The sequence below is a fragment of the Prevotella communis genome, assembly GCF_022024115.1.
Classification (GTDB): domain Bacteria; phylum Bacteroidota; class Bacteroidia; order Bacteroidales; family Bacteroidaceae; genus Prevotella; species Prevotella communis.
Genome location: NZ_CP091792.1, coordinates 403,701 through 461,371 on the forward strand (window position 1 = coordinate 403,701; position 57,671 = coordinate 461,371).

Sequence of the window (57,671 nt, forward strand, 5' to 3'; positions counted from 1 at the left end):
AAGCCAGCATATTCCCAGAAAAGCGAGTGCAAAGGTAGTGCTTTTTTATGGATTAAGCAAATTTTTCAAGAAAAAGTTATGATATGTCAGATTTTTGTTGTACCTTTGCACACGGATAAGAAAATGGTGCCTTAGCTCAGTTGGTAGAGCATCGGACTGAAAATCCGTGTGTCCCCGGTTCGATTCCTGGAGGTACCACCATAAAAATCGCTAATCTTTAGAGATGAAGGTTGGCGATTTTTGTTAAATGAGTACTATTAGCTAAAACATGAAATATCTGAAACAAATCATATCGTTGGTATTCTTGGCTGTGGTTTCCACGATGGAAGCGCAGATTGTGGTGGAAGCTGGCAATGCAGAGAGCCTGCTGGAGGCCATCGATAAGGCTAACAAGCAAAATATCGACTCAACAGCCAGTCGTCTGTTTGTGTTTATTCCCAATGGTGTGTATGACCTTGGTGACCGCACGCTGACACAGATATGGGGACATAACATCGCACTGGTGGGCGAGAGCATGGAGGGCGTAATCATAAAAAACGCCCCTGCGGTGGAAAATGAAGGCATCAGTAAGACGGCAACACTTCTGAATCGTGGATGGAATACCTACCTGCAGGACCTGACGCTACAGAATGCGTTGGACTATTACCGTTGTGGACCTGCCGGTCGTGCCGTTTGTTGGCAGGATAAGGGCAACTACACCATCTTTAAACGTGTGAGAATGCTGTCGTATCAGGATACCTATTACAGTCATAGTGAGGAGTGTAGCCATTATATGGAGGACTCTGAGATTCATGGTACGGTGGATTTTATCTGTGGCGCGGGTGATGTGTATTTTAATCGCTGCCTGATAGTCACTGAGAAACGTAATGAGGACGGCACTGGTAAGAATGTGATTGCAGCTCCTCGTACATCTACGACAAAGTGGGGATATGTGTTCGATCATTGTACGGTACGTAATGATGTGTCGTTGTTTGCCTTGGCCCGTGGTTGGCACACGCATCCGCGTTGTGCCTGGCTGAATACGACGTTGGAGACACCCGGAAAACTCATTCCTACCCGATTTGAACCGCAGGGTATTCGTTCTGTTGATAATGAGTTTTTTGAGTATCACACGATGGATGCCGAGGGAAATGTGATCACTCCCTCGTCCAATGTGGTTGAGTTTGTCGTCAATGATGACTGTCGCTATATAGAAACAGTTTTCTCTGAGAAAGAGGCAAAGAAATATACAATCAAGAACGTGTTCCCCAAATGGCGTCCGGATAAGAAAACGCGCCATCTGGAGAAACAGATAGCGCGTATAAAGAAACAGTACCTGAAGACTGCGTTATAGCAGTTCGGGTAACTGATAGAGCTTCGTTCCGTTGGAACCCTTAATAAGAATAAGGTGACCAGTGGGACGATTTTTCTGTATCTCGGCCTTTACCTCTTCAACATCCTTGAACTTACGGAATTGTGTGTTGGTCTTTCCGAACTCCTCGCCTACGAGCCACACGTTGGTAAGGCTTGATGCAGCCAGCAGGTCAACCGTCTTCTGGTGTTCCTCCAGACTGACTTCGCCCAGTTCACGCATATCGCCGAGGATAGCCATCTTTGTTTCGCCCTCGTGAGGTACTACCATCTGGAAATTCTCCAGCGCAGCAGCCATACTTGACGGGTTGGCGTTGTAGGCATCAACGATAAGACGGTTGTAGGGCGTCTCTGTGAGTTGAGAACGGTTGTTGGTGGGGACGTAGGTTTCCAGTGCATGGCAAATCTGCTTGCGGTCCACGTTGAAATTGATACCTACGGCAATGGCAGCCAACAGGTTGTCAATGTTATAGGCACCAATCAGGTTGGTCTGCACCTTATGCCACTTCTGTGAGGCACCTGTCTCTTCGAGTTCCATGAGGGGCTTGCGCCAACGGAACTTCAAGAGCGGGTCGCAGCTGACCACCTCGCCGGAGATGCAAGCATACTGCTTGTCGGGGTCGGTAGAGTAGGGGGTGCACCACATCTCGTCTGTCAGCATATCGCAGAGGTAGTCGTTGTCGGCATTGACAAAGACGAGTCCGTCCTCACGTGTGCGCAGATAATCATAGAGTTCACCCTTTGTCTTGATAACACCCTCGAACGAACCGAAGCCCTGCAGGTGGGCACGCCCTACGTTGGTGATGAGACCACAGGTTGGCTCGGCTGTCTCTACCAGTGTCTTGATATCGCCAGGATGACTGGCTCCCATCTCAATGATGGCTATCTCGTGCTCTTTGTTGAGGCGCAGCAGCGTCTTGGGCACGCCCACGTCGTTATTGAAGTTGCCCTCAGTGGCCAGCACGTTATATTTCTCAGAGAGTACTGCCTTGATGAGTTCCTTGGTTGTGGTCTTACCATTGGTGCCTGTAATACCGATGACGGGGATGTTGAACTGGCGACGATGTTCGCGGGCAATATCCTTGAAGGTCTGCAGACAATCATCAACCTTGATTATCTGAGAACTGAGAGCTGAAGACTCGATATCCTCGTCAACGATGGCATAGGCGCAGCCTTTTTCAAGGGCTTGCAGTGCATATTGGTTTCCATTGAATTTCTCGCCTTTCAGGGCCAGAAAGATGCTACCATCAGGGCAATCGCGGCTATCCGTCGTGATGCATGGATGCTGTTGGTAGAGCTTGTATAGTTCCTTAATGTCCATAATCTTCATAAAATTTGATGCAAAGTTAAGGAAAAGTTAAGAGTTAAGAGTTAAGAATTAAGAAAAAATGTCTTGATATGGAAAATTTTCTTACTTCTTAACTCTTAACTCATAATTAAATTTGTACCTTTGCCGTCGATTATGGAATATACACTGAATATAAGGGGACGACTGCTGGACTTGAAGGAGCCTACTGTGATGGGTATCCTGAATGCCACACCCGACTCATTCTTTGCCGACAGCCGTAAACAGACAGAAAAGGAAATAGCCGACAGAGCCAATGAAATAGTGGCTCAGGGCGGTACGTTTATCGATGTTGGTGCTTACTCTACACGTCCTGGTGCTACAGAAGTATCGGAGCAGGAAGAGATGGCACGTATGCGAATGGCATTGGCTGTGGTGAGACGTGAGCAACCCGATGTGCCAGTGTCGATAGATACGTTCAGACCTGATGTGGCTCGCATGGCCGTGGAGGAATATGGTGCCGACATCATCAACGATGTGAGTGAGGGCGAGGATGAAGCCATGTTCCGTATGGTAGCCCGTTTAGGTGTACCTTATATTTTGATGTCGGTACAGAAAGACTTGCACGACACGCTGATGGCTTTTGCCAAGAAGGTGCAGATGTTGCGCGATATGGGTCAGAAGGATATCATCCTGGACCCTGGTTTCGGCTTCGGAAAGACGGTAGAAGATAACTACCGCCTGATGAATGAGATGGAGAAACTGCAGGTTCTGGGCTTGCCTCTGTTGGTGGGTATCTCCAGAAAGTCGATGATATTCAAACTGCTGCAGTCGGATCAGAGTAAGGCTCTGAACGGCACAACGGTGCTGAACACTATCTCGCTGATGAAAGGTGCCGATATCCTGAGGGTTCACGATGTGAAGGAAGCTGTGGAGTGTGTGAAGATTTTCAAAGCGCTTAACTCGTAATCATAACGTATGATAGAATTCGGAATCAAAGACATTATTGACATCCTGCTGGTGGCGGTGATGCTGTTTTATACCTACAGGGTGATGCGTGAGTCACGCTCGCTGAATATCTTTGTGGGTATCATGATCTTCATCCTGGTGTGGGTCTTTGTGTCTCAGGTTCTGGAAATGAAACTGCTGGGTACTATCCTCGATAAACTGGTATCTGTGGGTGTCATTGCTATCATTGTGATTTTCCAGGAGGATATCCGTAAGTTCTTGTATAATCTTGGTGCTCATCGGCGTATGCGCACGCTGATGCGTATGTTCTCGCCAAGATATGCTGAGGAACGTAACATGGCTCAGCGCAAGAAGAATGTGATACCTATTGTGATGGCTGCCATTCAGATGGCAAAAGGCAAGGTGGGCGCGCTGATTGTAGTAGAGAACAACGTGCCGTTGGACGATATCGTGGAAACGGGTGACGTGATAGATGCCGAGGTGAACCAGCGCCTGATTGAGAATATATTCTTTAAGAACTCGCCACTGCATGATGGTGCTATGATTATCTGCAATCATCGTATCAAGGCGGCTGGCTGTATCCTGCCCGTGAGTCATGATCTGGATATCCCCAAGGAGCTAGGGTTGCGTCATAGGGCTGCGCTTGGTATGTCGCAGGAGAGTGATGCCCTGTGTGTCATCGTGTCGGAGGAGACGGGTACCATCAGTACGGCTCATAACGGCGTGTTCCATTTGCGACTTTCTGCCGAGGAGCTGGAAGCAGAACTGACGGAGTTAATGAAATGAATTGAGAAATAAAAAAAATCCGAATATCTGACCGATGTTCGGATATTTTTTTGTAATTTTGCATGCATCTAAAAATAAATGTTAAACATAATACAAACTATGGGATTAATTGAACAAATCATTGCGCGTGCTAAGAGCAACAAACAGCGCATTGTGCTCCCTGAGGCTGAAGAGGAGCGCACCCTGACTGCCGCCGACCGTGTGCTGGCAGATGACATCGCAGACCTGATTCTGATTGGTAACCCTGAGAAGGTGCATGCATTGGCTAAGGAGAAGGGCCTGACTCATATCGATAAGGCTACTCTGATTGACCCGCTGAACTATGAGAAGAGCGAGGAGCTGGCTCAGCTTCTGCAGAAACTCCGCGAGAAGAAGGGTATGACTATCGAGAAGGCTCGTGAGCTGGTGAAGAATCCTCTCTATCTGGGTTGTATGATTATCAAGACAGAAGGTGCTGATGGCCAGATCTCTGGTGCGCTGTCTACAACAGGTGAGACGCTGCGTCCTGCTTTGCAGATTATCAAGTGTGCTCCTGGCATCACTTGCGTGAGCGGCGCAATGCTGATGATTACTGATAAGCCCGAGTATGGTGAGAATGGTGTACTGGTATTCGGTGACGTTGCTGTGACACCTATGCCTGATGCTAACCAACTGAGTCAGATTGCTGTCTGCACGGCTCAGACTGCAAAGAGCGTGGCTGGCTTTGCTGATCCTCGCGTGGCTATGTTGAGCTTCTCTACAAAGGGTAGCGCTTCTCACGAGGTGGTAGACAAGGTTGTTGAGGCTACTAAGTTGGCTAAGGAACTCGATCCTTCACTGAAGATTGATGGTGAGTTGCAGGCAGATGCTGCCCTCGTTCCCTCTGTAGGTACAAAGAAGGCTCCTGGTTCAGAGATTGCCGGTAAGGCTAACGTGCTGGTAATGCCTTGTCTGGAGGTAGGTAACATCGCCTATAAGCTGGTTCAGCGTCTGGCTGGTGCTACAGCTATTGGTCCTATCCTGCAGGGTATCGCCCGTCCTGTTAACGACCTGAGCCGTGGTTGCTCTGTAGAGGATATCTACTACTTGGTAGCTATCACAGCTTGTCAGGCAATGGATGCTAAGAAGTAGGACCCACCCCCAACCCCTCCCTGTATGGAGGGGAGTGGATACAATTAGAATAATCATTTAAAGAATGCCCCTATAACTCCTATTGGTAAATACTCCTCCCCATACAGGGGGAGGTTGGGAGGGGGTCGATAATTATGAAGATATTAGTATTGAATTGTGGCTCATCGTCAATCAAGTACGCCCTGTACAACATGGACGATAAGAGCGTGATGACCAGTGGTGGTGCTGAGCGCGTTGGCTTGGACAATGCTTTCGTAAAGGTGAAGCTGGCCAATGGCGAGAAGAAGCAGATTATGCACGATATCCCCGAGCATACTGAGGGCGTGAAGTTCATCTTCTCTCTGCTTACCGATCCTGAGATCGGTGTCATCAAAGACCTGAAGGAGATTGATGCTGTAGGTCATCGTATGGTTCATGGTGGCGAGAAGTTCAATAAGTCTGTAGTGCTGACCGACGAGGTTTTGAAGGCTTTCGAGGAGTGCTCTGACCTGGCTCCTCTGCACAACCCTGCTAACCTGAAGGGTGTGAATGCAGTGAAAGAGCTGATGCCTGGTCTGCCCCAGGTAGGCGTCTTTGATACTGCCTTCCATCAGACCATGCCTGCCAAGGCTTATATGTATGCTATTCCTTACGAATTGTACGAGAAGTATGGTGTGCGTCGCTATGGTTTCCACGGAACCTCTCATCGTTATGTGTCGGCTCGTGCCTGTGAGTTCCTGGGTATCAAGGCTGAGGGAACCAAGATGATTACCTGTCACATTGGTAACGGTGGTTCTGTGGCTGCTGTGCTCGATGGCAAGTGCATCGATACCTCAATGGGTCTTACACCTCTGGAGGGTCTCGTGATGGGTACGCGTTCTGGTGATATCGACGGTGGCGCTGTTACCTTCCTCGAGAAGAAGCTCGGTTTGGATGCCGACGGTATGAGCAACCTGCTTAATAAGAAGAGTGGTGTAGCTGGTATCACTGGTGGTTCAAGCGATATGCGCGATGTAGAGAACGCTGCTAAGGCTGGTGAGCCTAAGGCTGTATTGGCACAGCAGATGTATTTCTATCGAATTAAGAAGTATATCGGTGCTTATGCTGCTGCTATGGGAGGCGTTGATGTCATCGTCTTCACAGCTGGCGTTGGTGAAAACCAGATTTCTATGCGCTCTGAGGTTTGCAAGGGTCTGGAGTTCCTTGGCGTGAAGTTCGACGACCAGAAGAATCAGGTTCGTGGCGAGGAGGCTATTATCTCTGCCGACGATTCTAAGGTGAAGGTTGTTGTCATTCCTACTGACGAGGAACTGATGATTGCTACCGACACGATGAACCTGCTTTAAGGGTATAGTGAATAGTGAAAAGTGAAAAATTTGCTACCGCATCTGTATCGCGCGGTAGCAAATTTTTCACTTTTCATTTTTACCTTTTCCTTAAACCTTGCTTTCTCCCTCAATATACTGTTGCAGGAACAGGTGCTGGCCGTCGTAAACCACGTAGGTGAACTGACTGATCCAGTCGCCCAATATCAGTACACGGGCTTTTTTCGTTAACTGAAGATCTAATTCTATGTGGCGGTGTCCGTAGATGAAGTAATCTACATTGGGATGATACTGGATGTATTTCTTAGTATAGAGCACCAGATGCTCTTTGTCTTCCCCCATATAAGGATCAACGCCGTTTGCCTCGTGCTTCAATCGTGAGTGTTTTGCCCATGTGTGTCCGAACCATAATCCCCAGCGTGGATGCAATCCAGAGAAGAGCCATTGGCAGGTCTTGCTGTGGAAGATACTGCGTATCACCTTGAACGACTTGTTGGGATCGCCCAGCCCGTCGCCGTGAGCCAGGTAGAAAATCTTGCCATAGAGCTCAACTGTCTGTGGCTGTTTATGCAGGATAACACCGCACTCTTTCTCCAGGTATTCGTAGGCCCAGATATCGTGGTTGCCAGTGAAGTAATGTACCTCGACACCCATGTCGGTCAATTCGGATATCTTTCCGAGGAAACGGGTGAAGCCTTTTGGCACCACATATTTATATTCGTACCAGAAGTCGAACATATCGCCCAACAGATAGACGGCTGCTGCCTTATCCTTAATAGAGTCAAGGAAACGCACCAGACGGCGCTCTTGCATGCGCCTGTGGTCTATCGCCCAGGAACCGAGGTGGGCATCAGAAAGGAAATAGATATTTTTCATTTCGAGATAGCGGAATTACGGAATAACGAGATAACGAAGTTGCTCGACGACGAATCAGTCAAAGCCAAGTTCTACTCGTGCTTCTTCTGACATCATACTCTGGTCCCATGCAGGCTCGAACACGAGGTTGACGTTGGCGCCCTTGACACCATCGACGCTCTCTACCTTGGTGCGCACATCTTCGAGGATGAAATCGGCAGCGGGACAGTTGGGGGCTGTAAAGGTCATGTCCAGTTCCACTGACGAGTCGTCTTGTACGTCAATTTTGTAAATCATTCCCAGGTCATAGATGTTGACGGGAATCTCAGGATCATAGACGGTCTTCAGCACATCCACGATCCGCTCTTCTATTTTTGTCTTTTCTTCTTGTAACATAATTGCTGCAAAGATACGCATTTTTTATTTAATACACGTATCTTTGCAGCAATTTTAGCAATTTTCAGATTCTCGCCTTTTTTCTTTAGAGTCCGCGTGCCTTCAACAGACTGGAGGCATCGGGTTGCTCCATACCGGTGAAGTCAGAGAACATCTTCATCAGGTCGCCCGTGTTACCACGACTCAGAATCTTGTCGCGCATATCCTGTCCGGTCTTGGGATCCAGTGCACCGCGTTGTGCAAAGACATCGGCGATGTTGACTGCCAGCACTTCTGTCCACAGATAACTGTAGTATCCGGCAGCATAACCTCCACCCCATACGTGGTTGAAGTAGCTGGTGCGATAGCGTGGGGGAATCTGATTGTTGAGCAGGCCAATCTGACGCAGGGCCTCGGTCTCGAACTGTGCAGCCTCCTCGGCAGAAGGTACATCCTTAGAGGGCAACATGTGCCAAGCCAGGTCCAGACAGGTGGCAGCCAGGTTCTCGCCAAGAGCATAGGCTGACTGGAAGTTGATGCTGCTGAGCATGCGCTCCTTCAGGTCGGCAGGCATCTGCTCGCCAGTCTCGTAATGACGTGCATAGTTGTCGAATATCTCGGGGATAGATGCGAATGACTCGTTGAACTGTGAGGGCATCTCCACGAAGTCGCGGGCTACGCTGGTACCGCTCAACTTATTATACTGACAGTCTGAGAGAATGCCGTGAAGGGCATGGCCAAACTCATGGAACATGGTAGTCACCTCGTCCCAAGTCAGCAATGATGGCTGACCCTCGGGGGCCTTGGCGCTGTTGCATACATTAAATATAATAGGTAACTGGTTCCACTGGCGACTCTGTTTCTGGAAACCGTCCATCCAGGCACCGCCACGCTTTGTGGGGCGACGGAAATAGTCGGTATAGAAGAGTGCCTTGGACTTACCGTCCTTGTCGATGACCTCGAAGGCCTTCATGTCAGGATGATAGAGGGGAATGTCTGTACGCTCCTTGAAGGTGAGTCCGTAGACGCGGTTGGCAGCATAAAATACACCATTGATAAGCACGCTGTCCACGTTGAAATAGGGCTTTACCTCATCCTCGGAGATGTTCAGCAGCTCCTTCTTCATCTTGGCAGAATAGTAGAAACGGTCGTAAGGCTCCAGGTTGAAGTCGGCACCTGCTGTCTTGCGGGCATATTCCTCGATTTCTTTCGTCTCAGCATCTGCCTTTGGCGTGTAATGCGCAATAAGATTCTTCAGGAAAGCATAGACATTCTCTGGCGTCTTTGCCATTGTATTATCCAAAGAATAGGCCGCATAGTTGGGATAGCCCATAATCTCGGCCTTCTCGGCACGTAACTTAGCCATCTCGCTCACGATAGCATAAGTGTTGTGCTTATTGGTGCCGTCTGCACGGTGGATGCTGGCCTCATAGATCTTCTTACGCAGGTCGCGGTTGTCCAGGTTGGTGAGGATGGCCTGCTGCGTAGTGTTGACGATGACGATGGCATAGGGAGCCTTGCCGCCACGTGTTTCGGCATCCTTGGCGCACTGGGCGATGTCAGCCTCAGAGAGTCCTGCCAGGTCTTCCTTCTTATCGACCCATACCACGGCATCGTTCACAGCCTCCTGCAGCTGGTCGCCCCACTGCTGTTGCAGGTCGGAGATGCGCAGGTTGATCTCCTTCATGCGTGCCATCTTATCATCGGGCAGAAGAGCACCCTGACGTACGAAGTCCTTGTAGATCTCCTCCGTCAGCTTTCGGTCTTCACTGTTGAGACGTGCATAGCTATTTTCAGATACATATTCGTTATCGTGCACCTTCTTGATACGCTCGAAGAGAGGCTTATTGAAGGCAATCTCGTTCTGAAGGTCTGTCAGCATGGGCTGTACCTTCTTCTCAATCTCGCCAATCTCGGGTGTCTTGTCGGCCTCAGTCAGCGCGAAGAAAACACGACTGACGTGGTCCAGCAGACGTCCGCTCTCTTCGAAAGCCAGAATGGTATTCTCGAAGGTGGCAGAATCTTTATTGTCGATGATAGCTTGAATATTGTCTCGCTGCTGTTGGATAGCAATCTCGAAAGCAGGCAGATAGTCGTCTGTCTGAATCTTGGTGAAGTCTGGAGCGCCGAAGGGGAGCTCACTCTCCTGCAGCAGTGGGTTTACGCGTTGTGCCTTTTGACAGGCGCTGAACGGCATCATCATAGCCGATGTAATTCCTAATGTCATGAGTGCCTTTGTTAATTTCATAGTTTTGTATATTTATGTGGGTTTAAAAGATTCCTTCTTCTTTGTAAGAGTAATAGCTGCCGTCTGTGATGATGACGTGATCCATGAATTTGATGCGCATCACGTTACAGGCTTGCATGATACTCTTGGTCAGGTCGTTGTCTGCCAGACTGGGTCTGAGGTTGCCTGACGGGTGGTTATGGCAGACGGCCAGGACGGTGGCGTTGCAAAGCACGGCCTCGCGGATGATGATACGTATATCAACGCTTACCTCTGAGATGCCGCCGTGAGCAATACGCAGTTTTTTGATGAGACGGAAGTTCTGGTTCATCAGCAGAATCCAGAACTCTTCTACGTCCAAGTCCTGCATCACGGGATGCATGTGGTTGTATATCCTCGTGGCAGTACCCAGGTCGGGCCTCTCCTCTGCACTTTCCATCTGTCGGCGCTTGCCCAGTTCGCAGGCCGCCATGATGGTAATGGCCTTTGCCGGTCCCACGCCATTATACTGGCACAGGTCGCGAATACTCATCTTTCCGAGCGTGTTCAGGTTGTTGTTGCAGTCGGCAAGGATACGTTTCATCAGCGATACGGCATCTTCCCTGGGCGAACCAGAGCCAATCAGAATCGCTAACAACTCAGCATCGCTTAATGCCTGAGCGCCCAATCGCTCCATCTTCTCGCGCGGTCGGTCTTCCTCAGCCCATTGGTTGATATTGAGTTTGTTGTTCATTTATAGAAGTTTTTCTCGAAAGCCGTAAACTCATCTTTCTTCAGGATGCAACGTTTCCACCATGACTCAATAAAACCGAGGCCGTAGCCCATCAGTTGCGTAAAGGCAGCAGGGATGCTAAGCAGGCCTACCCAGAGACTACGGTTGCGGATACTGGAGTCGATTAAAATGACGGTACTGTAGAACAACAAAGGCAGCATGGCCAGGACGCAGAACATAAAGCCTACGCCTTGATGCATATTGTCGTCAGGGCGCAGTCCGTTGGCATCGAGCCACTCTCCCTCAATATAGAGTCCGGCTCCAAGTGCGAACAGCAGCAGACAGCCGATAACGCCAAGCGTAAAGACGGTGGGCAGCAGATGGACTAGTTTCAGCGTGCCAGGATGGCGCTTCTCAAGATTAATGCGGGCAATACCGCTGTTGTATACCTGACGGAAGAATTTGCGGAAGTCGGTACGACGCTTGTGCCATACCCACGCTTCGGGGATGAGGGCGGTTTTATAACCGGCCTCGACGATGCGATAAGAGAAGTCGATGTCCTCACCGAAGCGCATCTTTGTGAAGCCTCCCAGTTCCTGATAGACCTCACGGCGGATGCCCATGTTATAGGAACGGGGGAAGAACTTGTCGAGTTTCTTACCTTTACCACCGCGAATGCCACCTGTGGTAAAGAATGAAGTCATGCTATACGAAATAGCTTTCTGGACAGGTGTAAATGAAGGGTGGGAAGCGTCGGGACCGCCGAAAGCGTCGATGGCTGATGGCTGATGGCTGATGGAAGATGTGAGCTCGGTATCGACAGCCTTCAGATAGCCTGTTGGTAATACTACATCAGAATCTAGTACGATGAGCCAGTCGCCCTGAGCACGCTCTGCACCATAGTTGCGGCTCTGTCCGGGACCGCTGTTTTCCTTGAAGTAATAATGCAAATCAAGGATGCCTGCGTACTTGTCGCAGACATCCTTGCATGGTTTCTTCGAACCGTCTTCAACGATGATGACTTCAAAGTCCTTCACTTCCTGATGACAGAGACTCTCTAAGAGTTCATCCACTTCATCAGGACGATTGTAGACCGGAACGATGATAGAATATTTCAATTGTCAATTACAAATTATCAATTGTCAATTGGATTACTCCTTAGCGCGAGCCAGGTAAGAACCGTCGCGGGTGTCAACCTGAATCAGGTCGCCCTCGTTGATGAACAGGGGAACGCGAACCTCAACACCAGTCTCCAGAGTAGCGGGCTTCAGGGTGTTGGTAGCGGTGTCGCCCTTGATGCCGGGCTCAGAGTGAGTAACGCGCAAGATGGTCTTAACGGGCATCTCAGCATAGAGGATAGTACCATCGGTAGTGTCAGAAACAACCTCCACGATGTCGCTCTCCTTCATGAACTCGTGACCGATAACCAACTCGTTGTCGATGGGAATCTGCTCGAAGGTCTCCTGGTTCATGAAGATACGGCCAGACTGGTCCTCGTACAGATACTGGTAGGGGCGACGCTCGATGATAACGTCCTCCAGTTTTTCACCAATGTTGAAACGACGCTCCAGCACGCGGCCATCGCTTACGTTCTTCAACTTGATAATCATGATGGTGTTGCCCTTACCTGGCTTGCGATGCTGGAAGTCGATGCAAACCCAAATGGCGCCGTCCATGCGAATGGCGGTACCTTTCTTAATGTCTTGTGAGTTAATCATATAAATATAAATAATGTATTTTGTTATTTTCGGGTGCAAAGGTACGAAATATTTCTTAATTCTTGATTCATAATCCATAATTTTTTTGAGAAAAATTTGTGTAATTCAAAAGATTTGTGTAATTTTGCAGCCCGAAATGTGGTGTAGTACCATATTTTTAGTCTGAATAACAACAAAATAAACAAATAATAAAGCAATGAAAAGAACATTTCAGCCGCACAATCGTCGCCGCGTAAACAAGCATGGTTTCCGCGAGCGCATGGCCACAAAGAATGGCCGTCGCGTCCTGGCTTCTCGCCGTGCAAAGGGCCGCAAAAAGTTGACCGTTTCTGACGAGCGTCACGGAAAGTAAACCATTACTTGGTACACGACCGATAGACGGGATGAGGCATCAGGCTTCATCCCGTTTATTATTTATTTACTTTTTTCCTGAAAAAGTATTGTTAATCGGATATTTTTTGTACTTTTGCCATATAAATATGGCGAAGGTACTCATGCTCGACAAAAAAAGAATGAAATTCTTTGTTTTTTTGCTTGCTTAATCGTACCTTTGCAATTAGAAAGCATTAGAAAGAATGAGTATAAAAGAATTTGCAGCGAAAATCAAGGCGCCTATCCTATGGGGAAATCTGTTGGCCATGCTGGTTGTTATTGTCCTCTTGTGTATCGGTGTGATGTGGTGGCTTAACAGCTACACCCATCACGGTGAGGGTATTGAGGTGCCTAATTTATATGGAGTAACACATAAAGAGGCTGTTCAGAAGTTGGATTCTGCAGGTCTGGTCGTTGTGGTCAACGATTCTTCTTATGTGGAGGGCCTGCCCGCTGGTGCCATTATCCAGCAAAACCCTGCTTATGGCATGAAGGTGAAGAGTGGCCGTATCATTTATGTGACGATCAACTCGCTGACGATGCCGTGTGAAAAGATTCCAGATTTGATTGATAACTGTAGCTATCGTGAGGCTGAGGCTCGCTTGAAGTCGCTTGGCTTTGAGTTGCTTGCACCGAAACTCATTGACGGTGAGAAGGACTGGGTGTATGGCATCCAGTATAGAGGTCGCAGCCTGATGTCGGGCGAGAGTATTCCCCGCGAATCGGAGTTGACCTTGGTTATTGGAAACGGTGCTACGGGTGAAGAGCGTGAGATGGAAGAGGTGACCGGCGAAGAGGATGAGTTCTCGGCCGGTGATATTGATGATTTCCTGGAGGTGACAGATTAACATGCGCATGGAAGACGAAATGCTGATTGAGGACGATGAGCTGGAGTTGTTGGAAGGTGAGGAGAAGCCTGATGGCGACCAGGAACTCTATGAACATCTGCGGATCGAGGTAGACCGCGGACAGGTCCCCTTGCGTATTGACAAATACCTGACGGAACACACACAACACTCTTCGCGTAACCGTATTCAGCAGGCTGCTGAGGCGGGTTTCCTCTTTGTTAATGACCGTCCGGTCAAGAGCAACTACAAGGTACGTTCTGGCGATATCATCACTCTGATGCTGGATCGTCCGCATTTCGATACTACGATAGAACCAGAGGATATTCCTTTGGATGTGCGTTATGAGGACGACGACCTGATGGTTATCTATAAACCTGCCGGCATGGTGGTGCATCCGGGATGCGGCAATTTCCACGGAACATTGGTCCACGCTATCGCCTGGCATCTGCGTAATCTGCCAAGCTATGATCCTAACGACCCGCAGGTGGGACTGGTACATCGTATTGACAAGGATACCAGTGGACTGCTGGTGGTGGCTAAGACGCCTGAGGCAAAGTCGAATTTGGGAAAACAGTTCTTCTATCATAACACCCATCGCAGTTATAATGCCCTTGTGTGGGGCAACTTCGTGGAGGACGAGGGACGCATCGAAGGTAATATAGGCCGTGACCCCAAGGATCGTCTGCGTATGGCGGTGTTCCCGACTGATTCGGAAGTGGGAAAGCCTGCCGTGACGCATTATAAAGTGTTGGAACGCTATGGCTACACGACATTGGTGGAGTGTGTGCTTGAAACGGGCCGCACCCATCAGATACGTGCCCATATGAAGCATATAGGTCATCCGCTGTTTGCCGATGAGCGTTATGGTGGTGACCAGATTCTGCGTGGTGAGCGCACAGCTTCGTATAAGGCATATATCCAAAACTGCTTTAAACTCTGTTCGCGTCAGGCGCTTCATGCCCGTACGCTGGGCTTCGTGCATCCTCGTACCGGTGAACAGATGGACTTTACCAGTCCGCTGCCCGATGATATGGGGGCTCTGATAGAGAAATGGCGCAACAGATTGAAAACTCAAGAATTAAAGGAAATAATTTAAGATACACTATGCAACAAATGAAACGCACAATTGCCATCGTCTGTGGTGGCGACTCTTCTGAGCACGATGTCTCTCTGCGCTCAGCTCAGGGTCTTTATTCGTTTTTCGACAAAGAACGCTATAATGTCTATGTGGTGGAGATGAAGGGCACCGACTGGCAGGTATTCCTGCACGACGGTACTACTACCCGTATGACTGTTCACGACTTTTCATTCAAGGAGGACGGAAAGAAACGTACTTTCGACTATGTTTATATCACCATTCATGGCACACCGGGTGAGAACGGCATCCTGCAGGGCTTCCTGGAGATCCTGCACATCCCCTATAGCACCAGTGGCGTGCTGGTTGAGGCTCTGACGTTTGATAAGTTCGTGCTGAACAACTACCTGCGTGGCTTTGGCGTGAAGGTGGCTGATAGCGTGCTGGTACGTCGCGGACAGGAAAAGAAAATCAGCAAGAAGGAGATAATTGACATCGTAGGTATGCCTTGCTTTGTGAAGCCTGCTAACGATGGTAGTTCGTTTGGCGTTTCGAAGGTGGTGAAGCCCGATCAGTTGGCTGCTGCTATACGCAAGGCCAGCCTGGAGAGCGACGAGGTAATGATTGAGCAGTTCCTGGAGGGTACTGAAATCTCTATCGGTTGCTACAAGACGAAGAATAAGTCGGTGGTGTTCCCTGCAACGGAAGTGGTCAGCGAGAATGATTTCTTCGACTACGACGCTAAGTATAATGGTCAGGTGAAGGAGATTACGCCTGCTCGTCTCCCCGAGGATACAGCAAAGCGTGTGGCAGAGATTACCAGTCATATCTATGACATCCTGCATTGTAATGGTATCATCCGTATTGACTACATCATCTCGAAGGACCAGCAGATCTCCATGCTTGAGATTAATACGACTCCGGGTATGACGCCAACCAGCTTCATCCCTCAGCAGGTACGTGCCGCAGGTCTCTCAATGACAGATGTACTGACGGATATCGTGGAAAATCAGTTTTAAGGTATGGTAGAAGGAATAGAGCAGTTTAATGATATCAGGCCCTATGAGCCTGAGGAGATGAAGCAGGCGTTCAATGACCTATTGAACGACCGCCAGTTTAATCTTATCATGAAGGGATTTGCGCCCTGGCTGCCTAAATTTCTTCGTAACGGTTTGCTGCGTCTGGCTTTCATTGGGGTGAAGTCGCCCCTTGATTTCCAGAAGCGGTTTATGAAGCCCGTGGTACAGTATATCATCCGCAAGCATACGGATGGATGTACGTTTGATGACGCAGCGCTAAAAACTAATCATACCTCTCAATTCTTTGCAAGCAAAGCGAACAAGTTCGAGCGCTCACCTCTCAGTTCACAGTTTGACAAGCACTACACGTTTGTCAGCAATCATCGTGATATCGTGCTTGATTCCGCTTTCCTTGATTTGCTGTTGTTTATGAATGGCTATCCCACCACAGTGGAGATTGGTATTGGCGACAATCTGCTGATTTATCCGTGGATTAAGCGACTGGTACGTATGAACAAGGCCTTTACGGTTCGTCGTGGACTGACGGCTCACGAGATGTTTGAGAGCAGTCAGCTGATGAGCCGTTATATCCATTTTGCTGTCACAAAGAAGCGCGAGAATATTTGGATTGCGCAACGCGAGGGACGTGCCAAGGACTCTGACGACCGTACGCAGGAGTCGGTACTGAAGATGATGGCCATGGGAGGTGACCTGAAGGAGCTGAATATTGTGCCGCTGACCATCAGTTATGAGTTTGATCCTTGTGATTATCTGAAGGCAAAGGAGTTCCAGCAGAAACGTGATAACCCCGCTTTTAAGAAGAGTAAGCAGGATGACCTTGACAATATGAAGACGGGCATCTTTGGTTACAAGGGCAGGGTGAAGTATCATTGCGGAACACCTGTCAATCAGTGGATTGATGAACTTAGTGAACTGCCCAAGAATGAGTTCTTTGCTCAGTTGGCGCAGCGCATGGACCGTGAGATTCATCGTGGCTACACGCTCTATCCCTGCAACTATATCGCTTTGGATGAGCTGAATGGGAATACGGAGCAGTGCGCTCACTATACTGTTGCTGACCGTCAGCGCTTTGAGACTTATCTGAATGGACAGTTGGACAAGATTAAACTGGCTGATAAGGATGAGGCTTTCCTGCGTCAGAAGATGCTGGAGATGTATGCCAACCCTGCGATTAATAAGGGTAAAGTGAATAGTGAAAAGTGAATAATTTGCTACCGCACAATGAGGAAGGTCTTTCATCAGTTTCTGGTCATACTTCTCAGTTCCCAGCTCTCCATTCTCAACTCTTCCTGTACCCAGGATGTCTACGAGAAGGGTGAGGGTGAACTGTCGGCTATGGTAGCGGAGATGGGTGATGGCTTTACGGCCTCTGACAAGAAGGTTACGCGTTTTGTGACCGATGACGGTGTGCAGTTCTCTGTGACTAATCCTTTCTCATCAAACCTGATGCCCAAAGCCGATACGGTTTATCGTGCCATTTTCTATTATGTCAAGGATGGCGATAAAGCTGAGGTGAAAGGACTGAACAGGGTGCTTGTTGTCTCGCCCCATCAGATGAAGGACATGAAGACCGACCCGGTTCGTTTTGAGAGTGCCTGGGTGGGAAAGTCGAAACAATACCTGAATCTGTCGCTCTATCTGATGCAAGGCTATACAGAGGATGAGGAGGCTGTGCATAAGATTGGCTTTCGCCGTGATTCACTCTATCAGAATACTGATGGTACCAAGACGCTTCATCTGACGCTTTATCATGATCAGGCAGGAATGCCCGAATATTATTCACAGCGTATCTATGTCAGCGTACCATTGCAATCGTTTGGTGTTGACTCTGTCTGGCTGGATGTCAATACCTACAACGGACTGGTTGAGAAGCGCATCAAGATATAAGGAAAAATAAAAAGAGACTGCTTTTACAGGCAGTCTCTTAATGTATTCATATCTTCGTCGGTTGTAGCCCAACTGGTAACGAAGCGACAGATGGTATGATGATTGTCGTATGGGCCCCAGTGGGTAAACTGTACATATTTCTCCAGACGTTGTATCTTCTCGTTGGGCAGAATCACAAACTGCTGGTTGGTTGGCGAGTCAAGGTAGAACTCATAGCCGTGCTCCTGAAACATCTGTTTCATCTGCATGGCTTTCTCTATGGCATGACGGGCCAGTTGGAAATAGAGATTATCAGTAAACAGCGCTTCAAACTGCAGGCCTATCAGTGCACCTTTGGCAATCACGGCACCGTGTTGCTTCTGGATAGAGAAAAAGTGCTTGTGGGCATTACCATGTGTGAATACCACAGCCTCGCCACAGAGGGCACCAATCTTTGTGCCACCGATGTAAAACACGTCGCAATGACGAGCCAGATAGGGCAGGGTGATATCGCATCCCTCAGCCATCAGTCCGTAGCCAAGACGGGCACCATCTATATAAAGAGGTATGTCAAAGTTGCGACAAACCTGGTAGATGTCGTCCAACTCACGCGCCGTATAGAGTGTTCCTAGTTCTGTGGGGAAGGTGATGTATACCAGTCCGGGATGCACGGCATGATTCCTGTTACCGTCGGCCATGAAGTCGTCGAGGTATTTCTTCAGCACACGGGCTTCCATCTTACCGTGGTTGTCAGGAAGGGTGATAATCTTATGTTCCGTAAACTCTACAGCACCCGCCTCGTGTACGTTGATATGTCCTGTGCCCACACAGATGACGCCCTCATACTGATAGAGCATAGAGTCGATTGTAGTGGCATTGGTCTGCGTACCTCCTGTGAGGAAGAATATCTGCGCATCGGGTAGTCCGCAAGCCTGGCGGATACGACGCTTGGCTCGCTCAGAGAATTCGTCGAAGCCGTAGGGCGTAGGACGTGCATTGTTGTGTTTTACAAGGGCTTCCAGTACTAAAGGATGCGCCCCGTTATCATAGTCACATTCAAATGAAACCATTTTTTTAAATTAGTTCTTATTTGGTTTTGATATAAGGTATGACAATCCCATTGACAGCGTCAGGGTTCCGAAGATAAAGGCCAGCGACCATACCGTAGGAATCTCAATGTGAGGCATGTTCAGATCATAGCCCAGCCATGCTGCTCCTGCGTTGATATATTCGTTCATCGCCAGCAGCATTTTGATGCCTACGAAGATGAGGATGATGCCCAGTCCATACTTCAGGTAAGTGAAATACTTGGCTACGGCGGCCAGTGCGAAATAGAGTGCACGCAAACCGAGGATAGCAAAGATATTGGAGGTGAGCACGATGAAAGGATCGCGACTCACGGAGAATACGGCAGGAATGGAGTCTACGGCAAATGCTACGTCGGTGGTCTCAATAACCAATAAAGTGATGAATAGAGGTGTTGCTTTTGTGGCGGTAGCAAATTTTATTCCCGACGTTCCGTCGCCTACCCGTTGCCTTTCACTATTCACTTTTACTTTTTCCTTGATAAAGAATTTCTCGCCGTGCATCTGGTCGGTGACAGGGAAGAATTTCTTAAACAGTCGTACGATGATGTTTTGCGATGGGTCGCTCTGCTGTTCGTCGTTATGGCTGAACATCTTACCACCTGTATAGAGCAGGAACAGACCGAAGAGACCCAGTACCCATTCAAACTGTTCTACCATCGCAGCGCCGGCAAAGATGAAGATGCTGCGCAGTACCAAGGCTCCAAAGATACCCCAGAAGAGCACTTCATGCTGGTATTTCCTCTCAACGCCAAAGAAAGAGAACAGCATCAGGAATACAAAGAGATTATCCATCGACAGTGATTTCTCTATCAGATAACCTGCCAGAAATTCCATTGCTTTCTCGTGAGGTTCTACGGGATAGAGGAAGTAGATGCCTGCACAGAAGACCAATGACACGCCTATCCAGACGAAAGTCATCTTCAGGGCCTCCTTGATGCTTACCTCGTGTTCGCCTTTCTTGCCGAACATCTTCAGGTCGGCAATCAGCATGATAAATACTAAGACGTAGAACAGAAGCCACGCCCAGAGGGGAAGAATATCCATAATCAATGATTGTTTGTCAATTTTAAAGTGCCTCCAGCATTCGTTTCAGTACTACCGAGCACGAAATCTCGCGGTTGGCAGCCTCGGGGATAACCAACGAGTTCTTTGACTCGATGACGTCGTCGGTCACGATGAGGTTGCGGCGTACGGGCAGACAGTGCATGAACTTGCCGTTGTTGGTCCACGACATGTGTTCGGTGTCTACCGTCCACGAGCGGTCCTCGCAGGTTATCTTACCATAGTCGGCAGGATTGGTGACGCCGGGGTTCGACCAGTTCTTGGCGTAGATGAAGTCGGCACCCTCGAAGGCTTTCTTCTGGTCGTACTCCACACACGCATTACCCACAAACTTCGGGTCGAGTTCATAGCCCTTTGGATGCGTGATAACGAGGTCTACATCCTCGGCAGCATTCATCCATTCTGCAAAGCTGTTGGGCACAGCCTGTGGCAGCGCGCGGCAATGAGGCGCCCAGGTGAGAACTACTTTGGGGCGTTCTACCGTTTTGTGCTCCTCAATGGTAATCAGGTCTGCAAAGGCCTGCAGGGGATGTACGGTGGCTGTCTCCATAGCAAAGACGGGCTTGCCAGAGTACTTGATGAACTGATGAAGCACCGTTTCGGCATAGTCGTACTCGCGGTCGGTGAGACCTGCAAATGAACGTACGCCAATCAGGTCACAGTAGCAACCCATCACGGGGATAGCCTCCAACAGGTGCTCACTCTTATCACCATCCATGATGACGCCACGCTCTGTCTCCAACTTCCATGCACCGGCATTCACGTCGAGCACAATGACATTCATGCCCAGGTTCATAGCTGCCTTCTGTGTGGACAGGCGGGTGCGCAGCGAGTTATTAAAGAATATCATCATGAGCGTCTTGTTCTTGCCCAGATGCTGATACTTGTAACGGTCGTTCTTGATTTCAAATGCCTCAGCCATTGCCTTGTCCAATGGGCCCAGGTCTTGTACATTTATAAAGCTCTTCATAATTCTCAATTATCAATTCTCAATTCTCAATTTTCAATTCTTAATTACGGTCTCGTCTGTCCTTCGCCTTCAATCAGCCATTTGTAGGTGCATATCTCTTCCAGTGCCATAGGACCGCGAGGACCCAGTTTCTGCGTAGAGATACCTATCTCGGCACCCAGGCCGAACTGTGCGCCATCGGTGAATGATGTGGGGGCATTCCAATAGACGCAGGCGGCATCTACCATCTGCTGGAACTGGCGGGCTGTGGCCTCGTTCTCTGTCACGATGCTTTCGCTGTGTCCACTACCGTACTGGTCGATATGAGCGAGTGCCTCTTCCAGTGAGGCAACGGTGCGGATCGCCATCTTATAATCCATAAACTCAGTGCCGAAACTTACTGATGTTGCATGCTGTAAGAGTGTAGAGTGCAGAGTGTAGAGTGCAGAGTTTGCTACCGCTGCAAAAGCTTTGTCGTCGGCATAGATGATAACGTTCTTTTCCCACAGTGGCTCGACGATGGCTGGCAGGTCGCTGAGGCGGCTCTCATGCACCAGCAGACAGTCCAGCGCATTACATACGCTGACACGACGTGTCTTGGCATTATTGACGATAGCCTTGCCTTTCTCCAGGTCGCCATCCTTGTCGAAGTAGGTGTTTACCACGCCGGCACCGGTCTCGATAACAGGCACACGGGCCGTGTCGCGTACGAAGTCGATGAGTTTTCTGCCACCACGGGGAATGCAGAGGTCGATATAGCCCACAGCATTGAGCATCTCGCCGGTGGCTTCGTGCGTAGCGGGTAGCAAGGCTACCACATCTGTTGATACGCCGTATTTCTCCAGCACCTCATGAATCAGTGCCACCTCTTCACGGTTAGAGCAGTCGGCATCCTTGCCGCCTTTCAGTACGCAGGCGTTTCCACTCTTGAAACAGAGTGAGAAGACGTCGAACGTTACATTGGGGCGGGCCTCGTAGATCATGCCTATCACGCCGAAAGGCACGCTTACCCTGCAGAGACGCAGTCCGTTGGGCAGTGTCTTCTGTTTGGTGACATGGCCGAGAGGTGAGGGCAGGGTGGCTACGTTGCGCATATCCCCTGCAATACCTTCCAGTCGGCTGTCGGTCAACTGCAGACGGTCATACAGCGGGTTGCTCTTCTCCATCTTAGCCAGATCCTCAGCGTTGGCTTTCAGGATTCTCTCTTTCTGGGCGATAATGGCATCAGCCACAGCCAGTAATATTTCGTTGCGCTGCTCATCGCTGAGTAAGGCCAGCGTTTTGCTGGCGCGCTTGGTACGTTCAAAAATATCCTTTAGCATGTCTTGAAAATAGTATGTGGTGTGGTGTTGGGCTGTTCCATCAGGTCAACCAGGATGTTCTCACGCTTGCCGTTGGCAATGATGACGCGGATGCCTGAAGCCTGAATCTTAGAGGCAGTGGCATATTTCGACTGCATGCCGCCACGGCCGGCAGAACTCTTCTCGGTCTGGATATACTGTGAGAGGTCTGTGCCGGGCGCTACCTCCTTGATGAGTTGCGACTGTGGGTTGGCGGGATTGCCAGTATAGATACCATCGATATTCGACAGCAGGATGAGCGTGTCGGCCTGCATCATCTGCGCGATAAGACCTGACAGTTCATCGTTATCGGTGAACATCAGCTCCGTTACGGATACGGTGTCGTTTTCATTGACGATGGGGAGAACGCCATTCTCGAGCATCACACGCATACAAGCCTGCTGGTTCTGGTACTGTTCGCCAGGCTGGAAGTTCTCCTTCATGGTGAGCACCTGACCTACATGGATATGATACTCGCGGAAGAGATCGTAGTAGAGGCCGATGAGTTTGGCTTGTCCCATGGCTGAGAATAACTGACGCTGTTCTACGGAGTCGAGCTCATGTTCTATATCCAGTTCGCGACGTCCGCAAGCCACGGCACCTGATGATACCAGGATGACTTCGCACCCTTTGGTGCGCAGCCACGCAATCTGGTCGACGAGTGCCGACATACGTGTGACGTCTAGTCGGCCGTCAGGGCGTGTCAACGCGTTGGAACCGACCTTAATGACTATTCTTCTCTTCATTGTGTATCCTTTTATCGATAAAAAATAACAATCTGCTGCAAAATTACAATTTTTATTTTTAATTTTGCACCCTCATTAAGAAAAAGATTAAGAAAGTACCACTTTTATAATATGTTTGAAGTTATGATAACCCTTTTTGTCATTGTCGTGGTAGGTTACGCGGCAGGCAAACTGGGATATATGGGAGGCGATTTCGACCGTAAGTTATCCAGTCTGGTCATTAACTGGACGTGTCCGGCATTGATTCTTTCTTCGTCTATGACAGGCGATTTGCCCGACCGTCAGTATATCCTGCCGTTGCTGGGTATCAGTGTCCTGACCTATGTGGTGCTGACTGCCCTGGCATGGGGCTTCTCCCGTCTGCTGACCAAGCGCATTGAGCATCGTGGCATCCTTTCTTTTGCCATGGTGTTTGGCAATGTAGGCTTCATGGGCTACCCTGTGGTGGCTTCTATCTTCGGACATCAGGCCGTTTTCTATGCTGCCGTGCTGAATGTGGTCAATACGTTTGCCGTCTTTACCATTGGTACCATGATGATTACCGGTGGTGAGGGCTCCGACCGAAAACGGTTTAATAAAAAGGTGCTTTACAGCACGCCGATGCTGTCAGCTTACCTGTCTATGCTGATTGTGGCCCTGGGCATCGACAACATCCCCGGCTATGTCAGTCAGCCCCTGACAATGATAGGTAATATCACCGTACCTGCTGCCCTGCTGATTATTGGTTCGTCTATGTCGCAGCTGCCCCTTCGTGCCTTGTTGGGTACGCCTGTTGTGTATGCCACCACCTTCCTCCGCCTGGCGGTATTGCCCCTGGGTGTGCATTTCCTGTGCCGTGCCCTAGACTTCGACCCCTTTGTGACCAATATCAATACCGTGGTGATTGCGATGCCGGTGGCCACCTATGGCACGATTCTCTGTCTGAAGTACGGACGTGATACTACATTAATAGCAGAGTTGACGTTTATCACAACCCTGCTATCAATGCTTACGATACCATTGCTGGTAATTCTCTTCTAAAGCTTATTTCGAGGCATCCTTCTGACGAATCTCTACGCGGCGTATCTTACCGCTGATAGTCTTCGGCAGCTCATCCACGAACTCGATGATACGTGGGTATTTGTAGGGAGCCGTCTCTTTCTTGACGTGCTGCTGCAGTTCCTTAATCAGGTCATCGCCAGCCTTGTCTTTCCACTCTTTGCCCAGTACTACCGTAGCTTTCACTACCATACCGCGCACATCATCAGGCACGCCGGTGATAGCACATTCCACAACAGCGGGGTGGGTCATCAGGGCGCTCTCTACCTCGAACGGACCGATACGATAGCCTGATGACTTGATGACGTCGTCAATACGTCCCTCAAACCAGTAGTAGCCGTCCTCATCGCGCCAGGCCATATCGCCTGTATGGTAGATACCGTCGTGCCAGGCCTCGCGGGTCTTCTCTTCATCGCGGTAGTAACCCTTGAACAGGCCTACAGGCTTCTTGTCGCCTACGCGCACCACAATCTCGCCCTTCTCACCATCTTCGCAAGGCGTACCGTCGGCACGCAGCAAGTCGATGTCGTACTGGGCGTTGGGGATACCCATCGAGCCGGGCTTGGGCGTCATCCAGGGGAAGGTGCCCAGCGTCATGGTTGTCTCGGTCTGACCGAAGCCTTCCATCATGCGGATGCCGGTCTTCTCGTAGAACTTCTCATAGACGGCGGGGTTCAGTGCCTCGCCGGCCGTGCAGCAGTATTGCAGTGAGCTGAGGTCGTATTTCGACAGGTCTTCACGGATCATGAAACGGTAGATGGTGGGAGGTGCACAGAAACTGGTCACCTTGTATTTCTCCATCTGGCGCAACAGTGTGTCGGCATTGAACTTCTCGTGGTCGAACACGAATACCGTAGCACCGGCAAACCACTGTCCGTAGAACTTACCCCATACGGCCTTACCCCAACCTGTGTCTGCCACCGTCAGGTGCAGGGACCCTTCGTGCAGGTTGTGCCAGAATACACCTGTGGTCAGGTGTCCCATGGCATAGAGGTAGTCGTGTGCCACCATCTTAGGTTCGCCACTAGTACCGCTGGTGAAGTACATAATCATCGTGTCCTCGTTGTTGTTGACAAAGGCTGGACGCTCAAACTTAGGCGCCTTCACTACTTCCGACTGATAGTCGCGGAAACCTTCTGGAATGGGTTTGCCGTGGTCTGTAATGGCGATATACTGCTTCACTGAGGGACTCTCGTTCATGGCCAGCTGGATCTGTCCGGTCACGTAGGGGTCGTCCACGCAGATAATGGCCTTGATAGAGGCACGTGTGTTACGATAGACAATATCATGCTTGGTGAGCATGTGGGTGGCAGGAATCACGATGGCACCAATCTTACAAAGGGCCAGCATCACAATCCACCACTCGTAGCGACGCTTCAGGATCAGCATCACGGGATCGCCCTTGCCAATGCCGAGCGACTGCAGATAGGCTGCAGCCTGGTCGCTCTGCTCTTTCAACTGTTTATAGGTGGCACGTATCTCCTCGCCCTGGTCGTTAGTCCAGAGCAGTGCCAGTTTCTCGGGCGCTTCTTCGGCCCATGCGTCCATCACGTCGTAAGCAAAGTTGAAGTGCTCGGGGATGATGAACTCCAAGTTCTTGTTGTAATCCTCCACTGAGGTGAAGCTCGTCTGCTTCAGGAATCTTTCAATCATTTCTTCTTTCTTTCGTTATAATGATATAACGTCATCGCGTTATTACGACTATTCTACTGTAAAGGCGAGGAATTTGACGGCCTTGTCTCCCATGGCCAGCATGCCGTGGGGCTTGGTGGCATCGAAATAGATGCTGTCACCCTCTTCCAGTACGATGGTCTTGCCGGCGATATAGAGTTCCATCTTTCCTTCGAGCACCAGGTTGAACTCCTGACCTGGGTGTGAGTTCTTGTAGACCACCTGTGCCTCGGGCTTGGGTTCTACGGTGACGATGAACACGTCGGCCTTGTGGTTCACGAAACCGCCTACCAGACTCTGGTATTTATAGGCCTTCGTACGCTCGATGCTCATGCCCTGACCCTTACGTGTCACGTAGTATGACTTCATGTGAGGTGCCTCCGCAAAGATCAGCTCCTCTGTTGATACACCGTATTTGTGGGCTATCTTCATCAGGTTCGAGATAGTGATGTCCATCTCGCCTGCCTCAATCTTCTCATATTTATCCGATGAGATGCCAATGGTCTCGGCCATCTCGCTCACTGGGATATCGAGTACGTCGCGCAGTCCGCGCAAACGCTCACCAATCTGTTTCAGTTGTTCGTCCATAATCATTTTTTTACTTTTCAAAGCGGTAGCCGCTCGAGCTCTGCTCGCTTTTACAAAGCTTCGCGACTAAAAGAATTTTTTCACTTTTCACTTTTCCCTATACCCTTATTTTGCTCCTGCTTTCAATCCGCGAATCACAGCAGATGTGAAGCCTGCATGCTCCATCTCGTTCAGTCCCTTGATGGTCACACCACCAGGTGTGGTCACCAGGTCGATGGCAGCTTCGGGATGCAGTCCGCTGGCCTCCAGCAGTTTCACGGCGCCCAACATGGTCTGCATTACAATCTCCTTGGCCTGGTCGGCCTTGAATCCCAGTTCTACACCACCTTCCGAGGCTGCACGCACATAGCGCATCGCATAGGCAATGCCGCAAGAGGCGAGGGTAGTGCCTGCTGCCAGGTGTGCCTCGTCGGTAATCAGCGTATTACCCATCGCATCAAAGATGGCCTTCACAGTCTCGGTGTGTGACGATTCAGTCGTCACAGGCACCAGGAACGTCATGGATGCCAGTTCTGCAATGGCGATATTGGGGATACAGAGGAACAGCGGGGGACACTGTGCTCCCAGCCACTCCTGAATGCTGGCTGATTTCACGCCGGCAGCGATGACTACGAGAATCTGCTTCTCGGGGTTCAGACTGTCCTTGATACCTTTTAATACGGTCTCTACCAACCAGGGCTTTACGAATACCATCACCACGTCAGCCTCCTTTGCAGCTGCTGCGTTGTCGGTAGTGGTACGGATACCCTGTGCAGAGAATTTCTTCAGTACGACCTCAGCAGGGTCGCTTACCATCAAGTCTTTGTTGTCGAAGTAGTCGGCCTTGATCATGCCTTCTACGGTGGCGCCGCCCATGGCACCTGCGCCTATCACTGAAATTTTCATATTTATTGCGGTAGCCGCTCGAGCTCTGCTCGCTTTTACAAAGCTTCGCGACTAAAAGAAATTATTCACTTTTCACTATTCCCTTTTCCCTCATAAAGCGGCTTCCAGACGCTTTACGAACTCATCTGCTTCTGCCTTGGTGAAGGTTAATGGTGGCAGCAGACGGAGTACATTCTCGCCTGAGCAGCCTGTGAAGACGTGCTGCTCGTAAACTAGGCGCTGGCGTACGGGCTTCTGTGGTGTGTAGAGCTCGATACCAATCATCAGTCCGCGACCGCGTACCTCTTTAATCTTATCGTTGTTCAGGTTGCGAATCTTCTCCATCAGGTAGTCACCCACCTCGCGGGCATTCTCCACCAGGTTCTCCTGTTCCATCACGTCGATAACCGACAAGGCTGCGGTACATGCCAGATGGTTACCTCCGAAGGTGGTACCCAACTGTCCATAGACGGCCTTGAACTCAGGTGAAATCAGCACGGCACTCATGGGGAATCCGTTGCCGATGCCCTTGGCCACGGTGATAATATCGGGTTTGATGCCCAGCCACTGGTGAGCGAAGAACTTACCGCTTCGGCCGTAGCCACACTGTATCTCGTCACAGATCAGTACGGCACCATAGCGCTTGCAGGCATAGGCCAACTTCTGGGCAAACTCGGGTGTGGCCATCTGAATACCGCCAACACCCTGAATACACTCCAGGATAACGGCAGCGATACCCTCGCGTGTCAGTTCGCGCACCCAAGGCTCAATATCGTTGAGTGGCAGGAAGCGTACGTGGTGGTTATCATTGATGGGGGCTACAATCTTGGGGTTGTTGGTCACCTCGACGGCCAGGCTGGTACGTCCGTGGAAAGCTTTCTCGCAAGACAGCACGCGCACGTTGCCCGTCTTAAACGATGCCAGCTTCAGGGCATTCTCGTTAGCCTCGGCACCGCTGTTCACCAAAAACAGCTGATAGTCCTCGTATCCGCTAATCTTGCCCAGTCGTTCTGCCAGTTCGGCCTGAAGCTTGTTTTGTACGGAGTTGCTGTAGAAGCCTAGTGTCTGCAACTGCTGCGTCATTTTCTCTACGTAGTGGGGGTGGCAGTGGCCAATGCTGATAACGGCATGACCGCCATAAAGGTCCATGTATTCCTGACCTTTATCGTCCCATACTTTGCATCCTTTTCCCTTCACGATATTCACATCAAAAAGGGGGTAAACGTCAAATAATTGCATATTGTTACGTTTTTGTTGTTATCTGCATGCAAAGTTATACAAAAATTCCGATTTAGCGAACGATTTGCAGTTTTTTTTTGAATTTCAGGCGTTTCTCATGACGTAAGTAAAAATGTCCACACGGTGAGGAAAATTTTACTGATGGTTGCGAAGATGCTTTTCTTGCCCTTCTTCTTGAACATCTGGCTCACGCTGTCCAGGTATTCGTCAGGCATCACGCCGAAGGCAAACTTGAATGCCGAGTTGAAGGTGGCGGTGTTCTTGAAGCCGCTCCTGCTGGCGATGTTGTCCAGCGAGCACTCCGTGGGATCCATCAGCACCTTTGCGGCATACTCTGCGCGCAGGGAGTTGATATACTCCAGTGCTCTGTCGGGGTCGGCATAGCGCGGCACCAGTTTGCAGAATGTGTCCAGGTTTACCTCCATGAAATCAGCCAGTGCCTGCTGATCGGAATCGGGATCCGTGAAGGGCTTTTCCTTGTTGACGCGTGCATCCATCTTCACGAAGAAGGTCTGCGCCTCTTCCGTCGGGATGGGCTTGTTGGCTTTCTGGCTGACCTGCTTCTCCTTCAGCTGCTTTTCCAGTTCGTCGAGCGACATGTCCTTGTCGCCCACGATGGCGCGGTAGAGTTCAGCGCATTGAGTATGCGGTTCAACTGCTCGTTGCGACGATATACTATTCTGCTATAATGCACGCCGAAAGTACCAGTTACCAGAAGCAGTATGATGATGCACAATAGTATCACAATGATGGTGTCGGCCTCGGCAATCGTCAATGTGCGTGCCTGGCAGGCGGTTGTTGCTATGAATAGCAATGTGGCGGTTAGGATGGTCTTCTTCCTCATAGTCTTAATCTTTAGTTAAGTTATTCATCTTATCTCTTTGTGAGATTATGTTGTTATTTGCAAATTTATGGATAAAAAAGCAAAAACCAAAGATGAAATGCGAAAAATTTCCATGTATTCACATAAATTAACTAAAGAGTCTGTCTTACCAACAATCTCAGCTCGTTTTCCCGTGTCAGGGGGGGGGTGGCTTGCCAAGAATTATTAATGTTTAATCTTTTTACCTTTGTCAATTTCGGGGCTCTAGAGTGCCTTCGTGCTTCCAAACTTCCTCGTGCACTAGGAAAATTTTTCTCGCTAGTTAGAGCGCAATATTTATCCCTCATTGACGATGCAAAGGTACTCATAAAAAATGAGATAGAAGAGTAGCCTTTGTTAAAAAACCGGAAAAGGCTATATGTATGATTATCATGACTAAGCGCGTTACAGTATTACAGTATTACAGTTTTTTTTAGAGAGGCATAATTATTATGAAATTGAAAATACTATTATATATAATATATATATTATATATAATAGTAAATAGTATTTACGTATTTTTGTCGTTTTAATGGTATTTACGGCTTATAAAAAAACTGTAATACTGTAATACTGTAACGCAACATTAAAAAATAGCACGTAAATCGGATTGGAATAGCACTCGGAAAGTCTATTTTATGGTAATAATCAGCCATTTACATCAAAAAATTAGCAAAAAACTTGGTCAATTCACGAAATGTTTGTACCTTTGCACCCACTTTTTGTGTACCTATGTGTGCACGTAAATAATTCAAGTTTAATCATTTAACAATTTAAAGTCAAAAAAACAGTATGATTATTGTACCAGTAAAAGAAGGCGAGAACATCGAGAAGGCCCTCAAGAAGTTTAAGAGAAAGTTCGAGAAGACAGGTGTTGTGAAAGAGCTGCGTCGTCGTCAGCAATTCGACAAGCCTTCTGTCCTGAAGCGCCTGAAGATGGAGCACGCCGTTTACGTACAGCAGCTCCGTACAAACGAGGAATAAGCATTTTTTTCTCGAAAAATTTGGTAGATTCATAAAATTTCCGTAAATTCGTTGCCGAAAACTATGATAAGTTAGTGCAACGCTTTATGATTGATCAATTTCTCGACTATCTGCGCTACGAGCGAAATCGCAGCGAGCTGACAGTAAAAAGGTATGAGGACAGTCTGCGAGACTTCCAGAAATACTTCGAGGAAACAGAGGAGGGGCTCAGTTGGGTATCGGTAGATGCCGACGTCATCCGAGGATGGATGGAGAGTCTCATGGACAGGGGCAACAATGCCTCGACCGTGAATACAGGGCTATCGGCCCTGCGCTCTTTTTTCAGATACGCCCTCGCAAGAAAGTTGGTCAACAAGGATCCGGCTCACATGATAACCGGTCCCAAGAAGCGGAAACCACTGCCGCAATTCGTAAAGGAGGAGGAAATAAACCAACTTCTGGATAAAACGGAATGGGGAGTTGATTATAAAGATGTACGTGCGCGTACAATTATTATAATACTCTACGAGGCAGGACTTAGACGTAGCGAACTGATAGGGCTAAACGATAGCGACGTGGATCTGGATGCCATGCAACTTAAGGTTACCGGCAAAAGAAACAAGCAGCGCATCATCCCTTTCGGTAAAGAACTGGCAGAGCAGTTGGGGCAGTATATAGCTTGCCGCGACGAGGAGATAACAAAACGCTCGGAAGCACTCTTCCTTAATAACAAAGGAGAAAGAATATCCGAAGCAGAGGTCTACAACACAGTGAGGGAGAACCTGGCGAAGGTAACAACGCTGAAGAAGAAATCACCCCACGTACTGAGACACAGTTTTGCAACAGCCATGCTCAACCACGACGCAGGACTGGAAAGTGTAAGGAAACTCCTGGGGCATGAAAGCCTGGAGACAACACAAATTTACACGCACACAACGTTCGAGCAGTTAAAGCGAGTTTACAAAGAGGCCCTTCCGAGGGACTAGAGCTTTATAGTTTAACTTTTTAAAATTGGAGGTAACTATGGAAATTAAGATTCAGTCGATCCATTTCGACGCTACCGAGAAGTTAGAGGCGTTCATCGAAAAGAAGGTCGCCAAGTTAGAAAAGTCGTACGAAGATATACAGAAAGTTGAGGTGCAATTAAAGGTCGTAAAGCCTGCTACTGCCCAGAATAAGGAAGCCAGCATACAAGTTGCGGTACCCGGAAATACGCTGAGAGTAGAGAAGACAAGCGACACATTTGAAGAAAGTATAGACCTCTGCGTTGACTCAATGAGGGCTCAACTGCAGAAATTCAAGGAAAAATTGAGAAATTACTAAAAAAACTCTAGAAAAGTTTTGGTAATTCAAAAATAAGTCGTAACTTTGCAGCCGTTTTCCAACAGGTCGTAAATCTGAAGAGAGAGCGGCTGCTTAGAAAAGCCTCTTTAGCTCAGTTGGCCAGAGCACGTGATTTGTAATCTCGGGGTCGTTGGTTCGAATCCGACAAGAGGCTCAAGTGGAGCGAAAAAGCAAGCGCGCGACTAGTTGGGACGCAAAGATTTGGGTGTTTTCCAGAGTGGCCAAATGGGGCAGACTGTAAATCTGCTGTCTTTCGACTTCGGTGGTTCGAATCCATCAGCACCCACTCTCAAGAGATGTTTTTGCGGAAATAGCTCAGTTGATAGAGCACTAGCCTTCCAAGCTGGGGGTCGCGGGTTTGAGCCCCGTTTTCCGCTCTATAAACATGCTGTAATAGCTCAGTGGTAGAGCACTTCCTTGGTAAGGAAGAGGTCCTGAGTTCAACTCTCAGTTACAGCTCTCTCTGAGGATTGTAAGGAGGAGCAAAAACAACACGTAATATAAACAAATTTTATAAAAACAAAAAACAATGGCAAAAGAGACATTTGTGCGCACCAAACCGCACGTAAACATCGGTACTATTGGTCACGTTGACCACGGTAAGACAACTCTGACCGCTGCTATCACCACTGTACTGGCTAAGGCTGGTCTTTCTGAGGTGAAGTCATTCGACCAGATCGACAATGCTCCCGAGGAGAAGGAGCGTGGTATTACTATTAACACCGCTCACGTTGAGTACGAGACCAAGCTGCGTCACTACGCTCACGTGGACTGCCCGGGACACGCCGACTATGTGAAGAACATGGTAACTGGTGCTGCTCAGATGGATGGTGCTATCCTCGTAGTTGCTGCAACTGACGGTCCTATGCCTCAGACTCGTGAGCACGTTCTGCTCGCTCGTCAGGTAAATGTTCCCCGTCTGGTTGTATTCCTGAACAAGTGTGATATGGTTGAGGATGAGGAGATGCTGGAGCTCGTTGAGATGGAGGTCCGCGAGATTCTGGAGCAGTATGAGTTCGAGGATGAGACTCCTATCATTCGTGGCTCTGCCCTCGGTGCTCTGAACGGCGTTGAGAAGTGGGAGCAGAAGGTTATGGAGCTTATGGATACTTGCGACACTTGGATTCAGGAGCCTCCTCGTGCTACCGACAAGCCCTTCCTGATGCCTGTTGAGGACGTATTCTCAATCACAGGTCGTGGTACTGTAGCTACTGGTCGTATCGAGACTGGTGTTATCCACGTTGGTGATGCTGTTGAACTGCTCGGTCTTGGTGAGGACAAGAACTCAGTTGTAACTGGTGTCGAGATGTTCCGTAAGATCCTGGATGAGGGTCAGGCTGGTGATAACGTAGGTCTGCTGCTCCGTGGTATCGACAAGAACGAGATCAAGCGTGGTATGGTGCTCTGCCATCCCGGACAGATCAAGCCATTCAAGAAGTTCAAGGCTTCTATCTACGTACTGAAGAAGGAAGAGGGTGGTCGTCACACTCCATTCGGAAACAAGTATCGTCCTCAGTTCTACCTCCGCACCATGGACTGCACCGGTGAGATCACTCTGCCAGAGGGTGTTGAGATGGTAATGCCTGGTGACAACGTTGAGATTACTGTTGAGTTGATCTATGCCGTTGCTCTGAACAAGGGTCTGCGTTTCGCTATCCGTGAGGGTGGTCGTACTGTAGGTTCTGGCCAGATCACAGAGGTATACGAAGACTAAGACTAGGAAACTAGTAAGACTAGCGAAAGCTAGTTGTTACTAGGATTCGATAAAAATCAAGCCCCCGCTTACGGGTGGGGGCTTACTTACGGGAATAGCTCAGTTGGTAGAGCATCGGTCTCCAAAACCGAGGGTCGTGGGTTCGAGTCCTCCTTCCCGTGCAAAAAGAAAGAATAGAAGATGAAGAAGTTTTTCAACTATTGCAAAGTGTGCTACGATGAGTTAGCTCACAAAGTAACATGGCCGACGATGAAGGAATTGACTGGCAGTGCAGTGCTTGTACTGACAGCATCAGTTATTATTGCCTTGGTGGTGTTCGGCATGGATTTGACATTTGAGAAATTGATGAGTTTGGTATATCCAGGCTAATACACTATAGAGATAGGAAATGGCAGAGACTGGAAAGAAATGGTATGTCCTGAAAGCTGTTAGCGGAAAAGAGGGCAAAGTAAAAGAGTATCTAGAGGCATTGATGAAAAATAATCAGGCTCTGGCTGACGCAGTCGGACAGATTCTTTTGCCTACAGAGAAATATGCCCAACTGCGTAATGGCAAACGTGTAGTCAAGGAGAAATTGTTCCTCCCTGGCTATGTGCTTGTGGAAGCTCGTCTCGATGGTGAGATTGCTCACACACTCCGCTTCATTCCTAATGTGCTTGGCTTCCTCGGTGGTATGGATAATCCTAGCCCCGTTCGTCAGGCTGACATCAACCGCATCCTCGGTACAGTAGAAGATACTGCTATCCGCACGGAAGAGGTTACAATACCTTACGTCCTTGATGAGGCCGTTAAGGTGACCGATGGTCCTTTCAGTGGATTCAGCGGTGTGATTGAAGAGATTAATGCTGAGAAGCGCAAGCTGAAGGTAACAGTAAAGATTTTCGGACGCAAGACTCCTTTGGAGCTTGGATTTAATCAAGTAGAGAAAGAATAGAGCGTAGTTACGTGCGCCGTTCTAGTATACGGTCTAAGAGGCTTCCACTCTTCGACTTATATGCAAATCATTCAAAATTAACAAACAGAAATGGCTAAAGAAGTTGCTGGATTAATCAAATTACAGATTAAAGGTGGCGCTGCGAATCCCTCACCTCCCGTAGGACCTGCACTGGGTTCAAAGGGTATCAATATCATGGGATTCTGCAAAGAGTTCAACGCCAGAACCCAGGATAAGGCAGGTAAGATTCTTCCTGTCGTTATTACTTACTACGCCGACAAGTCATTCAGTTTCGTCATCAAAACTCCTCCAGCAGCTGTTCAGTTGCTCGAGGCTGCCAAGGTAAAGAGCGGAAGCGCAGAGCCTAACCGTAAGAAGGTGGCTACTGTAACCTGGGATCAGGTACGTGCTATTGCCGAGGACAAGATGGCTGACCTCAACTGTTTTACAATTGAGTCTGCAATGAAGCTGATTGCCGGTACGGCTCGCAGTATGGGTATTACTGTAAAAGGGGATTTCCCTGGTGAATAACAAATAACTTCAATTTTAAGACAATGAGTAAACTGACAAAAAATCAAAAGTTGGTAGCTGATAAGGTTGAAGCAGGGAAAGCATACTCTTTGAAGGAAGCAGCCGCATTGGTGAAGGAAATTACCACAACCAAGTTCGATGCTTCTGTTGATATCGATGTACGCTTGGGCGTTGACCCACGTAAGGCCAACCAGATGGTTCGCGGTGTTGTATCACTGCCGAACGGAACTGGTAAGGTAACTCGTGTGCTCGCCCTCTGTACTCCTGATCAGGAGGCTGCCGCTAAGGAAGCTGGTGCCGACTATGTTGGTCTCGATGAATATATCGAAAAGATCAAGGGCGGTTGGACCGATATTGATGTAATCATTACAATGCCCTCATGCATGGGTAAGCTGGGTCCCTTGGGTCGTGTTCTCGGTCCTCGCGGTTTGATGCCTAACCCCAAGAGTGGCACTGTTACTATGGACGTTGCAAAAGCAGTGAAGGAAGTTAAGCAGGGTAAGATTGACTTTAAAGTTGACAAGGCCGGTATCGTGCACACGTCAATTGGTAAAATCAACTTCAATGCTGATCAGATCTTTGAGAATGCAAAAGAGTTTATCTCTACGATTATCAAGCTGAAGCCTGCCGCTGCTAAGGGTACTTATATCAAGAGTATCTTCCTTTCAAGCACTATGAGTAAGGGTATCAAGGTAGATCCTAAATCAGTTGAATAACTCGTTAAAAGATTAGACAAATGAAAAAGGAAATAAAAGATACTATTATCGTAGAACTTGGAGAGAAATTGAAGCAGTATCCTCACTTCTATCTGGTTGACCTGACCGGACTGGATGCTGAGAAGACAAGCGACCTGCGTCGTAAGTGCTTCAAGAACGAAATCAAGATGGTGGTCGTAAAGAACACCCTGCTCCACAAGGCTTTTGAGGCTTCGGAGATTGATTTCTCTCCCCTGTATGACTGCTTGAAGGGCAACACTGCTGTGATGTTCGCAAACACAGCTAATGTTCCCGCCAAACTCCTCAAGGAATATAAGAAGGAAGGTATCCCCGCATTGAAGGGTGCCTATGCTGAGGAAAGCATCTTTGTTGGTGCTGACAAACTGGAAGAGTTGGTTGCTATCAAGAGCAAGAACGAGCTTATCGCCGAAGTTGTGGCTCTGCTGCAGTCGCCGATCAAGAATGTTGTTTCTGGCTTGAACGCCGGTGGCAAGGTCCACGGTCTGCTTGACGCTATCGCTGAGCGTAACAAATAAGCGAAAAAGTAAATTCATTAACATTAAAAACAATTAAAAAATTTAAATAAAATGGCAGATATCAAAGCTATTGCAGAAGAGTTGGTAAACCTTACTGTAAAAGAAGTTAACGAGTTGGCAACAGTCCTGAAGGACGAGTATGGAATTGAGCCTGCTGCTGCAGCCGTTGCTGTAGCTGCTGGTCCTGCTGCTGGTGGCGCTGCTCCCGCAGCTGAGGAGAAGACATCTTTCGATGTTATCCTGAAAGAGGCCGGTGCTGCTAAACTGCAGGTTGTAAAGGCTGTTAAGGAAGCTTGCGGTCTTGGTCTGAAGGAAGCTAAGGATCTCGTAGACGGTGCTCCCGCTACCGTTAAGGAGGGTCTGAGCAAGGAAGAGGCTGAGAACCTGAAGAAGACCATCGAGGCCGCTGGTGCCGTGGTTGAGCTGAAGTAATTCAGAAAACAACAATAACACTATGGTTGGGAGCTCTCCAGTAGAGGGTTCCCGACCATTTTCTTGTCTCTTCTAGTCAGAACTAGTTTAACTAGGTATGACTAGTAAAGCTAGTTTCACTAGAAAACAATAACCCACATTATTCATTTATGACTTCGAAAGTAATAGACAACAGAGTAAACTTTGGCAGCGTCAAGAACCCGATGCCGTTACCGGATTTCCTCGATGTACAATTAAAGTCTTTCAAGGACTTCCTGCAGTTGGACACTCCGCCTGAGGAACGCAAGAACGACGGTCTGTATAAGGTTTTCGCCGAGAACTTCCCTATCACAGATACGCGTAACAACTTCGTACTTGAGTTCCTGGATTACTATATTGACCCACCCCGTTACACCATCGACGAGTGTTTGGAGCGTGGTCTGACTTATAGCGTACCTCTTAAGGCTAAACTGAAACTTTACTGCACGGATCCCGATCACGAGGATTTCGGTACAGTGATTCAGGATGTATTCCTTGGTCCTATTCCTTACATGACGGCCAATGGTACATTCGTTATCAACGGTGCAGAACGTGTCGTTGTATCACAGTTGCACCGTTCACCCGGTGTATTCTTCGGTCAGAGCGTACATGCCAACGGTTCGCTGCTGTACTCAGCCCGTATCATCCCCTTCAAGGGTTCATGGATTGAGTTCGCAACAGACATCAACAACGTGATGTATGCCTATATCGACCGTAAGAAGAAGTTGCCTGTTACTACCTTGCTCCGTGCCATCGGTTTCGAGACCGATAAGGACATTCTGCAGATCTTCGACCTGGCAGAGGAAGTAAAGGTTACAAAGAAAGGATTGAAAGAAGTCATCGGTTGCAAGCTCGCAGCCCGTGTGCTGAAGAGTTGGAACGAGGACTTTGTAGATGAAGATACTGGTGAAGTAGTTTCTATCGAGCGTAATGAGGTAATCATGGATCGTGAGACTGAGATTACAGAAGATAACATCATGGACATCCTGGAGAGCGGTGCTGCTACTATCTTGGTTCACAAGAATGAGGCAACGGCTCAGGACTTCTCTATCATCTTCAACACACTGGCAAAAGACCCCAGTAACTCTGAGAAAGAGGCTGTGCTCTATATCTACCGTCAGCTGCGTAATGCAGATCCTGCCGATGATGCCAGTGCACGTGAAGTTATCCAGAACCTGTTCTTCTCAGACAAGCGTTACGACCTGGGTGATGTAGGTCGTTACCGCATCAACAAGAAGTTGGGACTGGACACCGAGATGGATGTCCGCGTTCTGACCAAGGAAGATATCATTGAGATTATCAAATACCTGATTCAGCTGATTAACTCAAAGGCTGCCGTTGACGATATTGACCACCTGTCAAACCGTCGTGTGCGCACCGTTGGTGAGCAGCTGTCAAATCAGTTCTCTATCGGTCTGGCCCGTATGAGCCGCACCATCCGTGAGCGCATGAACGTGCGTGACAACGAGGTGTTCACCCCGATGGACCTCATTAACGCAAAAACCATTTCAAGCGTTATCAACTCGTTCTTCGGAACCAACCCATTGTCACAGTTCATGGACCAGACGAACCCTCTGGCCGAGGTGACCCACAAGCGTCGTCTCTCTGCCCTGGGTCCTGGCGGTCTGAGTCGTGAGCGTGCCGGTTTCGAGGTTCGTGACGTACACTATACACACTATGGTCGTCTGTGTCCTATCGAGAGCCCTGAAGGACCTAACATCGGTCTGATTTCTTCACTCTGCGTCTATGCAAAGATCAATGAGCTGGGCTTCATCGAGACACCATACCGTAAGGTAGAGAATGGTGTGGCCAACCTGAATGATGACGGTATCGTCTACCTCACCGCTGAGGAAGAGGAGAACTTTATCATCGGTCAGGGTAACGCACCTCTGAACGACGATGGTACCTTTATCCGTCCTGTCGTAAAATGTCGTCAGGATGCCGACTTCCCCGTGGTACCTCCCACAGAGGTTAACCTCATGGATGTATCTCCCCAGCAGATTGCCTCTATCGCTGCATCACTTATTCCTTTCTTGGAGCACGACGATGCTCACCGTGCACTGATGGGATCTAACATGATGCGCCAGGCAGTACCTCTGCTCCACAACGAGGCACCTATCGTAGGTACCGGTATCGAGAAGCAGGTCTGCGAAGACTCTCGTACCATGGTAACCGCCGAGGGTGACGGTGTGATTGAATATGTTGACGCTACAACCATCCGTATCCTCTATGACCGTACAGAGGACGAGGAGTTCGTCAGCTTCGAACCCGCCATGAAGGAATACCGTATTCCAAAGTTCCGCCGTACCAACCAGAACATGACCATCGACCTGCGTCCTATCTGTAATAAGGGCCAGCGTGTGAAGAAGGGTGATATTCTGACCGAGGGTTATGCCACTGAGAACGGTGAGTTGGCACTGGGTCGTAACCTGCTCGTGGCTTACATGCCTTGGAAGGGTTACAACTATGAGGATGCTATCGTGCTGAACGAGCGTATCGTTCGTGAGGACGTGCTCACCTCTGTACACGTGGACGAGTACTCACTCGATGTACGTGAGACCAAGCGTGGTGTGGAAGAGTTCACCTCTGATATTCCTAACGTAAGCGAAGAGGCCACCAAGGACCTCGACGAGAACGGTGTGATCCGTGTCGGTGCCCGCGTAGAGCCAGGAGATATCCTGATTGGTAAGATTTCACCTAAGGGTGAGAGCGATCCTTCACCTGAGGAGAAGTTGCTCCGCGCCATCTTCGGTGACAAGGCCGGTGACGTGAAGGACTCTTCACTGAAGGCCAACCCATCACTGAGTGGTGTCATCATCGACAAGAAGCTCTTTGCCCGTGCCATCAAGACCCGTCAGACCAAGCAGCAGGATAAGATCGTGCTGGCTAAGATCGACGAGGAGTACCAGGCAAAGGTTGACGACCTGAAGGACATCCTGGTTGACAAGCTGATGGAACTCACTAAGGGTAAGACTTCACAGGGTGTGAAGGACTACACCGGTGCAGAGGTTATCTCTAAGGGTTCTAAGTTCACCATGACAGCCCTGAAGAACCTGGAGTACGGTGATATCCAGACCAACAAGTGGACAAATGACGAGCACAAGAACGAACTTATCGGTCAGCTCATCATCAACTATATGAAGAAGTACAAGCTGCTCGATGCCGAGATGAAGCGTAAGAAGTTTGCCATCACCATTGGTGACGAGCTGCCCTCAGGCATTCTGCAGATGGCCAAGGTATACGTTGCCAAGAAGCGTAAGATCGGTGTGGGTGATAAGCTCGCCGGTCGTCACGGTAACAAGGGTATCGTATCTAAGGTTGTACGTCAGGAGGATATGCCATTCCTCGAGGATGGTCGTCCCGTAGACTTGGTACTGAACCCTCTGGGTGTGCCTTCTCGTATGAACCTCGGTCAGATCTTCGAGGCTATCCTCGGTGCTGCCGGTAAGCGTCTCGGCGTGAAGTTCGCTACACCTATCTTCGACGGTGCAAAACTTGAAGACCTCGCAGAATGGACCGACAAGGCAGGTCTGCCACGCCTCTGCTCTACCCACCTGTATGACGGTGAGACCGGTGAGCGTTTCGACCAGCCTGCAACAGTAGGTATCACCTACTTCCTGAAACTGGGTCACATGGTTGAGGACAAGATGCACGCCCGTTCTATCGGTCCGTACTCACTCATCACTCAGCAGCCTCTTGGTGGTAAGGCCCAGTTCGGTGGTCAGCGTTTTGGTGAGATGGAAGTCTGGGCACTGGAGGCCTTTGGTGCCAGCCATGTGCTTCAGGAGATTCTGACTATCAAGTCTGATGATACCGTAGGTCGTTCTAAGGCTTACGAGGCTATCGTGAAGGGTGAGCCCATGCCAACACCAGGCATTCCTGAGTCACTCAACGTGCTGCTGCACGAGTTGCGTGGTCTGGGTCTGAGCGTAACTCTCGACTAAGTGAATGGATAATTGAAAATTGAAAATTGATAATTTGAAATATGGCTTTCAAGAAAGATTCAAAGACAAGAAATAATTTCACCAAGATTACCATCGGTCTTGCTTCACCCGAGCAGATCCTTGAGAATTCATTTGGCGAGGTTACGAAGCCTGAGACCATCAACTATCGTACATACAAGCCCGAGCGCGACGGTCTGTTCTGTGAGCGTATCTTCGGTCCTACCAAGGACTATGAGTGCGCCTGCGGTAAGTACAAGCGCATCCGCTACAAGGGTATCGTGTGCGACCGTTGTGGTGTTGAGGTGACCGAGAAGAAGGTGCGCCGTGAGCGCAGCGGACACATCGAACTGGTAGTGCCCATTGCCCACATCTGGTATTTCCGCAGCCTGCCCAACAAGATTGGCTATCTGCTGGGACTGCCCACCAAGAAGCTCGACGCAATCATTTACTATGAGCGCTATGTTGTGATTCAGCCAGGTGCCCTCGAGGGCCGCAAGGATGCCGAAGGCAATCCTCTGCTGGGTTCACAGAAGTTCGACCTGCTCTCTGAGGAGGAGTACAATGATATCATCGACAACCAGCTGTCAGAGGATAACTACTATCTGGACGACAGCGATCCCAATAAGTTCGTAGCCAAGATGGGTGCCGAGGCTATCTACGACCTGCTTCAGCAGCTCGACCTCGACTCACTGTCATACGAACTGCGCGACCGTGCCAATACCGACTCTTCACAGCAGCGTAAGAACGAGGCTCTGAAGCGTCTGCAGGTAGTAGAGGCCTTCCGTTCATCAGTAGAGAAAGGTATCAACCGTCCTGAGTGGATGATTATGAAGATACTGCCCGTGACTCCTCCTGAGTTGCGTCCTCTGGTGCCCCTGGATGGTGGTCGTTTCGCCACATCCGACCTGAACGACCTCTATCGTCGCGTGATTATCCGTAACAACCGTCTGAAGCGTCTGATGGAGATTCATGCACCTGAAGTGATTCTGCGTAACGAGAAGCGTATGCTGCAGGAGGCTGTAGACTCACTCTTCGACAACAGCCGCAAGTCATCGGCCGTGAAGAGCGACAGCAACCGTCCTTTAAAGTCACTCTCTGACTCACTGAAGGGTAAGCAGGGTCGTTTCCGTCAGAACTTGCTGGGTAAGCGTGTTGACTACTCAGCCCGTTCGGTTATCGTCGTAGGTCCTGAGCTGAAGATGGGTGAGTGCGGTCTGCCAAAGTTGATGGCCGCAGAGCTCTATAAGCCATTCATCATCCGCAAGCTCATTGAGCGCGGTATCGTGAAGACAGTGAAGAGCGCCAAAAAGATTGTTGACCGTCGTGAACCCGTTATCTGGGATATTCTGGAGAACGTGATGAAGGGTCACCCCGTGATGCTGAACCGTGCACCAACACTGCACCGTCTGGGTATCCAGGCCTTCCAGCCCAAGCTGATTGAGGGTAAGGCTATCCAGTTGCACCCACTGGCATGTACCGCGTTCAACGCCGACTTCGACGGTGACCAGATGGCTGTTCACCTTCCCCTGTCAAACGAGGCTATCCTCGAGACCCAGCTGTTGATGCTCCAGAGCCACAACATCCTGAATCCTGCCAACGGTGCACCTATCACCGTACCTTCACAGGATATGGTGCTCGGTCTTTACTATATCACCAAGATTCGTCCAGGTGCCAAGGGTGAGGGCCTCTCATTCTACGGTCCTGAGGAAGCTATCATCGCCCACAACGAGGGTAAGTGCGACCTGCACGCCCAGGTGAAGGTGATGGTTGACGATGTGGTTGACGGCATCAAGGTACGTCATCAGGTAGAGACTTCTGTAGGTCGTGTCATCGTGAATGGCATCGTTCCTAAGGAGGTAGGCTATGTCAATAAGGTTATTTCTAAGAAGAGTCTGCGCGACATCATCGCCGACGTTATCAAGAACGTAGGTTTCGCCGAGGCTTGCGAGTTCCTGGATGGTATCAAGAACCTGGGTTACCGCATGGCCTACCTGGCTGGTCTGTCGTTCAACCTCGACGACATCATTATTCCTAAGGAGAAGGCAGAGCTTATCGCCAAGGGTAATGAAGAGGTGCAGCAGATTACCGACAACTATAACATGGGTTTCATCACCGACAACGAGCGTTACAACCAGGTTATCGATACATGGACCCACGTGAACAACGATATCGGTAACATCCTGATGAAGGAGATGACCGAGGCTGACCAGGGCTTCAACGCCGTATTCATGATGCTTGACTCTGGTGCCCGTGGTAGTAAGGACCAGATCAAACAGCTCTCTGGTATCCGTGGTCTGATGGCTAAGCCTCAGAAAGCCGGTGCCGAGGGTCACCAGATTATTGAGAACCCAATTCTGTCAAACTTCAAGGAAGGTATGTCTGTGCTGGAGTACTTCATCTCTACCCACGGTGCCCGTAAGGGTCTTGCCGATACCGCCATGAAGACCGCCGACGCTGGTTACCTGACCCGTCGTCTGGTTGACGTTTCTCACGATGTGATTATCAATGAGGAAGACTGCGGTACACTGCGTGGTCTGGAGTGCACAGCCCTGAAGAGTGGCGACGAGGTTATCTCTTCACTGTCTGAGCGTATCCTGGGTCGTGTCAGCGTGCACGACGTGGTGAACCCCAAGACTGGTGAGGTTATCGTACCTGCCGGTGAGGAGATTACCGAGGCTAAGGCCGACATGATTGAGAAGGCTGAGATCGAGATGGTTGAAATCCGTTCTGTGCTCACTTGTGAGTCAAAGAAGGGTGTCTGCATGAAGTGTTACGGACGCAACCTGGCTACCCGCCGCATGGTACAGAAGGGTGAGGCTGTAGGTGTGATTGCCGCACAGGCTATCGGTGAGCCTGGTACTCAGCTGACTCTGCGTACGTTCCACGCCGGTGGTGTGGCTGCCAACGCCGCAGCAAACGCAACTATCGTATGTAAGTACGAGTCAGCCCGTATCGAACTCGAAGAGGTTCGTACCGTACCATTCGATGAGGACGGACGTGATTGTGAGATGGTAGTGAGCCGTCTGGGTGAAATGCGTTTTGTTGACCCCAACACCAAGATTGTGCTGTCAACTGTCAACGTGCCTTACGGTTCTTCACTCTACTTCAAGAATGGTGACGTGGTTGCCAAGGGTGACAAGATTGCCCAGTGGGACCCCTTCAACGCCGTTATCGTAACCGAGTACGCAGGTACCCTGAAATTCAACGACGTTATCGAAGGTGTTACCTTCCGTGCCGAGACCGACGAAACCACCGGTCTGACAGAAAAGATTGTTACCGAGTCTAAGGACAAGACCAAGGTTCCTACCTGTGACATCCTCGATGCCAACGGTGAGAAGATTGGAACCTATAACTTCCCTGTGGGTGGTCACGTAGTTGTTGAGGATGGTCAAACAGTGAAGACTGGTGAGACCCTCGTCAAGATTCCTCGTGCAGCTGCCAAGGGTGGTGATATTACCGCCGGTCTGCCTCGTGTTACCGAGCTGTTCGAGGCTCGTAACCCATCTAACCCCGCAATCGTATCAGAAATCGACGGTGAGGTAACCATGGGTAAGGTAAAGCGTGGTAACCGTGAGATTATCGTTACCTCAAAGACTGGCGACCAGCGCAAGTACCTCGTATCTCTGTCAAAGCAGATCCTGGTACAGGAGCACGACGCCGTGCGCGCAGGTACACCTCTGTCAGACGGTGCCATCACCCCAAGCGACATCCTCGCCATCAAGGGTCCCACCGCCGTGCAGGAGTATATCGTTAATGAGGTACAGGACGTGTACCGTCTGCAGGGTATCAAGATCAACGACAAGCACTTCGAGATCATCGTACGTCAGATGATGCGCAAGGTGCAGATCAACGACCCGGGCGATACCTCATTCCTCGAGAGCGACATCATCGACAAGCTCGACTTCGCTGAAGAGAACGACCGTATCTGGGGTAAGAAGGTGGTTACCGATGCCGGTGACTCTGAGACCTTGCAGAAGGGTCAGATCGTAACAGCCCGTCGTCTGCGCGATGAGAACACCTCACTGAAGCGCCGTGACCTGCGTACCGTTCAGGTGCGTGATGCAGTGCCCGCAACGTCAACTCAGATCCTGCAGGGTATCACCCGTGCAGCTCTGCAGACCAAGTCGTTCATGTCGGCTGCTTCGTTCCAGGAGACCACGAAGGTGCTCAACGAGGCCGCTATCCGCGGTAAGCAGGACTTCCTGGAGGGTATGAAGGAGAACGTGATCTGCGGTCACCTGATTCCTGCCGGTACCGGTCTGCGTGAGTTCGAGAAGATTATTGTAGGTTCCAAGGAGGAGTACGAGCGTATGCAGGCTAACCGCAAAAACGTGCTCGACTTTGCCGAGGATGCAGTGATCGACGAGCAATAAAAGTATACATATTTAATTCATATTCAAAAAAGATGCGTTCTTCACCGGACGCATCTTTTTTTTATGCACAAAAGCCAAAGTTTATGCATAAAAATTTGGATATATGCAAAAATAGTTGTACTTTTGCATCGCAAATCTGAATAAATATACCAATATGAAGGATAAGAAGAATAGATTGGAAGCATTGAGGCTGATTATTTCAAGCCAGCAGATGGGTAGTCAGGAAGAGTTGTTGAACGCACTGCAGAACGAGGGCTTCAACTTGACACAGGCCACGCTGAGCCGTGACTTGAAGCAACTGAAGGTTGCCAAGGCTGCCACCATGAGCGGCAACTACGTCTACGTACTCCCCAACGAGTCCATGTACAAGCGCGTAAGCACCCATTCTTCTGTCCGCGAGATGATGCAGATGCCAGGTTTCATCAGCATCAATTTCTCAGGCAACATGGGCGTCATCAAGACGCGTCCTGGCTATGCCAGTGCCATTGCCTGGAACATTGACCGCAGCGACATCCCCGAGATTCTGGGCACCATTGCCGGCGACGACAATATCTTTATCGTCATCAAGGAAGGCGTGAGCCACAGGGAAATCACCGAGGCGCTGAAGGAGGTCGTCCCCAATTTGAAATAAATGTTGACCCTTAAATAAGAAATGGAAAAAGAAGAAATTGAAGTACTTGTAGCCCGTCCTGAGCACGAGATCTATGTAGACACCATCCTCGACACCATCGCCGAGGCAGCTAAGGTACGCGGCACAGGTATTGCCAAGCGCACTCACGAATATGTAGCAAAGAAGATGGCCGAGGCCAAGGCCGTTATCGCCCTGACAAAAGACGGTCGCTTTGCTGGATTCAGTTATATCGAGACATGGGAGAACCAACAATACGTGACCACCTCGGGTCTTATCGTACATCCCGATTTCCGCGGTCTCCACATCGCCAAGCGCATCAAGGACCTCACCTTCACGCTGGCCCGCACCCGTTGGCCCCACGCCAAGATTTTCTCGCTGACCAGCGGTGCCGCCGTGATGAAGATGAACACCGCCCTGGGCTACCAGCCTGTGACTTTCGGCGACCTGACCGACGACGAGGCCTTCTGGAAAGGTTGCGAGGGCTGTGTGAACTATCCCGTGCTGAAAGAGCGCAACCGCAAGTTCTGTATCTGCACCGCCATGCTGTTCGACCCCACAGAACACCTGCCGTGCAAACTCAGTGAGGACGTACTCTCACGTATCAGGCATTTACAGGAATTAGAAGAACAATCAAGATAAAAGAAGTATGAGCAAGAAGAAAGTCGTAGTAGCATTCAGCGGAGGTCTCGACACCTCCTACACCGTGATGAAACTGGCCCAGGACGGGTACGAAGTATATGCAGCCTGCGCCAATACCGGCGGTTTCAGTGCTGAACAGTTGAAGAAGAATGAAGAGAACGCCTACAAACTGGGCGCCGTGCAATACGTGACCCTCGACGTCACACAGGAGTATTACGCCAAGTCACTGAAATACATGATTTTCGGTAACGTGCTGCGTAACAACTGTTACCCCATCTCCGTTTCCAGCGAGCGTATCTTCCAGGCTATCGCCATCGCCCGCTATGCCAATGAGATTGGTGCCGATGCCATTGCGCACGGTTCTACCGGTGCCGGCAACGACCAGATCCGTTTCGACATGACCTTCCTCGTGATGGCTCCCGGCGTGGAGATTATCACCCTGACACGCGACAAGAAGCTCACGCGTAAGGAAGAGGTCGACTTCCTCAATGAGCATGGATTCTTTGCCGACTTCACCAAACTGAAGTATTCTTACAACGTAGGTATCTGGGGCACCTCTATCTGCGGTGGCGAACTGCTCGACCCCACTCAGGGCCTTCCCGAGGATGCCTACCTGAAGCATGTCACGGCCAAGGAACAGGAAGCCCTGCTGAAGATTACCTTCGACAAGGGTGAGATCGTGGCTGTCAACGGCGAGCAGTTCGACGATAAGATCAAGGCTATCCAGAAGATTGAGGAGATCGGTGCCAGCTACGCCATCGGCCGTGATGCCAACGTGGGCGATACCATCATCGGTATCAAGGGCCGCGTAGGTTTCGAGGCTGCCGCTCCTAAGCTCATCATTGAGGCCCACCGCCTGCTGGAGAAGTCAACCCTCTCTAAGTGGCAGCAGTACTGGAAGGACCAGGTGGCCAACTGGTACGGCATGTTCCTCCACGAGAGTCAGTACCTGGAGCCCGTGATGCCTGATATCGAGGCGATGCTCACCTCTTCTCAGCGCAATGTCACCGGTACCGCCATCCTGAAGCTCCGTCCCTTCGGTTTCGAGACCGTAGGCATCGATTCTGCCAACGACCTGACGAAGTCTAAACTCGGCGAGTATGGTGAGACCCAGACTGGTTGGACTGCCGACGAGGCCAAGGGCTTCATCAAGGTCAGCTCTACGCCACTCCGCGTGTACTACGGTATCCACAAGGACGAGAAGAGATAATCCGACACAAAGAGTTCATAATACTACAACGGGGGTGCATCTGGTGATGCATCCCCGTTGATTTGTTATCTCATGTATGTCCCGTACTTATTCCTCTGCCTTGGGCAGGTGGAAACGGTACTTGTTGCAGAACAGTTCCTTCACTGTATTGATCTCCAGGAACTTCGTACCGCCGCACTCACGCACGTTACCACTCAGGTAGGCAATCTTGTCATCGTCTTCCACATAACCCTTCTGGCGCAACATACGTACTGCGGCCATAAACAATGTCTCGCTGTCGATATGACCCTTCTGATAGACGGGAATCACACCGTAGCTCAGCGCCAGCAGACGCTGCAGCTTGTCGTTGTAACAGATAGCCAGCACAGGGTTAGGACCACGGAAAGCTGCCAGCGAACGGGCAGTAAGACCTGTCAGTGAGTCGGTGATAATACCCTTTACACCCAGTTTCTCTGTAGCCTCGATAGCACTGTGCGACATAAACTCATGGATGTCACAGTTGGCCGACAGCGGGATCTCGATATCGTTCTCGCGCAACTTGTCACGCTCGGCCTGCTCGGCAATCTGCGCCATCGTCGTCACAGCCTCCACCGGATACTTACCCGTAGCTGTCTCGCCCGAGAGCATCAGCGCGTCCGTACGGTAATAGATGGCGTTGGCGATATCAGTCACCTCGGCACGCGTAGGACGGGGATTCTGAATCATGGAGTGCAACATCTGGGTAGCCACGATAACAGGCTTCTTGGCCTGCACACACTTACGGATGATGCGGCGCTGAATACCGGGGATGCGCTCTATGGGCACCTCAATACCAAGGTCACCACGGGCAACCATGATACCATACGATGCTGCAATGATCTCATCGATATTGTCGACACCCTCCTGATTCTCTATCTTCGAAATAATCTTGATATCTGAGTTGTTGGCATCGAGGATATCCTGCACGGCCTTCACGTCGGCAGCCGAGCGCACAAACGAGTGGGCAATAAACTCGATATCCAGCTCTATGGCCAGCATGATGTTCTTACGGTCCTTCTCGGTGAGCGCAGGCAGGTCTATGTGCACACCGGGCACGTTCACGCTCTTCTTGGACCCCAGGACACCGTCATTCTGCACCTGGGCCACCACCTGTGGACCACTGATGCCAATCACCTGCATGTCGATGGCACCGTCGTCAAAGAGGATATGACAGCCTTCATGCACATCAGCCGCGAAATTGGCGTAGGTCACGTTGATGATGTCGTGCGTCGTGTTCATCTCGGGACGTCCGAAAATCTTCACCACGTCGCCCGTCTTGTACTGAATCGGTTCGTCACAGGCGGTCGTTCTCACCTCAGGACCCTTCGTATCTATCAGGATGCCAATGTGATGGCTCACTTCCCGCACATTCTTCACAATCTGGCGGATACCCTCCTCTGAAGCGTGTGCAGTGTTCATGCGCACCACGTTCATACCGGCGTTGAAAAGCGCGCGTATAAACTCCGGGTCACATCTTCTGTCACTAATTGAGGCAACGATTTTTGTCTGTTTCATAGCTAATACCTTTGAATTTGGTACAAAGGTACAAAAAATCCTCGGAAAACAGGCACAAAGTTTGCCACTTTGTAGATTTATTAGTATCTTTGCGTCTCAAACGAACATAAAAACAACAATTTTTAGCACCTAGAACAGCAATGGAAAGAATAAAGATTGGAATACTGGGAGCTGCAGGCTACACTGGTGGTGAACTCATCCGTGTGCTGCTCAACCATCCCCAGGCAGAGATCGTCTTTGCCAATTCTGAGAGCAACGCAGGCAACCCCGTGAGCGGCGTCCATGAGGGACTCGTAGGCGAGACCGACCTGAAGTTCACCGACCAGATGCCTTTCGACCAGGTCGACGTGGTCTTCTTCTGCTTCGGCCACGGCAAGAGCGAGGCCTTCCTCAAGGAGCACACCATCCCCGCCAACGTGAAGATTATCGATCTGGCACAGGACTTCCGCATCGCCGGCACGCACGACTACATTTACGGACTGCCTGAGACCCATCGCGATACCATCAGCAAGGCCCAGCACCTGGCTAACCCCGGCTGCTTTGCCACCTGTATCCAACTGGCCATGCTGCCTGCCCTGAAGGCTGGCATTATCAGCGGCGATATCCATGTCAACGGTATCACCGGCAGCACCGGTGCTGGACAGAAGCCCGGGGCCACCACCCATTTCTCTTGGCGCAACGATAACTGTTCGGTTTACAAGACCTTCACCCACCAGCACCTGCTGGAGATCAACCAGACGGTGCAGGAACTGGCTCCCGGCTACGACGGTCGTGTGCTGTTCATCCCCCAGCGTGGCTGCTTTGCGCGCGGCATCTTCGTTACCGCCTATGCGAAGTGCGACAAGTCCCTGGAAGAGGTGCAGCAGATTTATGCCGACTACTACAAGGATGCCGCCTTCACCCATTTCGTCACTAAGAGTCCCGACCTCAAGCAGGTGGTCAACACCAACAAGGCCGTGGTCTATGTAGAGAAGTACGAGGATCAGCTCCTCATGATTTCCTGCATTGACAACCTCCTGAAGGGCGCCGTTGGTCAGGCCGTGCAGAATATGAACATCATGTTCGGCATCGACGAGACCGCAGGTCTCCGACTCAAAGCCAGCGCATTCTAAACGCACATATACATAAAATCATAGGGGTGAACAATTCGTTCACCCCTTTATCATTTTATTTAGGCGTTCAGTTACATCAAATGGAAAACGGCAAGAATTATAAAGTTCTTGCCGTTGGTTGAATATGCAATTCTGGTCGTTATTTCGTGAGTTCGCGGTAGCGCTCCAGACCGCCATTGAGGAAGTCCAGGTAGGCGGGGATGTCCTCGTCGTAGGCACGACTGCCACTGAGGGGGCTGGCAGTGACGGGATCGAGGATGACGTAGTAGGGCTGGGCGTTGGCACCGAACTTATGGCTCTGCAGATAGCTCCACTTGGCACCCACGGTTCGTAGGGTCTTGGTATTGCCCTGTTCATCGGTAACCTCCAGGGGTTCTGCCAGTGGTGTCTTGTCGTCCACGAAGAGTGAGATGAGTACGTAGTCGCGGGTGAGACGGTCGGCTACGCGCTGGTCGGTCCATACGGCAGCCTCCATCTTGCGACAGTTGACGCAGCCGAAGCCGGTGAAGTCGATGAAGACTGGCTTGCCCTGAGCGCGGGCAGCAGCCATACCGGCTTCATAGTCGGTGAACTGTGCTTCAACGGTCTTGGTATTGAGGTTGAAGTCCTGTGTGTTCATTGGTGGGGCAAAGGCACTGACGGCCTTACAGGGGGCGCCCCACAAACCGGGTACCATGTAGACGGCGAAAGCCAGTGATACAAGTCCGCCCATGATACACAGCACGGGCATGGGTTTGCGGATGTCGCCGCCAACCTCGTCTTCCTGGAATTTCAGCCAGCCACAGAGGTAGGCTCCGAGCAGGGCAAAGATAACAATCCAGAGTGAGAGGAATACCTCGCGGTCGAGGATATGCCAGCCGTAGGCCAAATCAGCCACGGAGAGGAATTTCAAGGCAAAGGCCAGTTCGACGAAACCAAGGACAACCTTCAGGGTGGTCATCCATGAGCCCGACTTCGGTGCCTGCTTCAGCCACGTGGGGAAGAGGGCGAAGAGGGTGAAGGGCAGTGCCAGGGCGAAGGCGAAGCCAAACATGCCAAGGGCAGGGGCCAGCCAGTTGCCACTGGTGGTTGTCTCGACGAGCAGCAGACCGATGATGGGGGCTGTGCAAGAGAATGACACGAGCACCAGGGTGAAGGCCATGAGGAAGATAGACAGCAGACCGCTGGTCTCCGAGGCTTTTGTATCCACTTTATCGGTCCATGAGCCTGGCAGTTTGATTTCGAACCAGCCGAAGAACGACAGGGCGAAGACTACCAGTAAGAGGAATAGGAAGATGTTAAACACGGCATTGGTGGACATGGCGTTGAGGGTGTCGCTGCCAAAGAAGGCGGTGACGAGCAGTCCCAGACCGAGGTAGATCACGATGATGCTGAGTCCATAGGTGATAGCATCGCGGATACCTTTTTTCTTGTCGCTTTTGGCGCGCTTCAGGAAAAAACTTACCGTCATTGGGATGATAGGCCAGATGCAGGGCATCAGTACGGCCAACAGACCGCCTACGAAACCCATCAGGAGAATATAGAGCAGGGAGTGGTCGGTCAGACTGTCACCGGCTCCCATCGCCTTCATCTCGTCGATGACGGGTGCCCAGAGGGCATCCTCAGGGGAAGATGGCACAGTAACCATTGAAGAATCTGCTGCCACTGTGTCGGCTACCGCTACGGTATCGGCAACGATAGCTTCTTCGGCTTTCACTTCATCTTCAGCCTTTTTCTCCACTTCGGCCTTGCCCTTCTCTGGGGCTGCGGCAGGACTTTTACCCTGCTGCTTGAATTCTACCTGGGTGGGGGGCATGCACATCTCGTCATTGCAGGCGCCATACTCCAGATAGCAGTCGATGGTGTAGGTGGGCTTGGTGAAGCGTACCTTCTGCACAAAGGTGGCCTTGTGCTCGAAGAAGCGCAGCTCCATATCAAACATCTTGTCGAACTGCTTGGTTTCCTTGCCGCGCGTCTGCAACTTGCCCACGGGTTCTGCACCGTCCATCTTCACGATGTTGAATGTAGCCGATACAGGTCCGCCGTCGCCAAGGTTGGTGGAATACACATGCCATCCCTCATCGATGATGGCGGTGAAAAGAATCTCTGCCTCATTGCCCTGAAGGGTCTTCAGTTGTGAGGTGAAGTGTACAGGCTCCATCATCTGGGCCTGTACACTTGTAGAGAGGATAACAGCCAAAAGGCTGATAATGAATCTATGCATATATTTTTTATTTAATAATAAGGCTAGCTCTGCTTGGGCTACTTGATCACCGTCTTGCGACCGTTGGTGATGTAGAGGCCTTTGGTAGGCTGACTGATGCGACGACCCATGAGGTCGTAGATAGAAGTGCGCTCGTTGTTGTTGCGTTCTACGATACTGATACCAGTAGAGGTATCAACAGCAGTCTTGTTGGCGTTGGCCACAGTGCCCGTCATGTTGTCAATCAACAGAACCACAACCTTCAGTTTGGTGACATCCTTTACGAAGGATGCGCCATTGGTGTTGATAATGTCCTTTATGCTGAAGGCGTAGTTCACCTTGACTGGCGTATCGGCAGTAGCGTTGTCGATGGTAGTGTTGGCGCCACCCTTCAACTCTGAGGTAAGCACGGCAACATCATTATATACCAGACCATAGACGGTGCTTTCGCCATTGGCAAACTGATCCATATAGAGGGGATTGCCCTGTGAACCACCAGCGAAGTAGTTTGACTGGCCCCATGCAGGATCTGTGAGACCATCAGCGGTGAGGATATATTCTACGGTATAGCTTTCATCTGTAATCAGGTCGTAGGGGAATGTGACATCAGTCGTGACATTGATGGTGCCATTGGCATCGAGTGCGGCAGCAAGTGTGATGTCGGCCTGTCCAAACTGTTTATTGTTCTCGGCAAGGTCAGCAGCAATGCCAAAATCAGTATTTGAGAGACCATAATAAGCATCGAGCTCAACGTTGCGGTCCATCCAAGAATCGGGGAATCCGGCAACCTTTGAGGGGAAGTAGGAAGAGGGCATAATCTCCATGTCATCGCTATTGTGATAGCTTACCAGTACATACTCATCGGGATAGAGCTCTGCCAGTTTCTCAAGACCTACGTAGCCACGTGGGCACCAGCCACACCATGTACCAGTGTATTCTTCGAGCAGGGTACGCTTCTTAGGCAGGGTTTTCATGACAGCGAGAGGAATCTCTGTGACGTTGACCTCTTCATTGTCTTTCCCGTTCACCTTGGTAGCCTTAACCTTTAGACTGTAGTTGCCAGCGTCCGCAATAGCGGGAATCTCGAGCTTTACAGTAGTTGAAGCGCCGAAACGGTTATTCAGACTTACATTGAACTGCTTGTCGTCAGAAAGACCAGCCACCTCGTAGGCTACATTAACAGATGTGGCACCGTTACCACCATAGTTCACAATGGTGACAGGCAGTGTGAATGCTTCACCAGCCTTAACATACTGACTCTCGCTGTCGGCAATAACCACAGCGTCGCTCTTGACGGTGCTGCCGACGATGTCGACTGTGAGCAGAGAGCTGCCGCCCAGACCTTCAGAGACATCGAGCCACTTCAGGAATCCGTCGGAGGTATGCATATAGAAACCACCCTGTGCAGGTTTGTCGCAGATAGCGACAGGCTGTGCGTTGGCTTCAGACTCCGCGTTGTTGATAGTCAGGGAGTAACCGGCATAAACACCACCCTCGGGGATGAGGTAAGGCTTTTCGAGTTCAACGGTAATGTATCCGGCCTGAGTAGGCGTTACGTTCTTTACAACGATATCGGCGGCGTTCTTGCCGTTCTCAACACGCAGTTGTGAGGTGAGGAATACATTGATGTCTGAAACACCCTCAGTCTCCTGCAAGGGGAAAGTGATGCTCTTGATATAGTTGCCCACCATGGCAGCACTCTCAATCTTGACGGCTACATCGTAGGTCTCAGGCTTGGAATTGTTCGTTACGGTAGCGATATTCTCGCCGCTATCTTTGAAATAACCGAAAGTGATGGTCTTATCGGTGGCGTTGATAGTTGGCTCAGGATAAGCGGGTGTTGCTGCGGCAGGCTGAACCTCTGAACCAAAACCATAGGCGTCGACCCATGCGATCTCTGACTTGTGCTCCTCGTTGCCACCACGATAGATAGCCTGTACACCAAAGGCCTCAGGACCAATCACGTGATAGTAGAAACTACTATTGGCACCTGTGCAGTAAACATCCCATCCGTCAGAATAGCCATAGGGGAACTCGGTCATGGTTTCTTCTACCTGATTAGAGTAGTCCAGATAAGAGGTTGTCAACTGCTTCTCTTCGCCATTCACCTTAATCCATAGAGCGTATGATAATTTGTCGGCGCGGATATAGTTGCCGTTAACATCCTCACAATTAATATTGAAGTCAATAGATCCCCAGCCATAGCCCAAGGCGAAGTCTTCCCATCCGTCCTCGTTGAGCACGTTGATAACGGGTTTTACAGGGGTAGCGGCAACCTCGGTGAAGGGAATTAACTGAGCCTTGTCGAAGACGTACTGGTAATTGACGGCAGCCTTTCCAGAATTAAGCAGGAAGGTGGTGCTGTTGGTCAGTGTCTTTGCATTGGCATCATAGGTGAACTCAATGTCGGTTTTTGCAAGAGAGTAGGTCGTGACATAATCTTCATACCAGTCGTCATATTCCAGCTTGCCTACGGCAGAAACCAGGTATTGGTGGTATCCTGCTTTTTCGTCGGCACCTACATACTGGGCATTCTTGAAGATGACCTTATCGCCCTGAATAGTGCCCTTGATCCAGGTGTCTGGCAGGTTCTGGTCTATGCCCTGCACGTAAACATCGTCGCCATTGAAACCTACCTGCACGAGAGAACCGGCATAACCTTCGGCCTGCAGTGAGTAGGTCTCGGTTGTGAGACCGGCTGGAGCTTCAACCAGGGGATCTGAGATAGGCGCGATGTTGATGTTGAAGTCGGCATAGCCAGTCCATGAATAGTCATCGTCATAGATCATACCGATGACTTCTGCACCACTATTCAGACTGCCACTTGTAGAGATCTTGCCTGTTGAAGCATCGTACTTAAGTGTCAGCGTCTGGTTGGCTGCGGGAACATAGGTGCCCTGTTCGGCATCCAAGGTCATTTTGGCTACACAGAATCCATAGCCATAATCTGAGAAGCCTGCCTGCTGGGGCAACTGGATGGTAATGGTAGAACCATTGATGGTGCCCTCTGTCCATGTGCCTAATCCGGCTTGTGATACCAAGTCCTTAAAATATACCTTGTTGTTATCTGCAAATACTACGCTGGCTACAGCGCCAGTTACGTCGGCCATTCCGAGGCCAAACATCGTGGCATAGTACGAGGTGCAGTTGCGGGCATAAATTTTCAATTCGCCTGCGGGCTGTTCTGTGATGATGTCAGCACGACGGCTTGCACGACGTGAAACGGTCTGTTTGCCATTCAGCTTCTGATGGATGGATGACATAGTGCGCATGCCTTCCTGGCGGGATAGGTCGGTCTGGCGCTGCAGAGTCTTTGCTGACTGATTTTTACGAGATGATTTCTGCATCTCGGTAAGTGTTTCCTGAACTTTCTTAGGCAGACGGACGTCTTTTTTCGTCTGCGCGAAACTACTGGCAAATGCGAATACTGTTGCCAGCATGAGGAGTAATACTTTTTGCCTCATAATTTTTTGTTTTTGTTAATAATAAATGATTAGAGATTGATCTCTTTAGCTAGTTTACTTTTTGATCTTAACGCATGTCATAGTGCCATCGGCATAGATGGTCTTTGTGAGGTAAACACCAGAGGCAGGCTGCTTGATTTTTTTGCCTGTCAGGTCGTAATAAACTACCGAACTGATGGTCTTGCTGGTCTTGCCTGCCTTGATTCCCGTGGTGCCATATGTGAACTTAAGGGTGATAGTAGGACCTTCCTGGTCTTTCATCCATTTCTTGGTAATCGCATTCTGTTTATAGGTAACCAGGGTGTAGGCTACTGTGCAGGAACCTTCTCCTTTGGGCAACCATTCTGTAGCCATGCTTTGTAGGGCACCGGCAGCCAACGCGCCGTTTTGTGTGGTGTAATTGCCTGCTGAGGGTGCCTGCATGCAATTCAGGGGGAAACACGACTGGAAGGAACCGTTGCTCATTGCCTGTATGGTGAATGTACCGGCACACTGCACCTCGGCATTGCTGTCGTTCTTGACAAAGATGCCAGAGGGCATCAGCACGTCTCCAAAGCCGTCATCTTCTGCTTCAGTAATGTTCAGGGTTGTTCCGTTAGTAATGACGTTACCGTCTTTGTCGGCAAACTGAAGTGGAAATTCGTTTTGTGCCTGAAGGGCGAGGGCAGCGAATAGCCCAAAGCATAACGTAAATAATTTTTTCATAAGTGTTTGTTTTAATACCTATTGTTTCTCTATTGTCGTCTTGATAGCTTGCAGAACACCACTGTCGTTATAGACAAAGGCTACAACACTGAGGTTGGATGTATTCCATGTATCATCAATAGTCTGCTGGTAATCCTGTGTCAGGGTCTCGCCTTCGCTGGGGGCGCATTCTTCACCCCATGTGCCATTGATGGCTGCACGCAGCACATGGTTGTGAACGTATGTCTTATTGACTGATCCATCGGGCATCTTCTGCAGGGCCGTAATGTCATCTTCCAGGAGCCATACCTGCACATTGCCGCTGATACCGGCCCTAAGGGCTGTCTCTTTGACGGTCACATGCACTTGATGCTCTTGAAGTGTGGCGGTGAGTTCCATTTCAAGGGGTGACTCTTTCTCCAACTCTTCCTTGACTCCTTTGGTCCAGTCGGTATAGTTCACTGCTCCGTGGCGGTTGATAAGGCCTACTGGCTGATACTCTAGCTCCCAGTGATTGTAATATGTGTCTCCAAGGTCGGTCGCAAGCCCGATGTTTACACTGTTGCCCTTGAAGCCCAATGGACCTCCGTGTATGCCTACGGCTATGACGTTATCGGGATAAGCTTCTTGTAATTGTTCGATGACCTCTGAGCCTTTGGGGCAGTTGACGCATTGCTGACCTGTAAAGTCTTCCAGCAGCACCACGCGTTTAGCGGGTTGCATGGGTACGTGTATCAGTCGCTCGTCATCGGCGATATGGTCGCACGCTACGAACATTATCAGTGATGCAATCAGATATAATGGAAGTATATATTTCTTCATGATGCCTTAGAAATTATAGTTGTATGACAGTGTGAAACCCTTGGTGGCAGGCACGTAGCGGCACACACCTCCAGAACAGTTGTAGCCAGCACGGGTTCGACCGTAACCTGCCTGAATGCGATGGCTTCCGATATTATAGGTCACAAGGCCCTGATAGTAGTGGGTATCGGTGACGCCACAGTTCCACATGTCGCTGACCGTAATCATCCAGTGGGGTGCGAGTGATAGCTCTGCCAGAGCAAATGCCCAGTCACGCTCATCCTGTTTGGTGGTGAGGTACTGCAGTTCGGTGCGTAGCTTGGTGCTGTGGGCTATCTGGAACATGGCATCGGCCACAAAGATGTCAGAATGTATCATGCCTCCCTCTCCTTCAATAACGGTTTTGTTGTAGCGCTGGTTCATGTACATCATGTTGAGCTTCACGTCACGTGTCAGTCGACGGGTGACTTGTACGTTCAAATCCTGGTAGTAGGTGTCTTCACCCCATTTCAGCCAGGCATGCTGTATAGCGCGGACGTAAGAGTAGTTCAGTTTCACATTCATTCCATAT

General features: G+C 49.9%; 52 protein-coding genes and 6 tRNA genes (1 of these 58 only partly in view). 34 read left to right on the forward strand and 24 right to left on the reverse strand.

Going from position 1 to position 57,671, the window contains the following annotated elements:
• Positions 1–125 precede the first annotated feature (125 nt).
• Positions 126–201: transfer RNA gene (locus L6468_RS01615), tRNA-Phe, on the forward strand.
• 67 nt (positions 202–268) lie between these two features.
• Positions 269–1,333 (forward strand): pectinesterase family protein, encoded by a 1,065-nt coding sequence (locus L6468_RS01620; RefSeq protein WP_237794586.1) that lies wholly within the window; start codon positions 269–271, stop codon positions 1,331–1,333.
• Here L6468_RS01620 and L6468_RS01625 read toward each other — a convergent pair.
• Positions 1,328–2,671 (reverse strand): UDP-N-acetylmuramoyl-tripeptide--D-alanyl-D-alanine ligase, encoded by a 1,344-nt coding sequence (locus tag L6468_RS01625; protein WP_237794588.1) that lies wholly within the window; start codon positions 2,669–2,671, stop codon positions 1,328–1,330. The genes L6468_RS01620 and L6468_RS01625 overlap by 6 nt on opposite strands.
• Positions 2,672–2,812: 141 nt before the next feature.
• Here L6468_RS01625 and folP point away from each other — a divergent pair, with 141 nt between their 5' ends.
• The 4 genes from folP to L6468_RS01645 all read left to right on the forward strand — a co-directional run bounded on the left by folP (position 2,813) and on the right by L6468_RS01645 (position 6,825).
• Complete coding sequence (folP, locus tag L6468_RS01630) at positions 2,813–3,604, forward strand: dihydropteroate synthase (protein WP_091818814.1); 792 nt, start codon at positions 2,813–2,815, stop codon at positions 3,602–3,604.
• A 9-nt stretch (positions 3,605–3,613) separates the two neighbouring features.
• Complete coding sequence (gene cdaA, locus L6468_RS01635) at positions 3,614–4,390, forward strand: diadenylate cyclase CdaA (RefSeq protein ID WP_091818815.1); 777 nt, start codon at positions 3,614–3,616, stop codon at positions 4,388–4,390.
• A 99-nt stretch (positions 4,391–4,489) separates the two neighbouring features.
• On the forward strand, positions 4,490–5,500 hold the full coding sequence (gene pta, locus L6468_RS01640; RefSeq protein ID WP_237794590.1) for a phosphate acetyltransferase: 1,011 nt from the start codon (positions 4,490–4,492) through the stop codon (positions 5,498–5,500).
• Positions 5,501–5,634: 134 nt separating this feature from the next.
• On the forward strand, positions 5,635–6,825 hold the full coding sequence (locus L6468_RS01645; protein ID WP_091818816.1) for an acetate kinase: 1,191 nt from the start codon (positions 5,635–5,637) through the stop codon (positions 6,823–6,825).
• Between the two features lie 90 nt (positions 6,826–6,915).
• Here the strand turns inward: L6468_RS01645 and L6468_RS01650 are convergent, their stop codons facing one another.
• The 6 genes from L6468_RS01650 to efp form a co-directional block, all read right to left on the reverse strand.
• Positions 6,916–7,680: a UDP-2,3-diacylglucosamine diphosphatase gene (locus L6468_RS01650; protein ID WP_091818817.1), complete on the reverse strand. Its 765-nt coding sequence runs from the start codon at positions 7,678–7,680 to the stop codon at positions 6,916–6,918.
• A gap of 54 nt (positions 7,681–7,734) precedes the next feature.
• On the reverse strand, positions 7,735–8,055 hold the full coding sequence (locus L6468_RS01655; RefSeq protein WP_237794598.1) for a metal-sulfur cluster assembly factor: 321 nt from the start codon (positions 8,053–8,055) through the stop codon (positions 7,735–7,737).
• Positions 8,056–8,140: 85 nt separating this feature from the next.
• A complete protein-coding gene (locus L6468_RS01660; RefSeq protein WP_431356691.1) occupies positions 8,141–10,282 on the reverse strand; it encodes a M3 family metallopeptidase in 2,142 nt (713 codons plus the stop codon).
• Between the two features lie 22 nt (positions 10,283–10,304).
• Positions 10,305–10,994, reverse strand: a complete 690-nt coding sequence (gene radC, locus L6468_RS01665; RefSeq protein WP_091851039.1) for a RadC family protein — start codon at positions 10,992–10,994, stop codon at positions 10,305–10,307.
• On the reverse strand, positions 10,991–12,091 hold the full coding sequence (locus L6468_RS01670; protein WP_091851037.1) for a glycosyltransferase family 2 protein: 1,101 nt from the start codon (positions 12,089–12,091) through the stop codon (positions 10,991–10,993). The genes radC and L6468_RS01670 overlap by 4 nt, the downstream gene beginning before the upstream one ends.
• Positions 12,092–12,124: 33 nt before the next feature.
• Complete coding sequence (gene efp / locus L6468_RS01675) at positions 12,125–12,691, reverse strand: elongation factor P (RefSeq protein ID WP_091818822.1); 567 nt, start codon at positions 12,689–12,691, stop codon at positions 12,125–12,127.
• A 196-nt stretch (positions 12,692–12,887) separates the two neighbouring features.
• Here efp and rpmH point away from each other — a divergent pair, with 196 nt between their 5' ends.
• From rpmH to L6468_RS01705, 6 genes are all read left to right on the forward strand, one after another.
• Complete coding sequence (gene rpmH / locus L6468_RS01680) at positions 12,888–13,043, forward strand: 50S ribosomal protein L34 (protein ID WP_091818823.1); 156 nt, start codon at positions 12,888–12,890, stop codon at positions 13,041–13,043.
• A gap of 223 nt (positions 13,044–13,266) precedes the next feature.
• A complete protein-coding gene (locus L6468_RS01685; RefSeq protein WP_091818824.1) occupies positions 13,267–13,911 on the forward strand; it encodes a PASTA domain-containing protein in 645 nt (214 codons plus the stop codon).
• Position 13,912: 1 nt separating this feature from the next.
• Positions 13,913–15,007, forward strand: a complete 1,095-nt coding sequence (locus L6468_RS01690; RefSeq protein WP_091818825.1) for an RluA family pseudouridine synthase — start codon at positions 13,913–13,915, stop codon at positions 15,005–15,007.
• 8 nt (positions 15,008–15,015) lie between these two features.
• Positions 15,016–16,005, forward strand: coding sequence for a D-alanine--D-alanine ligase (locus tag L6468_RS01695; RefSeq protein ID WP_091818826.1), 990 nt, complete (start codon positions 15,016–15,018; stop codon positions 16,003–16,005).
• Between the two features lie 3 nt (positions 16,006–16,008).
• Positions 16,009–17,229 carry an acyltransferase gene (locus L6468_RS01700; protein ID WP_237794600.1) on the forward strand — a complete coding sequence of 407 codons (1,221 nt, stop codon included), beginning with the start codon at positions 16,009–16,011 and terminating at the stop codon, positions 17,227–17,229.
• A gap of 18 nt (positions 17,230–17,247) precedes the next feature.
• Entirely contained in the window at positions 17,248–17,913 is a 666-nt protein-coding gene (locus tag L6468_RS01705) for a NigD1/NigD2 family lipoprotein (protein ID WP_091818828.1), read from the forward strand.
• A 23-nt stretch (positions 17,914–17,936) separates the two neighbouring features.
• Here L6468_RS01705 and L6468_RS01710 read toward each other — a convergent pair whose 3' ends face one another.
• Genes L6468_RS01710 through proB form a run of 5 tightly spaced genes read right to left on the reverse strand, consistent with a single transcriptional unit; the run spans position 17,937 to position 23,077 of the window.
• On the reverse strand, positions 17,937–18,962 hold the full coding sequence (locus L6468_RS01710; protein WP_091818829.1) for a threonine aldolase family protein: 1,026 nt from the start codon (positions 18,960–18,962) through the stop codon (positions 17,937–17,939).
• A 9-nt stretch (positions 18,963–18,971) separates the two neighbouring features.
• Positions 18,972–20,024 (reverse strand): TerC family protein, encoded by a 1,053-nt coding sequence (locus L6468_RS01715; protein WP_176756887.1) that lies wholly within the window; start codon positions 20,022–20,024, stop codon positions 18,972–18,974.
• Positions 20,025–20,046: 22 nt separating this feature from the next.
• Positions 20,047–21,012 carry a Rossmann-fold NAD(P)-binding domain-containing protein gene (locus L6468_RS01720; RefSeq protein WP_091818831.1) on the reverse strand — a complete coding sequence of 322 codons (966 nt, stop codon included), beginning with the start codon at positions 21,010–21,012 and terminating at the stop codon, positions 20,047–20,049.
• Between the two features lie 44 nt (positions 21,013–21,056).
• Positions 21,057–22,313, reverse strand: coding sequence for a glutamate-5-semialdehyde dehydrogenase (locus tag L6468_RS01725; RefSeq protein ID WP_237794602.1), 1,257 nt, complete (start codon positions 22,311–22,313; stop codon positions 21,057–21,059).
• A complete protein-coding gene (gene proB, locus L6468_RS01730; protein WP_348535121.1) occupies positions 22,307–23,077 on the reverse strand; it encodes a glutamate 5-kinase in 771 nt (256 codons plus the stop codon). The genes L6468_RS01725 and proB overlap by 7 nt, the downstream gene beginning before the upstream one ends.
• 123 nt (positions 23,078–23,200) lie before the next feature.
• Here proB and L6468_RS01735 point away from each other — a divergent pair, with 123 nt between their 5' ends.
• Positions 23,201–24,097, forward strand: coding sequence for an AEC family transporter (locus L6468_RS01735; protein ID WP_237794604.1), 897 nt, complete (start codon positions 23,201–23,203; stop codon positions 24,095–24,097).
• 3 nt (positions 24,098–24,100) lie between these two features.
• Here L6468_RS01735 and L6468_RS01740 read toward each other — a convergent pair whose 3' ends face one another.
• From L6468_RS01740 to L6468_RS01765, 6 genes are all read right to left on the reverse strand, one after another.
• Entirely contained in the window at positions 24,101–25,768 is a 1,668-nt protein-coding gene (locus L6468_RS01740) for an AMP-binding protein (RefSeq protein WP_237794606.1), read from the reverse strand.
• 48 nt (positions 25,769–25,816) lie between these two features.
• Positions 25,817–26,374 carry a helix-turn-helix domain-containing protein gene (locus tag L6468_RS01745; RefSeq protein ID WP_091818844.1) on the reverse strand — a complete coding sequence of 186 codons (558 nt, stop codon included), beginning with the start codon at positions 26,372–26,374 and terminating at the stop codon, positions 25,817–25,819.
• Between the two features lie 105 nt (positions 26,375–26,479).
• Positions 26,480–27,259, reverse strand: coding sequence for a pyrroline-5-carboxylate reductase family protein (locus L6468_RS01750; protein WP_237794608.1), 780 nt, complete (start codon positions 27,257–27,259; stop codon positions 26,480–26,482).
• A 90-nt stretch (positions 27,260–27,349) separates the two neighbouring features.
• Positions 27,350–28,477, reverse strand: a complete 1,128-nt coding sequence (locus tag L6468_RS01755; protein WP_091818837.1) for an aspartate aminotransferase family protein — start codon at positions 28,475–28,477, stop codon at positions 27,350–27,352.
• A 95-nt stretch (positions 28,478–28,572) separates the two neighbouring features.
• Complete coding sequence (locus L6468_RS01760) at positions 28,573–29,091, reverse strand: helix-turn-helix domain-containing protein (protein ID WP_237794610.1); 519 nt, start codon at positions 29,089–29,091, stop codon at positions 28,573–28,575.
• Complete coding sequence (locus L6468_RS01765; protein ID WP_237794612.1) at positions 29,046–29,321, reverse strand: hypothetical protein; 276 nt, start codon at positions 29,319–29,321, stop codon at positions 29,046–29,048. The genes L6468_RS01760 and L6468_RS01765 overlap by 46 nt, the downstream gene beginning before the upstream one ends.
• 810 nt (positions 29,322–30,131) lie before the next feature.
• Here L6468_RS01765 and rpsU point away from each other — a divergent pair.
• The 20 genes from rpsU to L6468_RS01865 all read left to right on the forward strand — a co-directional run bounded on the left by rpsU (position 30,132) and on the right by L6468_RS01865 (position 47,324).
• The gene (gene rpsU / locus L6468_RS01770) at positions 30,132–30,323 is read left to right on the forward strand and encodes a 30S ribosomal protein S21 (RefSeq protein WP_028902393.1); all 192 of its coding nucleotides are present in this window, start codon (positions 30,132–30,134) and stop codon (positions 30,321–30,323) included.
• Between the two features lie 86 nt (positions 30,324–30,409).
• Positions 30,410–31,288 (forward strand): tyrosine-type recombinase/integrase, encoded by an 879-nt coding sequence (locus tag L6468_RS01775; protein WP_237794619.1) that lies wholly within the window; start codon positions 30,410–30,412, stop codon positions 31,286–31,288.
• 37 nt (positions 31,289–31,325) lie between these two features.
• Positions 31,326–31,625, forward strand: coding sequence for a ribosome hibernation-promoting factor, HPF/YfiA family (gene hpf, locus L6468_RS01780; protein ID WP_091814743.1), 300 nt, complete (start codon positions 31,326–31,328; stop codon positions 31,623–31,625).
• A gap of 101 nt (positions 31,626–31,726) precedes the next feature.
• A tRNA-Thr gene (locus tag L6468_RS01785) sits at positions 31,727–31,800 on the forward strand.
• 49 nt (positions 31,801–31,849) lie between these two features.
• Positions 31,850–31,932: transfer RNA gene (locus L6468_RS01790), tRNA-Tyr, on the forward strand.
• A gap of 18 nt (positions 31,933–31,950) precedes the next feature.
• A tRNA-Gly gene (locus L6468_RS01795) sits at positions 31,951–32,023 on the forward strand.
• A gap of 10 nt (positions 32,024–32,033) precedes the next feature.
• Positions 32,034–32,105 (forward strand) — tRNA-Thr (locus L6468_RS01800).
• A gap of 70 nt (positions 32,106–32,175) precedes the next feature.
• Positions 32,176–33,360: an elongation factor Tu gene (tuf, locus tag L6468_RS01805; protein ID WP_091814739.1), complete on the forward strand. Its 1,185-nt coding sequence runs from the start codon at positions 32,176–32,178 to the stop codon at positions 33,358–33,360.
• Positions 33,361–33,448: 88 nt separating this feature from the next.
• Positions 33,449–33,521 (forward strand) — tRNA-Trp (locus L6468_RS01810).
• 19 nt (positions 33,522–33,540) lie between these two features.
• A complete protein-coding gene (gene secE / locus L6468_RS01815; RefSeq protein ID WP_091814736.1) occupies positions 33,541–33,729 on the forward strand; it encodes a preprotein translocase subunit SecE in 189 nt (62 codons plus the stop codon).
• A gap of 19 nt (positions 33,730–33,748) precedes the next feature.
• Positions 33,749–34,294, forward strand: a complete 546-nt coding sequence (gene nusG / locus L6468_RS01820) for a transcription termination/antitermination protein NusG (protein ID WP_091814733.1) — start codon at positions 33,749–33,751, stop codon at positions 34,292–34,294.
• Positions 34,295–34,384: 90 nt separating this feature from the next.
• Positions 34,385–34,825 (forward strand): 50S ribosomal protein L11, encoded by a 441-nt coding sequence (gene rplK, locus L6468_RS01825; RefSeq protein WP_091814730.1) that lies wholly within the window; start codon positions 34,385–34,387, stop codon positions 34,823–34,825.
• 23 nt (positions 34,826–34,848) lie between these two features.
• Positions 34,849–35,541, forward strand: a complete 693-nt coding sequence (rplA, locus tag L6468_RS01830) for a 50S ribosomal protein L1 (protein WP_091814727.1) — start codon at positions 34,849–34,851, stop codon at positions 35,539–35,541.
• A 20-nt stretch (positions 35,542–35,561) separates the two neighbouring features.
• A complete protein-coding gene (gene rplJ / locus L6468_RS01835; protein WP_091814724.1) occupies positions 35,562–36,077 on the forward strand; it encodes a 50S ribosomal protein L10 in 516 nt (171 codons plus the stop codon).
• A gap of 51 nt (positions 36,078–36,128) precedes the next feature.
• Positions 36,129–36,509, forward strand: a complete 381-nt coding sequence (rplL, locus tag L6468_RS01840; protein ID WP_091814722.1) for a 50S ribosomal protein L7/L12 — start codon at positions 36,129–36,131, stop codon at positions 36,507–36,509.
• A gap of 149 nt (positions 36,510–36,658) precedes the next feature.
• Positions 36,659–40,471, forward strand: coding sequence for a DNA-directed RNA polymerase subunit beta (rpoB, locus tag L6468_RS01845; RefSeq protein WP_091814719.1), 3,813 nt, complete (start codon positions 36,659–36,661; stop codon positions 40,469–40,471).
• Between the two features lie 41 nt (positions 40,472–40,512).
• The gene (gene rpoC, locus L6468_RS01850; protein WP_237794621.1) at positions 40,513–44,844 is read left to right on the forward strand and encodes a DNA-directed RNA polymerase subunit beta'; all 4,332 of its coding nucleotides are present in this window, start codon (positions 40,513–40,515) and stop codon (positions 44,842–44,844) included.
• A gap of 154 nt (positions 44,845–44,998) precedes the next feature.
• The gene (gene argR / locus L6468_RS01855; protein WP_091814713.1) at positions 44,999–45,475 is read left to right on the forward strand and encodes an arginine repressor; all 477 of its coding nucleotides are present in this window, start codon (positions 44,999–45,001) and stop codon (positions 45,473–45,475) included.
• Positions 45,476–45,496: 21 nt separating this feature from the next.
• Positions 45,497–46,114 (forward strand): GNAT family N-acetyltransferase, encoded by a 618-nt coding sequence (locus L6468_RS01860; protein WP_091814709.1) that lies wholly within the window; start codon positions 45,497–45,499, stop codon positions 46,112–46,114.
• Positions 46,115–46,121: 7 nt separating this feature from the next.
• Positions 46,122–47,324: an argininosuccinate synthase gene (locus L6468_RS01865; RefSeq protein ID WP_237794623.1), complete on the forward strand. Its 1,203-nt coding sequence runs from the start codon at positions 46,122–46,124 to the stop codon at positions 47,322–47,324.
• 87 nt (positions 47,325–47,411) lie between these two features.
• Here L6468_RS01865 and pyk read toward each other — a convergent pair whose 3' ends face one another.
• The gene (gene pyk / locus L6468_RS01870) at positions 47,412–48,857 is read right to left on the reverse strand and encodes a pyruvate kinase (protein WP_237794625.1); all 1,446 of its coding nucleotides are present in this window, start codon (positions 48,855–48,857) and stop codon (positions 47,412–47,414) included.
• A 140-nt stretch (positions 48,858–48,997) separates the two neighbouring features.
• Here pyk and argC point away from each other — a divergent pair, with 140 nt between their 5' ends.
• The gene (gene argC, locus L6468_RS01875; protein ID WP_091851010.1) at positions 48,998–49,969 is read left to right on the forward strand and encodes an N-acetyl-gamma-glutamyl-phosphate reductase; all 972 of its coding nucleotides are present in this window, start codon (positions 48,998–49,000) and stop codon (positions 49,967–49,969) included.
• A 139-nt stretch (positions 49,970–50,108) separates the two neighbouring features.
• Here argC and L6468_RS01880 read toward each other — a convergent pair whose 3' ends face one another.
• The 5 genes in view from L6468_RS01880 to L6468_RS01900 are tightly spaced (at most 54 nt apart) and all read right to left on the reverse strand, a layout consistent with a single transcriptional unit that may run on beyond the window.
• The gene (locus tag L6468_RS01880; protein ID WP_237794627.1) at positions 50,109–52,172 is read right to left on the reverse strand and encodes a protein-disulfide reductase DsbD family protein; all 2,064 of its coding nucleotides are present in this window, start codon (positions 52,170–52,172) and stop codon (positions 50,109–50,111) included.
• A gap of 38 nt (positions 52,173–52,210) precedes the next feature.
• A complete protein-coding gene (locus L6468_RS01885; RefSeq protein WP_237794629.1) occupies positions 52,211–55,615 on the reverse strand; it encodes a COG1361 family protein in 3,405 nt (1,134 codons plus the stop codon).
• Between the two features lie 54 nt (positions 55,616–55,669).
• Positions 55,670–56,320, reverse strand: a complete 651-nt coding sequence (locus L6468_RS01890; protein ID WP_237794631.1) for a hypothetical protein — start codon at positions 56,318–56,320, stop codon at positions 55,670–55,672.
• A gap of 18 nt (positions 56,321–56,338) precedes the next feature.
• On the reverse strand, positions 56,339–57,121 hold the full coding sequence (locus L6468_RS01895; RefSeq protein ID WP_237794633.1) for an Omp28 family outer membrane lipoprotein: 783 nt from the start codon (positions 57,119–57,121) through the stop codon (positions 56,339–56,341).
• A 6-nt stretch (positions 57,122–57,127) separates the two neighbouring features.
• Positions 57,128–57,671, reverse strand: partial view of a DUF6029 family protein gene (locus L6468_RS01900; protein ID WP_091850994.1) — the end only. The gene runs 1,049 nt beyond the window's last position; only the last 544 of its 1,593 coding nucleotides appear in the window; its start codon lies beyond the right edge, outside the window; it ends in the stop codon at positions 57,128–57,130.

Bases quoted from the DNA above. Each gene is read 5' to 3' on its own strand.
- L6468_RS01620 (WP_237794586.1), top strand. From the start codon at position 269: ATGAAATATCTGAAACAAATCATATCGTTGGTATTCTTGGCTGTGGTT.
- L6468_RS01625 (WP_237794588.1), bottom strand. From the start codon at position 2,671: ATGGACATTAAGGAACTATACAAGCTCTACCAACAGCATCCATGCATC.
- folP (WP_091818814.1), top strand. From the start codon at position 2,813: ATGGAATATACACTGAATATAAGGGGACGACTGCTGGACTTGAAGGAG.
- cdaA (WP_091818815.1), top strand. From the start codon at position 3,614: ATGATAGAATTCGGAATCAAAGACATTATTGACATCCTGCTGGTGGCG.
- pta (WP_237794590.1), top strand. From the start codon at position 4,490: ATGGGATTAATTGAACAAATCATTGCGCGTGCTAAGAGCAACAAACAG.
- L6468_RS01645 (WP_091818816.1), top strand. From the start codon at position 5,635: ATGAAGATATTAGTATTGAATTGTGGCTCATCGTCAATCAAGTACGCC.
- L6468_RS01650 (WP_091818817.1), bottom strand. From the start codon at position 7,680: ATGAAAAATATCTATTTCCTTTCTGATGCCCACCTCGGTTCCTGGGCG.
- L6468_RS01655 (WP_237794598.1), bottom strand. From the start codon at position 8,055: ATGTTACAAGAAGAAAAGACAAAAATAGAAGAGCGGATCGTGGATGTG.
- L6468_RS01660 (WP_431356691.1), bottom strand. From the start codon at position 10,282: ATGAAATTAACAAAGGCACTCATGACATTAGGAATTACATCGGCTATG.
- radC (WP_091851039.1), bottom strand. From the start codon at position 10,994: ATGAACAACAAACTCAATATCAACCAATGGGCTGAGGAAGACCGACCG.
- efp (WP_091818822.1), bottom strand. From the start codon at position 12,691: ATGATTAACTCACAAGACATTAAGAAAGGTACCGCCATTCGCATGGAC.
- rpmH (WP_091818823.1), top strand. From the start codon at position 12,888: ATGAAAAGAACATTTCAGCCGCACAATCGTCGCCGCGTAAACAAGCAT.
- L6468_RS01685 (WP_091818824.1), top strand. From the start codon at position 13,267: ATGAGTATAAAAGAATTTGCAGCGAAAATCAAGGCGCCTATCCTATGG.
- L6468_RS01690 (WP_091818825.1), top strand. From the start codon at position 13,913: ATGCGCATGGAAGACGAAATGCTGATTGAGGACGATGAGCTGGAGTTG.
- L6468_RS01695 (WP_091818826.1), top strand. From the start codon at position 15,016: ATGCAACAAATGAAACGCACAATTGCCATCGTCTGTGGTGGCGACTCT.
- L6468_RS01700 (WP_237794600.1), top strand. From the start codon at position 16,009: ATGGTAGAAGGAATAGAGCAGTTTAATGATATCAGGCCCTATGAGCCT.
- L6468_RS01705 (WP_091818828.1), top strand. From the start codon at position 17,248: ATGAGGAAGGTCTTTCATCAGTTTCTGGTCATACTTCTCAGTTCCCAG.
- L6468_RS01710 (WP_091818829.1), bottom strand. From the start codon at position 18,962: ATGGTTTCATTTGAATGTGACTATGATAACGGGGCGCATCCTTTAGTA.
- L6468_RS01715 (WP_176756887.1), bottom strand. From the start codon at position 20,024: ATGGATATTCTTCCCCTCTGGGCGTGGCTTCTGTTCTACGTCTTAGTA.
- L6468_RS01720 (WP_091818831.1), bottom strand. From the start codon at position 21,012: ATGAAGAGCTTTATAAATGTACAAGACCTGGGCCCATTGGACAAGGCA.
- L6468_RS01725 (WP_237794602.1), bottom strand. From the start codon at position 22,313: ATGCTAAAGGATATTTTTGAACGTACCAAGCGCGCCAGCAAAACGCTG.
- proB (WP_348535121.1), bottom strand. From the start codon at position 23,077: ATGAAGAGAAGAATAGTCATTAAGGTCGGTTCCAACGCGTTGACACGC.
- L6468_RS01735 (WP_237794604.1), top strand. From the start codon at position 23,201: ATGATAACCCTTTTTGTCATTGTCGTGGTAGGTTACGCGGCAGGCAAA.
- L6468_RS01740 (WP_237794606.1), bottom strand. From the start codon at position 25,768: ATGATTGAAAGATTCCTGAAGCAGACGAGCTTCACCTCAGTGGAGGAT.
- L6468_RS01745 (WP_091818844.1), bottom strand. From the start codon at position 26,374: ATGGACGAACAACTGAAACAGATTGGTGAGCGTTTGCGCGGACTGCGC.
- L6468_RS01750 (WP_237794608.1), bottom strand. From the start codon at position 27,259: ATGAAAATTTCAGTGATAGGCGCAGGTGCCATGGGCGGCGCCACCGTA.
- L6468_RS01755 (WP_091818837.1), bottom strand. From the start codon at position 28,477: ATGCAATTATTTGACGTTTACCCCCTTTTTGATGTGAATATCGTGAAG.
- L6468_RS01765 (WP_237794612.1), bottom strand. From the start codon at position 29,321: ATGAGGAAGAAGACCATCCTAACCGCCACATTGCTATTCATAGCAACA.
- rpsU (WP_028902393.1), top strand. From the start codon at position 30,132: ATGATTATTGTACCAGTAAAAGAAGGCGAGAACATCGAGAAGGCCCTC.
- L6468_RS01775 (WP_237794619.1), top strand. From the start codon at position 30,410: ATGATTGATCAATTTCTCGACTATCTGCGCTACGAGCGAAATCGCAGC.
- hpf (WP_091814743.1), top strand. From the start codon at position 31,326: ATGGAAATTAAGATTCAGTCGATCCATTTCGACGCTACCGAGAAGTTA.
- tuf (WP_091814739.1), top strand. From the start codon at position 32,176: ATGGCAAAAGAGACATTTGTGCGCACCAAACCGCACGTAAACATCGGT.
- secE (WP_091814736.1), top strand. From the start codon at position 33,541: ATGAAGAAGTTTTTCAACTATTGCAAAGTGTGCTACGATGAGTTAGCT.
- nusG (WP_091814733.1), top strand. From the start codon at position 33,749: ATGGCAGAGACTGGAAAGAAATGGTATGTCCTGAAAGCTGTTAGCGGA.
- rplK (WP_091814730.1), top strand. From the start codon at position 34,385: ATGGCTAAAGAAGTTGCTGGATTAATCAAATTACAGATTAAAGGTGGC.
- rplA (WP_091814727.1), top strand. From the start codon at position 34,849: ATGAGTAAACTGACAAAAAATCAAAAGTTGGTAGCTGATAAGGTTGAA.
- rplJ (WP_091814724.1), top strand. From the start codon at position 35,562: ATGAAAAAGGAAATAAAAGATACTATTATCGTAGAACTTGGAGAGAAA.
- rplL (WP_091814722.1), top strand. From the start codon at position 36,129: ATGGCAGATATCAAAGCTATTGCAGAAGAGTTGGTAAACCTTACTGTA.
- rpoB (WP_091814719.1), top strand. From the start codon at position 36,659: ATGACTTCGAAAGTAATAGACAACAGAGTAAACTTTGGCAGCGTCAAG.
- rpoC (WP_237794621.1), top strand. From the start codon at position 40,513: ATGGCTTTCAAGAAAGATTCAAAGACAAGAAATAATTTCACCAAGATT.
- argR (WP_091814713.1), top strand. From the start codon at position 44,999: ATGAAGGATAAGAAGAATAGATTGGAAGCATTGAGGCTGATTATTTCA.
- L6468_RS01860 (WP_091814709.1), top strand. From the start codon at position 45,497: ATGGAAAAAGAAGAAATTGAAGTACTTGTAGCCCGTCCTGAGCACGAG.
- L6468_RS01865 (WP_237794623.1), top strand. From the start codon at position 46,122: ATGAGCAAGAAGAAAGTCGTAGTAGCATTCAGCGGAGGTCTCGACACC.
- pyk (WP_237794625.1), bottom strand. From the start codon at position 48,857: ATGAAACAGACAAAAATCGTTGCCTCAATTAGTGACAGAAGATGTGAC.
- argC (WP_091851010.1), top strand. From the start codon at position 48,998: ATGGAAAGAATAAAGATTGGAATACTGGGAGCTGCAGGCTACACTGGT.
- L6468_RS01880 (WP_237794627.1), bottom strand. From the start codon at position 52,172: ATGCATAGATTCATTATCAGCCTTTTGGCTGTTATCCTCTCTACAAGT.
- L6468_RS01885 (WP_237794629.1), bottom strand. From the start codon at position 55,615: ATGAGGCAAAAAGTATTACTCCTCATGCTGGCAACAGTATTCGCATTT.
- L6468_RS01890 (WP_237794631.1), bottom strand. From the start codon at position 56,320: ATGAAAAAATTATTTACGTTATGCTTTGGGCTATTCGCTGCCCTCGCC.
- L6468_RS01895 (WP_237794633.1), bottom strand. From the start codon at position 57,121: ATGAAGAAATATATACTTCCATTATATCTGATTGCATCACTGATAATG.